50 protein-coding genes (1 of these 50 only partly in view) are annotated in these 57,671 nt (G+C 71.5%); 13 read left to right on the forward strand and 37 right to left on the reverse strand.

Going from position 1 to position 57,671, the window contains the following annotated elements:
- Nucleotides 1-119: 119 nt before the first annotated feature.
- Both ACGFIO_RS09350 and ACGFIO_RS09355 read right to left on the reverse strand, forming a co-directional pair.
- Nucleotides 120-899 (reverse strand): ABC transporter permease, encoded by a 780-nt coding sequence (locus ACGFIO_RS09350; protein ID WP_392824131.1) that lies wholly within the window; start codon nt 897-899, stop codon nt 120-122.
- Nucleotides 896-1,846 (reverse strand): ATP-binding cassette domain-containing protein, encoded by a 951-nt coding sequence (locus ACGFIO_RS09355; protein WP_392824133.1) that lies wholly within the window; start codon nt 1,844-1,846, stop codon nt 896-898. The genes ACGFIO_RS09350 and ACGFIO_RS09355 overlap by 4 nt, the downstream gene beginning before the upstream one ends.
- Nucleotides 1,847-1,922: 76 nt before the next feature.
- On the opposite strand from ACGFIO_RS09355, the gene ACGFIO_RS09360 reads away from it, so the two are divergent.
- Nucleotides 1,923-2,696, forward strand: a complete 774-nt coding sequence (locus ACGFIO_RS09360) for a TetR/AcrR family transcriptional regulator (RefSeq protein ID WP_392824136.1) — start codon at nt 1,923-1,925, stop codon at nt 2,694-2,696.
- Between the two features lie 37 nt (nt 2,697-2,733).
- Here the strand turns inward: ACGFIO_RS09360 and ACGFIO_RS09365 are convergent, their stop codons facing one another.
- A complete protein-coding gene (locus ACGFIO_RS09365) occupies nt 2,734-3,399 on the reverse strand; it encodes a UdgX family uracil-DNA binding protein (RefSeq protein ID WP_392824138.1) in 666 nt (221 codons plus the stop codon).
- Nucleotides 3,400-3,466: 67 nt separating this feature from the next.
- Nucleotides 3,467-4,813 carry an aminotransferase class I/II-fold pyridoxal phosphate-dependent enzyme gene (locus tag ACGFIO_RS09370; RefSeq protein ID WP_392824140.1) on the reverse strand — a complete coding sequence of 449 codons (1,347 nt, stop codon included), beginning with the start codon at nt 4,811-4,813 and terminating at the stop codon, nt 3,467-3,469.
- 46 nt (nt 4,814-4,859) lie between these two features.
- Here ACGFIO_RS09370 and ACGFIO_RS09375 point away from each other — a divergent pair, with 46 nt between their 5' ends.
- Nucleotides 4,860-6,119 carry a bifunctional pyridoxamine 5'-phosphate oxidase family protein/GNAT family N-acetyltransferase gene (locus tag ACGFIO_RS09375; protein ID WP_392824142.1) on the forward strand — a complete coding sequence of 420 codons (1,260 nt, stop codon included), beginning with the start codon at nt 4,860-4,862 and terminating at the stop codon, nt 6,117-6,119.
- A gap of 50 nt (nt 6,120-6,169) precedes the next feature.
- On the opposite strand, the gene ACGFIO_RS09380 is transcribed toward ACGFIO_RS09375, so the two are convergent.
- From ACGFIO_RS09380 to ACGFIO_RS09400, 5 genes are all read right to left on the reverse strand, one after another.
- A complete protein-coding gene (locus ACGFIO_RS09380; protein WP_392824145.1) occupies nt 6,170-7,225 on the reverse strand; it encodes a hemolysin family protein in 1,056 nt (351 codons plus the stop codon).
- On the reverse strand, nt 7,222-8,583 hold the full coding sequence (locus ACGFIO_RS09385) for a hemolysin family protein (RefSeq protein ID WP_392824148.1): 1,362 nt from the start codon (nt 8,581-8,583) through the stop codon (nt 7,222-7,224). The genes ACGFIO_RS09380 and ACGFIO_RS09385 overlap by 4 nt, the downstream gene beginning before the upstream one ends.
- Nucleotides 8,584-8,783: 200 nt before the next feature.
- Complete coding sequence (locus tag ACGFIO_RS09390) at nt 8,784-10,289, reverse strand: M28 family peptidase (RefSeq protein ID WP_392824151.1); 1,506 nt, start codon at nt 10,287-10,289, stop codon at nt 8,784-8,786.
- Nucleotides 10,290-10,385: 96 nt separating this feature from the next.
- Nucleotides 10,386-12,479 carry a protein kinase gene (locus ACGFIO_RS09395; protein ID WP_392824154.1) on the reverse strand — a complete coding sequence of 698 codons (2,094 nt, stop codon included), beginning with the start codon at nt 12,477-12,479 and terminating at the stop codon, nt 10,386-10,388.
- Nucleotides 12,480-12,540: 61 nt separating this feature from the next.
- A complete protein-coding gene (locus tag ACGFIO_RS09400; protein WP_392824157.1) occupies nt 12,541-13,170 on the reverse strand; it encodes a class F sortase in 630 nt (209 codons plus the stop codon).
- A gap of 34 nt (nt 13,171-13,204) precedes the next feature.
- Between ACGFIO_RS09400 and ACGFIO_RS09405 the strand changes: the two genes are divergently transcribed.
- Nucleotides 13,205-13,504: a hypothetical protein gene (locus ACGFIO_RS09405; RefSeq protein ID WP_392824159.1), complete on the forward strand. Its 300-nt coding sequence runs from the start codon at nt 13,205-13,207 to the stop codon at nt 13,502-13,504.
- A gap of 333 nt (nt 13,505-13,837) precedes the next feature.
- Here ACGFIO_RS09405 and ACGFIO_RS09410 read toward each other — a convergent pair whose 3' ends face one another.
- Entirely contained in the window at nt 13,838-14,686 is an 849-nt protein-coding gene (locus tag ACGFIO_RS09410) for a DUF4397 domain-containing protein (RefSeq protein ID WP_392824161.1), read from the reverse strand.
- 213 nt (nt 14,687-14,899) lie between these two features.
- Here ACGFIO_RS09410 and ACGFIO_RS09415 point away from each other — a divergent pair, with 213 nt between their 5' ends.
- Together ACGFIO_RS09415 and ACGFIO_RS09420 are read left to right on the forward strand one after the other, a co-directional pair.
- Nucleotides 14,900-19,456 carry an ATP-dependent helicase gene (locus ACGFIO_RS09415; RefSeq protein WP_392824163.1) on the forward strand — a complete coding sequence of 1,519 codons (4,557 nt, stop codon included), beginning with the start codon at nt 14,900-14,902 and terminating at the stop codon, nt 19,454-19,456.
- Nucleotides 19,457-19,767: 311 nt separating this feature from the next.
- Nucleotides 19,768-20,256, forward strand: a complete 489-nt coding sequence (locus ACGFIO_RS09420; RefSeq protein WP_392824165.1) for a hypothetical protein — start codon at nt 19,768-19,770, stop codon at nt 20,254-20,256.
- Between the two features lie 257 nt (nt 20,257-20,513).
- Here ACGFIO_RS09420 and ACGFIO_RS09425 read toward each other — a convergent pair whose 3' ends face one another.
- A complete protein-coding gene (locus ACGFIO_RS09425; RefSeq protein WP_392824167.1) occupies nt 20,514-21,440 on the reverse strand; it encodes an LLM class F420-dependent oxidoreductase in 927 nt (308 codons plus the stop codon).
- Nucleotides 21,441-21,511: 71 nt separating this feature from the next.
- Between ACGFIO_RS09425 and ACGFIO_RS09430 the strand changes: the two genes are divergently transcribed.
- Complete coding sequence (locus ACGFIO_RS09430) at nt 21,512-22,300, forward strand: S-adenosyl-l-methionine hydroxide adenosyltransferase family protein (RefSeq protein WP_392824169.1); 789 nt, start codon at nt 21,512-21,514, stop codon at nt 22,298-22,300.
- A 155-nt stretch (nt 22,301-22,455) separates the two neighbouring features.
- Here the strand turns inward: ACGFIO_RS09430 and ACGFIO_RS09435 are convergent, their stop codons facing one another.
- The gene (locus ACGFIO_RS09435; RefSeq protein WP_392824170.1) at nt 22,456-23,187 is read right to left on the reverse strand and encodes an N-acetyltransferase; all 732 of its coding nucleotides are present in this window, start codon (nt 23,185-23,187) and stop codon (nt 22,456-22,458) included.
- Between the two features lie 18 nt (nt 23,188-23,205).
- Here ACGFIO_RS09435 and ACGFIO_RS09440 point away from each other — a divergent pair, with 18 nt between their 5' ends.
- A complete protein-coding gene (locus ACGFIO_RS09440) occupies nt 23,206-24,003 on the forward strand; it encodes a DNA-formamidopyrimidine glycosylase family protein (protein WP_392824172.1) in 798 nt (265 codons plus the stop codon).
- Here the strand turns inward: ACGFIO_RS09440 and ACGFIO_RS09445 are convergent.
- The 14 genes from ACGFIO_RS09445 to ACGFIO_RS09510 all read right to left on the reverse strand — a co-directional run bounded on the left by ACGFIO_RS09445 (nt 23,992) and on the right by ACGFIO_RS09510 (nt 38,843).
- Complete coding sequence (locus ACGFIO_RS09445; protein WP_392824175.1) at nt 23,992-24,759, reverse strand: hypothetical protein; 768 nt, start codon at nt 24,757-24,759, stop codon at nt 23,992-23,994. The genes ACGFIO_RS09440 and ACGFIO_RS09445 overlap by 12 nt on opposite strands.
- Nucleotides 24,760-24,765: 6 nt before the next feature.
- Complete coding sequence (locus ACGFIO_RS09450) at nt 24,766-25,629, reverse strand: PspA/IM30 family protein (RefSeq protein WP_392824178.1); 864 nt, start codon at nt 25,627-25,629, stop codon at nt 24,766-24,768.
- Nucleotides 25,630-25,777: 148 nt separating this feature from the next.
- A complete protein-coding gene (locus ACGFIO_RS09455; protein ID WP_392824180.1) occupies nt 25,778-26,176 on the reverse strand; it encodes a helix-turn-helix domain-containing protein in 399 nt (132 codons plus the stop codon).
- A 165-nt stretch (nt 26,177-26,341) separates the two neighbouring features.
- Nucleotides 26,342-26,821 (reverse strand): CinA family protein, encoded by a 480-nt coding sequence (locus ACGFIO_RS09460; protein WP_392824183.1) that lies wholly within the window; start codon nt 26,819-26,821, stop codon nt 26,342-26,344.
- A complete protein-coding gene (gene pgsA, locus ACGFIO_RS09465; RefSeq protein WP_392824185.1) occupies nt 26,818-27,390 on the reverse strand; it encodes a CDP-diacylglycerol--glycerol-3-phosphate 3-phosphatidyltransferase in 573 nt (190 codons plus the stop codon). The genes ACGFIO_RS09460 and pgsA overlap by 4 nt, the downstream gene beginning before the upstream one ends.
- Nucleotides 27,387-28,838 (reverse strand): 30S ribosomal protein S12 methylthiotransferase RimO, encoded by a 1,452-nt coding sequence (gene rimO / locus ACGFIO_RS09470; protein ID WP_392824187.1) that lies wholly within the window; start codon nt 28,836-28,838, stop codon nt 27,387-27,389. The genes pgsA and rimO overlap by 4 nt, the downstream gene beginning before the upstream one ends.
- A gap of 18 nt (nt 28,839-28,856) precedes the next feature.
- Entirely contained in the window at nt 28,857-31,349 is a 2,493-nt protein-coding gene (locus tag ACGFIO_RS09475; protein ID WP_392824189.1) for a DNA translocase FtsK 4TM domain-containing protein, read from the reverse strand.
- 129 nt (nt 31,350-31,478) lie between these two features.
- Nucleotides 31,479-33,011, reverse strand: coding sequence for a S1 family peptidase (locus ACGFIO_RS09480; protein ID WP_392824192.1), 1,533 nt, complete (start codon nt 33,009-33,011; stop codon nt 31,479-31,481).
- A gap of 76 nt (nt 33,012-33,087) precedes the next feature.
- The gene (locus ACGFIO_RS09485) at nt 33,088-34,776 is read right to left on the reverse strand and encodes a ribonuclease J (protein ID WP_392824194.1); all 1,689 of its coding nucleotides are present in this window, start codon (nt 34,774-34,776) and stop codon (nt 33,088-33,090) included.
- 25 nt (nt 34,777-34,801) lie between these two features.
- Entirely contained in the window at nt 34,802-35,695 is an 894-nt protein-coding gene (gene dapA / locus ACGFIO_RS09490; protein ID WP_392824196.1) for a 4-hydroxy-tetrahydrodipicolinate synthase, read from the reverse strand.
- 24 nt (nt 35,696-35,719) lie between these two features.
- Nucleotides 35,720-36,202 (reverse strand): dihydrofolate reductase, encoded by a 483-nt coding sequence (locus tag ACGFIO_RS09495; protein ID WP_392824199.1) that lies wholly within the window; start codon nt 36,200-36,202, stop codon nt 35,720-35,722.
- Between the two features lie 91 nt (nt 36,203-36,293).
- The gene (locus ACGFIO_RS09500) at nt 36,294-37,094 is read right to left on the reverse strand and encodes a thymidylate synthase (protein WP_392824201.1); all 801 of its coding nucleotides are present in this window, start codon (nt 37,092-37,094) and stop codon (nt 36,294-36,296) included.
- Between the two features lie 16 nt (nt 37,095-37,110).
- Nucleotides 37,111-37,707: a DUF2752 domain-containing protein gene (locus tag ACGFIO_RS09505; protein ID WP_392824378.1), complete on the reverse strand. Its 597-nt coding sequence runs from the start codon at nt 37,705-37,707 to the stop codon at nt 37,111-37,113.
- Nucleotides 37,611-38,843 (reverse strand): winged helix-turn-helix domain-containing protein, encoded by a 1,233-nt coding sequence (locus ACGFIO_RS09510; RefSeq protein ID WP_392824202.1) that lies wholly within the window; start codon nt 38,841-38,843, stop codon nt 37,611-37,613. The genes ACGFIO_RS09505 and ACGFIO_RS09510 overlap by 97 nt, the downstream gene beginning before the upstream one ends.
- Before the next feature lie 92 nt (nt 38,844-38,935).
- Here ACGFIO_RS09510 and ACGFIO_RS09515 point away from each other — a divergent pair, with 92 nt between their 5' ends.
- Genes ACGFIO_RS09515 through ACGFIO_RS09525 form a run of 3 tightly spaced genes read left to right on the forward strand, consistent with a single transcriptional unit; the run spans nt 38,936 to nt 40,591 of the window.
- A complete protein-coding gene (locus ACGFIO_RS09515; RefSeq protein WP_392824205.1) occupies nt 38,936-39,502 on the forward strand; it encodes a GNAT family N-acetyltransferase in 567 nt (188 codons plus the stop codon).
- Nucleotides 39,503-39,543: 41 nt separating this feature from the next.
- Entirely contained in the window at nt 39,544-39,834 is a 291-nt protein-coding gene (locus tag ACGFIO_RS09520; RefSeq protein ID WP_392824207.1) for a hypothetical protein, read from the forward strand.
- 1 nt (nt 39,835) lies between these two features.
- On the forward strand, nt 39,836-40,591 hold the full coding sequence (locus tag ACGFIO_RS09525) for an aminoglycoside phosphotransferase family protein (protein WP_392824209.1): 756 nt from the start codon (nt 39,836-39,838) through the stop codon (nt 40,589-40,591).
- Between the two features lie 78 nt (nt 40,592-40,669).
- On the opposite strand, the gene dapB is transcribed toward ACGFIO_RS09525, so the two are convergent.
- The 6 genes from dapB to ACGFIO_RS09555 all read right to left on the reverse strand — a co-directional run bounded on the left by dapB (nt 40,670) and on the right by ACGFIO_RS09555 (nt 47,496).
- Nucleotides 40,670-41,404, reverse strand: coding sequence for a 4-hydroxy-tetrahydrodipicolinate reductase (dapB, locus tag ACGFIO_RS09530; protein ID WP_392824210.1), 735 nt, complete (start codon nt 41,402-41,404; stop codon nt 40,670-40,672).
- Entirely contained in the window at nt 41,401-42,360 is a 960-nt protein-coding gene (locus ACGFIO_RS09535) for a phosphatase PAP2 family protein (RefSeq protein ID WP_392824213.1), read from the reverse strand. The genes dapB and ACGFIO_RS09535 overlap by 4 nt, the downstream gene beginning before the upstream one ends.
- Nucleotides 42,357-43,691 (reverse strand): M16 family metallopeptidase, encoded by a 1,335-nt coding sequence (locus ACGFIO_RS09540; protein ID WP_392824216.1) that lies wholly within the window; start codon nt 43,689-43,691, stop codon nt 42,357-42,359. Before ACGFIO_RS09540 ends, ACGFIO_RS09535 begins: the two co-directional genes overlap by 4 nt.
- An 8-nt stretch (nt 43,692-43,699) precedes the next feature.
- On the reverse strand, nt 43,700-46,012 hold the full coding sequence (locus ACGFIO_RS09545; protein ID WP_392824218.1) for a polyribonucleotide nucleotidyltransferase: 2,313 nt from the start codon (nt 46,010-46,012) through the stop codon (nt 43,700-43,702).
- A gap of 166 nt (nt 46,013-46,178) precedes the next feature.
- Complete coding sequence (gene rpsO / locus ACGFIO_RS09550) at nt 46,179-46,448, reverse strand: 30S ribosomal protein S15 (RefSeq protein ID WP_221378653.1); 270 nt, start codon at nt 46,446-46,448, stop codon at nt 46,179-46,181.
- A 115-nt stretch (nt 46,449-46,563) separates the two neighbouring features.
- On the reverse strand, nt 46,564-47,496 hold the full coding sequence (locus tag ACGFIO_RS09555) for a bifunctional riboflavin kinase/FAD synthetase (protein ID WP_392824221.1): 933 nt from the start codon (nt 47,494-47,496) through the stop codon (nt 46,564-46,566).
- A 55-nt stretch (nt 47,497-47,551) separates the two neighbouring features.
- Between ACGFIO_RS09555 and ACGFIO_RS09560 the strand changes: the two genes are divergently transcribed.
- A complete protein-coding gene (locus ACGFIO_RS09560; protein ID WP_392824224.1) occupies nt 47,552-50,188 on the forward strand; it encodes a response regulator in 2,637 nt (878 codons plus the stop codon).
- Nucleotides 50,189-50,213: 25 nt separating this feature from the next.
- A complete protein-coding gene (locus tag ACGFIO_RS09565) occupies nt 50,214-50,606 on the forward strand; it encodes a response regulator (RefSeq protein ID WP_392824226.1) in 393 nt (130 codons plus the stop codon).
- Between the two features lie 62 nt (nt 50,607-50,668).
- Here the strand turns inward: ACGFIO_RS09565 and ACGFIO_RS09570 are convergent, their stop codons facing one another.
- A complete protein-coding gene (locus tag ACGFIO_RS09570) occupies nt 50,669-52,219 on the reverse strand; it encodes a glycoside hydrolase domain-containing protein (protein WP_392824228.1) in 1,551 nt (516 codons plus the stop codon).
- Between the two features lie 77 nt (nt 52,220-52,296).
- On the opposite strand from ACGFIO_RS09570, the gene truB reads away from it, so the two are divergent.
- The gene (truB, locus tag ACGFIO_RS09575) at nt 52,297-53,178 is read left to right on the forward strand and encodes a tRNA pseudouridine(55) synthase TruB (protein WP_392824230.1); all 882 of its coding nucleotides are present in this window, start codon (nt 52,297-52,299) and stop codon (nt 53,176-53,178) included.
- Between the two features lie 32 nt (nt 53,179-53,210).
- Here the strand turns inward: truB and ACGFIO_RS09580 are convergent, their stop codons facing one another.
- The 4 genes from ACGFIO_RS09580 to ACGFIO_RS09595 all read right to left on the reverse strand — a co-directional run.
- Nucleotides 53,211-53,678, reverse strand: a complete 468-nt coding sequence (locus ACGFIO_RS09580) for an SRPBCC family protein (protein ID WP_392824232.1) — start codon at nt 53,676-53,678, stop codon at nt 53,211-53,213.
- A gap of 30 nt (nt 53,679-53,708) precedes the next feature.
- Nucleotides 53,709-53,978: a flagellar biosynthesis protein FliQ gene (gene fliQ, locus ACGFIO_RS09585; RefSeq protein ID WP_392824380.1), complete on the reverse strand. Its 270-nt coding sequence runs from the start codon at nt 53,976-53,978 to the stop codon at nt 53,709-53,711.
- Between the two features lie 1,019 nt (nt 53,979-54,997).
- Nucleotides 54,998-56,326 (reverse strand): MATE family efflux transporter, encoded by a 1,329-nt coding sequence (locus ACGFIO_RS09590; protein WP_392824235.1) that lies wholly within the window; start codon nt 56,324-56,326, stop codon nt 54,998-55,000.
- A 355-nt stretch (nt 56,327-56,681) separates the two neighbouring features.
- Nucleotides 56,682-57,671, reverse strand: partial view of a bifunctional oligoribonuclease/PAP phosphatase NrnA gene (locus ACGFIO_RS09595; protein ID WP_392824238.1) — the 3' portion only. 54 nt of this gene lie beyond the right edge of the window; 990 of the gene's 1,044 nt are visible here — the last part of the coding sequence; its start codon lies off the right edge, out of view; the stop codon is at nt 56,682-56,684.

Below are 57,671 nucleotides of genomic sequence, written 5' to 3' on the forward strand. Positions count from 1 at the left end.
GGCTCAGCCGCGGGCGGCACCGCCGCCCGCGGCTGAGCCTGGGCGGCCCGAATGCCACGCTGCCCAGCCGTTCAGCCGTTCAGCCGTTCAGCCGTTCAGCCGTTCAGCCGTTCAGCCGTTCAGGTCCGCAGCCTGCGGTAGGCGCGTGCCGACAAAGGCAGGAACACCGCGATCAACAGCAGCGGCCAGCCGACCGCCAGCCACACCGCGCCGTCGGCGAGCGGACCGTCGGTGATGCCGGTCGGGTTGCCGAAGAGGCCGCGGGTCGCCGACGCCGTCGCGGACAGCGGGTTCCACGAGGCGACGGCGCCCAGCCAGCCCGGCATGGTCTCGGCCGACACGATCGCCGTGGACAGGAAGCCGATCGGCCAGACCAGCACCTGGACGGCCATGGTCGCGCCGTCGCCGCGGAAGGACAGGCCCACGAAGATGCCGATCCACAGCATCGCGAAGCGCAACAGGAGCAGGAGCAGGACGGCGAGGACCGCCGCCGCCGGGCCGCCGGTGATGCGCCAGCCGATCAGCAGTCCGCCGGCGATCAGGACGAGCAGTTCGACGATCGAGTTGACCATGTCGGCGCCGACCCGGCCGAGGGATACCGCCGCGCTGCCGATCGGCAGGGACCGGAAACGGTCGGTGATGCCGCGTCGGGCGTCGCCGGCCATCGCGGTGGCGGTGGCCTCGACGCCGAACATCATGCTCAGCGCCAGCATGCCGGGCAGCAGGAACTCGATGTAGTCGCCGCCACCCGGGACGGTGATCGCCCCGCCGAACAGGAACCCGAAGATCAACAGGAGCATGATCGTGAATAGCAGGCCGAAAATGGGCGCCCAGGGCTGGCGTACCCAATGGGCCAGATCTCGCTGAGTGATCACCCAGCCGGCGCGCAACGTGTTCACCGCGCCACCTCCTTCGCGGTCAGCGTGAGGAACACCTCATCGAGCGTGGGCCGGCGCAGCACCAGGTCGTCGGGGGTGATGCCGAGCGTGTCGAGTGCGCGCACGATCTCGGCCAGCGCCGTCACGCCCGCGCCGACCTCGAAGGTCACCGCATGCGACTCGGCATCCACCGCCGCCGGCACGCCGACCGCCTCGGACAGGCGCCGGGCGGGCTCGTCCAACGCGTGGCGGGGCGGCAGCGTGACGGTGACACGATCGCCGCCGACCTGGCGTTTCAGGGCCGTCGGGGTGTCGCTCGCGACCACCCGCCCGCGATCGATCACCGAGACGCGCGAGGCGAGCTGGTCTGCTTCGTCGAGGTATTGCGTGGTCAGCAGCACCGTGGTGCCCCGCGCGGCGATCGCGCGCACGCTCTCCCAGACCTCGTTGCGGGCGCGTGGGTCCAGGCCGGTGGTCGGTTCGTCGAGGAAGAGCACGGCCGGGGTGAGGATCAGCCCGGCGGCGATGTCCAGCCGGCGACGCATGCCACCGGAGTACGTGGACACGGCGCGCCCGGCGGCCTCGGTCAGCTCGAAGGTGGCCAGCAGCTCGTCCGCGCGCGTGCGGGCGGACGCGGTGCTCAGCCCGTACAGCCGGCCGAACATCACCAGGTTCTGCCGGCCGCCGAGGATCTCGTCGACGGCCGGGTGCTGCCCGACGAGCCCGATCCGGCGGCGGACCTGGCCGGCCTGCCGGCGCACGTCGAACCCGGCCACTGTCGCCTCCCCCTCGTCGTAGTCGATCAGGGTGGCCAAAGCTCTTATCGCGGTGCTCTTGCCGGCACCGTTCGGCCCCAGCAATCCGTGGATGGTGCCGGCCGCCACGGTCAGGTCGAACCCGTCGAGTGCCTGCACGTCGCCGTAGCGCTTGCGTAGCCCGGTCGCGGTCAGGGTGTGGTCGGTGCTCACCGATTCTCCTAACTCCGTACGCCTCACGGAATAAGGCGCGGGCTACACCGTACACCTCACGGGGTAATCTCCGCCCATGGAAAATCAGGACGTCGACCGCACGCTCACGCTGCTGTGGCGCCGGACGCTCGGCACCCCCCAGGGCTCGCGTGGACCCAAGCAGCGGGTCAGCGTCGACGAGGTGATCCGGGCCGGCATCGCCGTGGCGGACGAGGAGGGGCTGGCCGCGTTCTCGATGCGGAAAGTGGCCGATCGGCTCGAGCTCAAGCTGATGTCGATCTACACCTATGTCCCGGGGCGGTCCGAGCTGATCGGGCTGATGGTCGACGAGGTGGTCGGCGAGCAGGCGCTGCCGGAACTGGGTGGGAGCCTGCGGGAGCGGCTCACCACGGTGGCCCAGGAGCAGTGGGACGAGATCCACCGGCATCCGTGGCTGTTGCAGGTCGACGAGAGCCGCCCGTGGATCGGCCCGAACTGCTCCGACCGCTACGAATGGCAGCTCGCCGCGATCGAGGGGGCCGGCTTCACCGATCTGGAGATGGATCAGGTGGTCACGCTGATCGTCGGGTTCGCCGCCCAGTCGGCCCGCGCCTCGATCAACGCGCGGCGGGCAGTGGAGAGCTCCGGCATCTCGGACGCACAGTGGTGGGAGGTCAACGCACCGATCCTGGAACGCGTGATGCCGCCCGGCCGTTACCCGATCTCGGGCCGGGTCGGCACGGCCGCCGGGCTGGAGTACAACGCCGTCAGCGACCCGGAGCGCTTGTTTCGTTTCGGCCTCGACCGGATCATCGACGGACTGACGGACCTGCTCAACCGATCCGACCGGCCGGACACGACCAGGGTCTGACCGGTGGATCAGCCATGATCGAGGCGAGGTCGAGACACTAACCCTCCAGTGCGGCGCGGGCGACCTTGAGGTCGTCGACCAGGCCCCGGTACGCGGTCTCCCGGTCGTCGGCGCGCAACACGGCCGACGGGTGGATGGTGGCCACAGCCTGGCACTCGCCGACCGGGAAGTCCTCGGGGTGCTGAGCACTGGCCGGCCAGGGCATGAGCTCGCCGCGCGAGCGGGTGACCCGGAAGGACGGGCCGAGCAGGGCCTTGGCCGCGGTGGCACCGAGCACGACCACGATCTCGGGCTTGAGCAGGGCGAACTCGGCGACCAGCCAAGGCCTGCAGGCGGTGATGTGAGCGGGGCCGGGCGTCTGGTGGATCCGCCGCTGGCCGCGCATCTCGAACCGGAAGTGCTTGACGGCGTTGGTGATGTAGACCCAGGGCACCTCGATGCCGGCTTCTTCGACCGCATCGCGAAGAACGCGACCAGCCGGGCCCACGAACGGGAGACCCTGCTGGTCCTCGACGTCGCCGGGCTGCTCGCCCACGAAGACGACCCGGGCGTCGGGCGCGCCGCGGCCGAAGACAGTCTGGGTGGCGTCCTCGTGCAGCTGGCAGCCCTCGCAACCGGCTGCGGCCTGCTTGAGCTCGCCCAGATCGGCCGGGTGGGCCGGAACCCATTTCTCCGCGCCCGGCGGCGCCTGGTTGGAAGCCATCCCGGTGTTCTACCCCATCCGCGCCGGGCCGATCCCGGCGCACCCGATCGGGGCGCGTCGACGCTGTTCATCGCGACGGGGCCGAAACGGCGCTCGGGCGAACCGCGGTGGCGACCGCGTCGGCCACCGGGGTGATCTGCTCGGGTTCGAGATCGCTGATGGTTATCCGGATGCCGGGTGGCGAGTCGATGCGGAACAGCGAACCGGGCGCCACCGCGTACCCGGCCTCGCGGAGCACGGACACGGCGCGGGTTTCGTCGGGTACGCGTACCCATATGTTGAGGCCCGTGGACCCGACGGCCTCCACCGCGCGATCCTGGAGCGCGCCGAGCAAAGCCCCGCGCCGATTTTCGTAGACGCCGGCGGCGGTCTCGACCCAGGTGGCGACCGATTCGTCCCGCCAGACCCGCAGCAGGAGCCGCTGCAGCATGGTGGAGACCCAGCCGCTGCCGATCCGCATCCGGCCGGCCACCCGCGCGATCGAGGCCTCGTCGCCGGCCACCACCGCGATCCGCAGGTCGGGGCCGTACGGCTTGGAGGCGGAGCGCACGAAGGCCCAGGAACCGGTCACCGGACCGATGCAATGCAGCCCGGTGGTGGCCAGCTCGGCGGCGTGATCGTCCTCGATGACCAGCACGCCCGGGTGGGCACCGAGGATGTCGCTCAGCTCTTGACCGCGGCCGGCCGAGACCGAGGCGCCGGTGGGATTTTGCGCGCGCGACGTGATCACCACCGACCGCGCGCCCAGCGCCAGCGCGCGCTCCAGCGAGACCGGCACCGGCCCGCTCTCGTCCATGGCCATCGGGACGGCTCGCAGGCCGAGCGCCGCGATCAGGTCGAACAGGTGGGCCCAGCCGGGATCCTCCACCGCCACCGCGTCGCCCGGCGCCAGATGGGCGGTGAGCAGCCGCTCGATGGCGTCGAGGGCGCCGCCGGTGACGGTGATGCCGGCGTGGTCCATCGGCACGCCACCACCGGCCAGCCGCTCGCGCGCGGCCTCGGCGAGCTCGGGCAACACCCCGCCACGGGCGTAGCCGATCGGATCGCCGAGACCGGAGGCCACCTCGCTCAGCACGGGACCGAGCGGCGGCAGGTGCCGGGTGCTGGGCTCGCCGCCATACAGCCGGTAGACACCGGGCGCCACCTCGACACCCATCGACGCACGAGGGGTCGCGACCGGCGGCCGGGAACGCACGCGGGTGCCACGCCGGCCGTGCGCCTCGACCACCCCGCGCCGGCGCAGCTCGGCATAGGCCTTGGCCACCGTGGCGGGACTGACGCGCAGCTGCTCGGCGAGCGTGCGGACCGGGGGCAGGGACGCCCCGGCCTCGAGCCGGCCCTCGCGGACGCCGGTCTCGACGCTGGCCGAAATGGACGAGGCGCTCGACCCGGTCACCTGATATTGTTCTGCCACGACAGCGAGTCTGTACTAGAACAAAGCAGTTGGCAAGGAGGGCGAAGTGACCGACAGCTACTCACCCACCGCACGGACCACAGCGACCCGCTACCGAGACCGCATGCACTACGACCGCGACCTCGCGCACGCGATTCTCGACGAGGCGTACGACTGTTCTGTCGCCTTCGTTGTGGACGGCGAGCCCCGCGTCCTGCCCACGCTGCATGCCCGGGTTGGCGAGACGCTGTTCCTGCACGGCTCGAGCGGTGGGCGGATGGGCCTGTCGGGCCGCGGCGACGGGGTGGCGGTCTGCGTTTCCGCCACCCTTCTCGACGGCATCGTGTACGCGCGTTCGCAGTTTCACCACAGCGCCAACTACCGGTCCGTCGTGGCCCACGGCCGGGCCCGCCCGGTCACCGATCCGGCCGAGAAGCTGGTCGCGATGACCGCCCTGGTCGACAAGATCGGCCCGGGCCGCGCCGCCGACAGCCGTCCGCCGACCCGCAAGGAACTGGCCGAGACCAGCGTGCTGGCGCTCCCGCTCGACGAGGTGTCGGCCCGGGTCCGTTCCGGCGGCGTGCGAGACGACGCCGTCGACCACGAGTTGCCGCATTGGGCCGGCGTGCTGCCGATCCGGCGGGTGGCCGGCCCGCCCGAGCCGGACGACGGCGTGACCGCGGCGCCTCCCGCCTACCTCGGCGGCTCGACCTCGCCGTGGCGGACCGCAGCCCCGATGGCCGGGCGGCACGTTCGCCTCGAGCAGCTCGCGCCGCGGCACGTCGACGGCCTGTTCGCCGCGCTCGACGACGCTGAGGTCTGGCAGTTCCTGACCTCACCACGCCCGGCAGACCGCGATCAGATCACCGAGATCGTGACCGACGCGCTACGCGAACAGTGGCTCGGCACCCGGGTGCCGTGGGCGCAGATCCATCCGGTGACCGGCGAGGTGCTGGGCATGACCAGCTATCACGATGTCGACGAGGCGGGCCGGGCCGTCGCCATCGGGCACTCGGTCCTCGGCCGCGACTGGTGGCGCACGGGCGTCAACACGGAGTCCAAGCTGCTCCTGCTGGAACGGGCTTTCGAGGTGCTGGGCGCCGAGCGGGTGTTCTGGCGGACCGACATCCGCAACGAGCGGTCCCAGCGGGCGATCGCCCGGCTCGGCGCCAGCCGCGACGGGGTGATCCGACGGGCCCGGCTGCGCCCCGACGGCACGTGGCGCGATTCGGTCTTCTTCGCGATGACCGTCGACGAATGGCCGGCGGCCGCGGCACGACTACGCGAGCGGCTCGCCGCGGCCGGTCCGATGACGCAACCGGCCTGACCATGCGCACACCACACGGGGGTGGCGGGCGCACGGTCCGATCGCGCCGGTCAGCGCATGCGGCGACCGACCGGGACCGGGTCGGTCTCGTCGTCGAACTCGCCGATGACCTGCTCCAGCAGGTCCTCCAGGGCCACGAAGCCGGCCCGGCGTCCCGCGCTGGTGACCATCGCCAGCTGGGCGCGCCCGGCCCGCATCGCGGTGACCGCGTCCGTCACCGTGACGCTCGCGGCCAGCGTGAACGGCGCGTCCATCAGGTCGGAGGCCGTCGCCTCGCGGCCGCCGGTGGTCGCGCGGATCGCCTCGCGAACGTGCACTACACCGGCCACCAGGCCGTCCGGCCCGACCACGGCGAGGCGGGAGCGGCCGCTGCGCAGCGACGCCGCCTCGATCTCGGCGGCACCGGCCGCCGGCGTCACGGTGACCAGCTGTTCGTCGGCGATGAGCACGTCGCCGACCGTCATCTCCTGCAGCCGCAGCATGCTGGTCAGCAGGGCGGTCTGCTCGGCCTCGATCAGCCCCTCGGCCTCGGATCGTTCCAGCAGGATGTTCATTTCCTGCGGGCCGTGCGCCTGGGCCAGCTGATCCTGCGGCTGCACGCCGACCGCCCGCAGTGCCGCGTTGGCCATGCCGTTCAGCACGTCGAGGCCGGGGCGGACGATCCGGGTGAAGGTGCGGAACGGCAGCGCCAGCAGCGTCGCCGAACGCTCCGGATGGGTGATCGCCCACGACTTCGGCATCATCTCGCCGATCACCAGATGCAGGAAGGTGACGATGATCAGCGCGATCAGCAGCGCGATGACGTGGCTGGGCACGTCGGGCAGGCCCACCGCGTGCAGCAACGGGCTGATCAGGTGTTCGAGGGCCGGCTCGGCGAGCGCGCCCAGCCCCAGCGAGCAGAGCGTGATGCCCAGCTGAGCCCCGGCGAGCATCACCGAGAGCTCCCGGGTGCCGTCGAGCGCGGCGCGGGCCGCACGGCTGCCCTCGGCCGCGGCGTGCTCGAGGCGATACCTCTTGCTGGCCACCAACGCGAACTCCGCCGCGACGAAGAAGGCGTTCGCGACCAGCAGGAGCAGCGAGATCAGGATCGCCCAGGTGGTGTTCACGACGACACCTCCGCGGGCTCGGCGCCGGCGATCGGCGCGGCCTCGGAGATGCGTACGCTGCCCGGCACGTGCCGGTCGACCGACAGCACCCGCAGCAGAAGCGGCGCCGGGTTGGCATCCAAGGACGGAAGCGGCTCGATCTGCACCTCGTCGCCGATCACCGGCACCCGCCCGAGGCGGGACAGGACCAGACCCGAGACGGTGTCGTACGAGGGATCCTCGGGCAGGCCGACACCTGTCGCGTCGGCCACCTCGTCGATCCGCCAGCGCCCGGGCACGACCCAGGCGCCGTCGTCCTGCCGGACCGGCGCGGGCTCGGGCAGGTCGTCCTCGTCGCGGATCGGGCCGACCAGTTCCTCGGCGATGTCCTCGAGGGTCACGATGCCGGCGAAGCCACCGTATTCGTCCACCACACAGGCCAGCTGGCGGTGCCCGCCACGCATGCGGTCCAGCACGGCGGGCAGCCGCAGTGACGACGGCACCATGAGCGGCGGGATCGCCACCTCGGCCACATCCGTCGAACTGCGACGCTCGGACGGCACGGCCAGCACGTCGGTGATACCGACCACACCGACGATCTCGTCCACGCCAGCCTCGGAGCGCACCGGGAACCGGGACCAGCCGGTGTCGAGCAGCTCCACGACGCGGGTGAGCGGGTCGCCGGCCCGGACCGTCCGGACGTCGACGCGCGGCACCATCACCTCGGCGGCGGTACGGCCGCGGAAATCGAGGCCACGGTCGAGCAGCGCGGACAGCTCCGGATCGAGATGGCCCTCGTTCCGCGACTCGGCGATGATCTGCTCCAGATCCTCGGTGGTCGCGCCCTCGGGCAGTTCCTCGATCGGCTCGATACCGACCCGGCGCAGCAGCTTGCTCGCCGCCTTGTCGAAGAGCCGGATGATCGGGCCGAAGACGGTCAGGTACATCAGCGTCGACCGCGACAGTGCCTTAGTCAGGCTCTCGGATCGCGCGATGGCCAGGTTCTTCGGCGCGAGCTCACCGAAGACCATCTGCACGACGGTGGCGATGAGCAGGGCCAGAAAGACAGAGACCGGCACGCTGATCGCATCCGGCACACCAGCCACGCCGAAGAGGTCGGCCAGGCCCTCGCCCAGGTACGGCTCGGCGATGTACCCGACCACGAGCGCGGTGACCGTGATGCCGAGCTGGGCGCCGGACAGCACGAACGAGAGGCGCTCGGTGACCTTGAGGGCACGGGCCGCGGCCTCGTCCCCCTCGTCGGCGAGCTTGCGCAACCGCCCACGGTCGACAGCGACGTAACCGAACTCCTGAGCGACGAAATAGCCGGTCAGAGCCGTGATCACCAGCACCAGGAGCAGACCGATGAGAATCAGCACGACGGCCTCGACGGGCCGGTGGAGAGCCGGGCCGAGCCCGGCTGGGTACTGCCATTCATCCCGGAAAGCTAACAAGGATGGCTGAACGCTGCCTGGGAGCTCGCTGGCTGCGACACACCATCGGTGTCCTTTATCACTCGATCACCGGGAGCGGGAACGTGCCCGGGAGAGGGCGCACGCCCCGCCCCCGGGCACGTCGATCAGCTGCGGGTGACCTTCACATCGTCGACGGCGGCCTCGATCAGGCTGGCCGTGGAGAGGTCGGCGGCCTCGACGCTGAGCTGCACGGTCTGACCGGCATAACTGGACAGGTCGACGGTCGCGGACTGCCAGGCGGCGGCCCGGTCGCTCGCGGCGCCGGCCTGGGTGAAGACCGTCGTCGTGGTGCTGCCCGAGACCACGCGCACCCGGAAGTAGTCCGAGCTACTCGCGTTGTTGAGGTGAGCCAGGTACCAGCTGAACGACAGGGTCAGCGTGCCCGACGGCAGCGTGATGCTGGGCGACCGGATTGTGGTGGCGCCGCCGTCCACGTCGTTGACGCCCGCGCTGGAGCCGGCGGTGGCCCCGGTGACCAGGTCGTTGGTGCCACTCACGGTGGTGCCGAGCTGGGTGGCCACCCCGGAGCTGGTCGCCTCCGGGTCGCCGCGCTCCCACTTGCCCGCCGTCGCCGCGTCACCCGTGCCCGCGGTCCAGCCGGTGGCCGTCTCGAAGGTGTCCTGCCACACGGTCTCGCCGGTGGGCGGCGGGGTGTCGCCGGCCTCGGCGAGGTTCCAGACCGTATACGCGATTGCGTCCGAGTTACGGTCCAGTGCGGTGTCGTTGATGTTCGCCGTGGTGTCGCAGGAGGCGTGGTAGCAGGGGTCGAACGTGGTGGCCGTACCACCCCAGAGCTGCACCTGCGCCGCCGTTTTGCGGCCCTCCGCGCCGGTGAAGATGCCACCGGCCGGGATCCCGTTGGAGATGAAGGGGCCGTAATCGCTGCGCCCGTCGAAGTCGGTGCCACGGGTGGGTACGCCGATCGAGGTGAAGTAGTCGGCCAGCGTCTGCTCGATCTCGGCGGATCCGGCCGGCCCGGGACCCGAACCGGTGCCGTCCGAGTTGTCACCGTCGTAGAGGAAGTAGCCGGGGTTGGGCGAGCCCACCATGTCGAAGTTCAGGTAACCGCCGATCGCCGCGCGCTGGGCCGAGGTCAGCGAGTTCACGTACGCGGTGGAGCCCCGCAGCCCCAGTTCCTCGGCCCCCCACCAGCCGAAGCGCAGATGCCGCGTGGGCTGGAAGTTCGTCCGGGCCACGGCCAGCGCCACCTCGAGGTTGGCGGCCGAGCCGGAGCCGTTGTCGTTGATGCCCGGGCCCGCCGTGACGCTGTCCAGGTGCGCGCCGATCATCAGCGTGTCATTGGTGTCGCCGCCCGGCCAGTCCGCGATCAGGTTGTATCCGGTCGCGCCGTTGTAGGTGAACGACTGCTGCTGCGTGACGAAACCAGCCTGGTCGAGCAGGTTCTTCACGTAGGTGACGGAGGCCAAATAGCCCGGGCGGCCGTGCGCCCGGTTGCCGCCGTTCGCGGTCGCGATGCTCTGCAACTGGGCGAGGTGGGCCTTGACGTTGGCGACCGGGATGTCGGGCGCGGCGACGGCCGCGGCCTGAGCGGGTGCCGCGAAGAGCGTGCCGACCAGGACGGCCGCACCGATGACAGGGAGTGTTCTCACGGGATCCTCCGCGTTAGGGGGACCCTGAGAATGACACGCTACAGATCGATGAACGTCATATCGCTTGCGCCATATTGCCTGGCGAGAAAGGAGGGATCAGCGTTTGGGTGTGGCGCGGACGCCGGTCGGAGTTCGCTGGTAGAACGAGCTTTGGATCAGGCTGTACGTCGCCCGGTTCTGATCCCAGTCGAAGTCACGGGTGATCCAACCGATGGCGTAAGCGCGCTCGCCCTGGGCGAACCACCGGGTAGCGGCGTGCATCCGGACCGCCGACGGGCTGTCGTAGCGGTACTCCCAGTCGGCGGCACGGTCGAGCAGCGGCACCCGTTCGATCTGGCCGACCTGCTTGTACTCGGGCAGCGCGCCGGCCTTCACCAGCCGGGTCGCCTCGGCCCGGCACGCCTCGACCGGATCGCCCGCCGGGTTTCGGCCGTAGTCGATGCTGAGGATGCGGACGTTGCCCGGGTCGCGGAAACAGATCGTGGTGCCGAATTTCTCGTAGGTCCAGCCGTCCGGCACACCGAGGTGGAATCCGGCGGGGTCGGCGAAGTACGAGAAGCCGGACAGCAACTCCCAGCCGTTGACGCTGGTCTTGGCGTCGGGCTGCGGGGTGCGGGGCGCGTTCGGTGCCGGGTCGCGGTCGCAGACGACCGGGCTGAACCCGGTGAGAGCGGGCGCGGCGGGAGCGGGCGAGGCGGTTGGCGTGACGATCGACGGGCCTGGTGGATTGTCGTCGCGCCGGCTCAGGTAGCCGGCCGCGAGACCGGCGCCGGCCAGCAGGGCGACCAGCAACACGCCGGCCACGGCAAGGCGGCCACGCTTCGGACGGACGCCGGGGCGCACCACGGTTACCGGCTCGGCGGGCGGCGAGGGCGGCGTCAACGACGACGACGGCGATGGGGTGTTACCGTCGCCGGCTGCGTCCGGCGGACGCTTGACGCTGGTCATGCGCGGCTCGGCAGCCAGAGGTGGCCGGTTGCCACGGAACGGCGCGGGCTTGGCCACCGGCGCAGGCGTAGCCCCCGGAGTCAGCCTCGCCCCCGAAGCGGGCTTGACCCCCGAAGCGGGCTTGACCCCCGAAGCGGGCTGAGCCCCCGGCGAGGGCTTGGTTGGACGGGCGGGCTCGGCCGCCGGCTCGGCGACGGGCGGCGCCGGTGCCTCGGTGAGCGTGCGGGTCATCCGTGGCGGCGGCGCCTTGCCGCTCTCGGCCGCACTGCCCGGCTCGGCCGCACTGCCCGGCTCGGCCGCACTGCCCGCCTCAGCCGCGGCAGCCGCCTCAGCCGCGGTCGCCGCGGTAGCCGCGTCGGCCGGGGTGCGGGGCGCCGGGACCCGTGGGCGGTTGGCGGCGGTCAGGCGAGCTTTGCCCGGGGTACGGGCGCCCGCCACCACCGCACGGAGGCGCTCCTCGACCTGGTCGGCGGTCAGCCGGGCGGCCGGGTCGAACTGGAGCAATCCCATCAGCACGGGAGCGAGCGGGCCGGCCAGCACCGGCGGATCGGGCGGATCGGTCGCCAAGGCCATCAGCGTGGACATGGCGCTGTCCCGGGCGTACGGCGAACGGCCCTCGACCGCGGCGTAGAGCGTCGCGCCGAGCGACCACAGGTCGGACTCCACCGTCGACGCGCCGTCGCGGGCGCGCTCGGGCGAGACGTACTGCGGCGAGCCGACGATCATGCCTGGACCGGTGACCGAGCCGTCGTCGACGAACGTGGCCAGGCCGAAGTCGGTCAGCACGACCCGATTGTCGCCGATCAGCACGTTGTGCGGCTTGATGTCGCGGTGCAGCACGCCGGCCCGGTGCGCGGCGGTCAGCGCGTCCAGCACGTGCAGGCCGATGCGGGCGGCGAGGACGGGATCGTACGGGCCGTCCTCGGCGATCACCTGGTAGAGGGAGCGGGACGGCACGTACTCCATGACGATCCAGGGCAGGCCGTCGGCGTGCACCACGTCGTAGATGCGGACCACGTGCGGGTGGTTGAGGCGGGCAGCGCTGCGGGCCTCGCGGAGCGTACGGTCGCGATGCCGGTTCTTCTCGTCGTCGGTCATCCAATCCGGTGGCACGAACTCCTTGACCGCCACGTCGCGGTCGAGCATCTCGTCACGGGCCATCCACACCCGGCCCATGCCGCCGGTGCCGACCGGCTCATGCAGTCGATACCGCCCGGCGATGAGCATCCGCCTGACCGCCATCAGCCCCCACCCGTCGCTTGGCCCAAGAATAGTCATTCGCCCGGAAACGGGGGAACGATGATCACCCGGCCACCGCGTAGACCACGAGATTGTCCTTATATGACCGCAGGCTGTGATCGAAAACCCCGCCGCACGTGATGAGCCGCAGCTGGCGGTCCGGCGTGGGCCCGTACACCCGATCGGTCGGGAATTTGTTCTTCGGGTACCAGGCCGTCGCGGTGACCGTGAAGGTGACCGTCTGGCCGCCGCGATCCACGTCGATGCGGTCTCCCTTCTGCATCTCACGGAGCTTGTAGAAGACGGCCGGGCCACGCTTCGAGTCGACGTGGCCGGCGATCACCGCGGGACCGGTGTCACCGGGCAGGGTGCCACCGGCGTAGACACCAGCCTTGGCGAAGTCCCTGGGCGGGGTGAGGGCGCCGCCCGGGCCGAGGCGCAACGTCTCCAGCGGGGTGTCCACGCCGATCGCCTTCACCCGCAGACGGGTCGGCGTGCCCGAGTAGGTCGGGCTGAGCGCGGCAAACGGGCCAGGACCGCTGCCGTCGGCGGGGACGGCGAACGGCGCCTCGTCGCTGGGGGGTGCGGCGGCGGGCGTTCCGGTCCAGCGGCCGAGGTCGTCGGTGGTCGGTCGCTCCCGGAGCGCGAGGTAGCCGGTGCCGGCGACGAAGGCCGCCACGACGCCGGCGATCACGGGCAGGAGGGCGCCCTTCCTGGGACGACGCGGTTTGACCGGCACCTTCGAATTCGGAGCCACACCGGCCCCGGACAGGTCGGCAGAAGGAGAAGGCAAGGCAGCGGCAGGAGGCGAGGCGGACAAAGCAGGCAAGGTGGAAGAAGCGGCCGAGCTGGAAGAAACAGGCGAGCTCGAAGAAATAGGGGAAAGAGACGGCAAGGCAGGAAGGGAAGAGGGATCGGGGGTGGGAGAGGAGGGAGCAGCGGGTACGAGCGGCGACGGCGGAACGGCCGGCCCCACCAGCGGCGATCCGCTCGGCACACCCCGCGACGGCGGAGCGGATGGCGGCTGACCGGGCGGACGAGCCCACTGCCGGGACGGTCCGACGTACATCGGCCCGTCCCGCAACGTCGGGTCGATCGCCCCCGGCACCCGCGCCCTCCCCCGAGCCGGCGGCTCACCGGCGGCCCCCACCCAGACCACCGCCCGCGCACCCGAGAGCGCCGACGACCCCGGATCCGCCCGAGCACCCGCGGACGCCGTCCCCGCATCCGAAGACACCGCCCGAGCACCCGCGGACACCGCCCCCGCATCCGAAGACACCGCCCGAGCACCCGGAGACAACGACGACGGCTCGCCAGTGGCCCCCGCCCGTGCCTCCGGAGGCGGTTCCACAGTCAACGGGTCAGACCGTCAGGGGCCGGCGCCGGATCAGCACGACCAGCCCGGCCGTGAGCAGCGCCGCCACCCCGGCGACGGTCAGCGCCATCGGCATGGGCGACGACGGCTGCGTACCCCCGCCGCCGGTGGCCACCCCACCCTGCGGGACCTGGCCTTGCCCGCCCGCGTCGATGTGCAGTTCCGGCTTCAGGCCGCCGCCCTTCGCGTCGAGCACCAGCAGCGAATAGACACTGCCCGCGCCCAGCGTGCACGGCAGGGTGCTGCTCCGGCCGCCTCCGCTGGGCTGCACCTTCACCTTCCAGCTGCCGGGTTTCACCTGCCGGTAGTCGGTCGTGGTGGCGAATTGGACGCCGTCGGCGATCTTCGGTCCGTTGTTCACGCCGACGTCGAGGACGGGTGCGCGTACCGAAGCCTGAATGATCCTGACCTTGGACTCGCCCGCACCGGGCAGCGCCAGGTCGTCCTGGAGCACGCGAAGGCCGAGGTCCGCGTACCGGCCGACGCCCGCGACCGTGTACGCCTTGCCGCTCTGCACACTGACCTGCGTGGTCAGGACCGGCTTGGTCTTGGGGTCGGCGCCCGCCTTGCGCATGGCGACCGAGTATGTGCCCGTGGGAAGTCGCAGGTAGGGGGACATCACGCCGTAGCCGACGCCGGGGAAGGTCTGTTCCTTGCCGGACTCGGCCTTCAGGTACACATCAACCTGGGGCGTGTCGGGAGAAAGATGAGCCAACCGCACATAGCCGTCATCCGCGGCTGCGGCCGGCGACGCACTGAGGGTGACGGCCGCGAGAACGGCGAGTGCCGCCGCGGCTCCACCGAGGCGCCGTACGTGGGATTTCGCGGTGAACACGGAGCCTCCTCTGCATTCGGCTGCATGACACATCGAACGCGATACCTGTCAATGTGCCGCAGCCCACGGGACCGCACCATGGTCCTTCCGGTCATGCGAAAGCGCTGGTCGACGGTCCTACTCATGCTCGGATGACCGATAGATGAGTCCGGGGACGCGCGGTGCGACGGCGTCGGGCCGTTTTTGTCGTACCCCCGGGGCACCATTGACGACGTGCCAGAAGAGCAGGTGTTGGAGCAGTTCGGGCCGGCCACGCGAGAGTGGTTCCGGGCCGCCTTCGCTGCGCCCACCTCAGCCCAGGCGGGGGCGTGGCGGGCCATCGGCGCGGGGCACAACGCGCTGGTCGTGGCCCCGACCGGCTCGGGCAAGACGCTGGCCGCGTTCCTCTGGTCGCTCGACCGGCTGGCCCGCGAGCCGGCTCCCAAAGATCCGAAACAGCGCTGCCGCATCCTCTACGTCAGCCCGCTCAAGGCGCTGGCGGTGGATGTCGAGCGCAACCTGCGCGCCCCGCTGACCGGCATCCGGCAGGCGTCGGGCCGGCTGGGCGTGCCACCACCCGGCATCACCGTCGGCATGCGCACCGGCGACACCCCGGCCGACGAGCGCCGCAGCTTCCAGCGCACCCCGCCCGATGTGCTTATCACCACACCCGAGTCGTTGTTCCTGATCCTGACCTCGGCCGCCCGCGAGTCGTTGCGCGGCGTGCAGACCGTGATCGTCGACGAGGTGCACGCGGTCGCGGCGACCAAGCGCGGCGCCCACCTCGCGCTCTCCCTGGAACGGCTGGATGAGCTGCTGCCCAAGCCGGCTCAGCGGGTGGGCCTGTCGGCGACGGTGCGGCCGATCGACGACACCGCCCGTTTCCTCGGCGGCGCCCACCAGGTTGAGATCGTGCAGCCGCCGAGCGCCAAGACCATCGAAGTCGAGGTGCAGGTCCCGGTCGAGGACATGACCCGCCTCGACGAGATCGAGGATCAAGATCTCGACAATCCCGATGGGGTACGCCGCCAGCCCTCGATCTGGCCTGCGGTTGAGGACCGAGTGCTCGACCTCATCGAGGCGCACCGGTCGACCATCGTTTTCACTAACTCGCGCCGTGGCGCCGAACGGCTCTGCGCCCGCATCAACGAGCTGGCCGCCGAGCGCGCGGGTGAGCCGGCGCCCGAGCCGGCGCGGCCGCCCGCCGAGATCATGGCGCAGGCCGGTGGCACGCGCGGCGCCGATCCGGTGGTGGCCCGGGCCCATCACGGCTCGGTGTCCCGTGAGGAGCGCAAACAGATCGAGGAGGCGCTGAAATCGGGCCGCCTCCCCGCCGTCGTCGCCACCTCCAGCCTCGAGCTGGGCATCGACATGGGCGCGGTCGACCTGGTCGTACAGATCGAGGCGCCGCCGTCGGTCTCGGCCGGCCTGCAGCGCATCGGCCGGGCCGGGCACCAGGTCGGCGCGGTGTCCCGTGGCGTCGTCTTCCCCAAGCACCGCGGTGACCTGGTCTCCTGCGCGGTCGTCTCGGAGCGGATGTCCGAGGGCGCGATCGAGGAACTGCGTTATCCCCGCAACCCGCTCGACGTGCTGGCCCAGCAGATCGTGGCCATGGTCGCCCTCGACACCTGGCACCTCGACGACCTGGCCACCCTGGTCCGGCGGGCGGCGCCGTTCGCCGAGCTGCCCGACTCGGCCTTGCGCGCGGTGCTCGACATGCTCTCCGGGCGTTATCCGTCGACCGCGTTCGCCGAGCTGAGGCCCCGCCTGGTCTGGGACCGCGGCACCGACCAGCTGACCGGCCGGCCGGGCGCGCAGCGGCTGGCCGTGACCAGCGGCGGCACCATCCCCGACCGGGGCATGTTCGGGGTCTTCCTGGCCGGCTCGGAAAAGGCCGCGCGGGTGGGCGAGCTCGACGAGGAGATGGTGTACGAGTCCCGCGTCGGCGACGTCTTCCTGCTGGGCTCGACGTCCTGGCGGATCGAGGACATCACGCCCGACCGGGTGCTGGTCACGCCCGCTCCGGGGGCACCGGCGCGCATGCCGTTCTGGAAAGGCGATGCGCTCGGCCGGCCGGTCGAGCTGGGCCGGGCCATCGGCGCCCGGCTTCGTAGCCTGGCGAAGAACTCCGACGACAAGGCGATCGCCTCGCTGCGTGACTCGGGCCTGGACGAGTGGGCGGCCGGCAACCTGGTGGCTTATCTCCGCGAGCAGCGCGAGGCGACCCGTCATCTGCCCGACGACCGCACGGTCGTGGTCGAGCGGTTCCGCGACGAGCTGGGCGACTGGCGGATGACCGTGCACTGTGTGCTCGGCGCCCGGGTGAACGCGCCCTGGGCCCTGGCCATCGCCCGCCGGCTAGGCGAACGGTACGGCGTGGACGGCCAGGTCATGCCCTCCGACGACGGCATCGTCATCCGGCTCCCGGACACCGCCGAGGAGCCGCCGGGCGCCGACCTGGTCGCCTTCGACCCCGAGGAGATCAGCCAGCTCGTCGAGGAGTCGGTGGGTACGTCGGCCCTGTTCGCCTCCCGTTTCCGTGAGTGCGCCGCCCGGTCGCTGCTGCTGCCCCGCCGCGACCCACGCCGCCGCCAGCCGCTCTGGCAGCAACGTCAGCGGTCGGCGCAGCTGCTCGACGTGGCCCGTGAGTTCGCCGACTTCCCGGTCACCCTCGAAGCCGCCCGCGAGTGCCTGCAGGACGTCTTCGACCTGCCCGGCCTGGTCGGCCTGATGCGCGAGATCGCCGGCCGCAAGGTCCGCATGGTCGAGACCGAGACGCCGCGGCCGTCGCCGTTCGCCCGGTCGCTGCTCTTCGGGTACGTGGGAGCCTTCCTCTACGAGGGCGACGCACCGCTGGCCGAGCGCCGCGCCGCCGCCCTGGCCCTCGACTCCACCCTGCTGGGCGAGCTGCTGGGCCGGGTCGACCTGCGCGAGTTGCTCGACCCGGCGGTGGTGGCCGAGTCGGAAAACCAGCTGCAATGGCTGACCCCGCAGCGCACGCCGCGCGACGCCGAGGACGCCGCCGAGCTGCTGCGACTGCTGGGTGACCTGTCCGACGCCGCGCTGACCGCCCGCCACGTCGAGCTCGACTGGGTCCGCGACCTGGAAAGCGCCCGGCGTGCGCTGCGGGTGCGGATCGCCGGCGAGGAGCGGTGGATCGGCGTCGAGGACGCGGGCCGCTACCGTGACGCGCTGGGTGTGGCGTTGCCGGTGGGCGTGGCCGAGGCCTACCTCGAACCGGTCGCCGACCCGCTCGGTGACCTGGTCGCCCGATACTCCCGCACGCACGGGCCGTTCGCCGCGGCCACCTGCGCCGCGCATTTCGGGCTGGGCGTGTTCGTGGTCGAGCAGGCCCTGAAACGGCTGAGTGCCACCGGCCGGGTGGTCAGCGGCGAGTTCTCGCCCGAGGGGGCTGGCGCCGAGTGGTGCGACGCCGAGGTGCTGCGACTGCTGCGCCGCCGGTCGCTGGCCGCGCTGCGCCGCGAGATCGAGCCGGTGCCGCCCAAGGTGCTGGCCGCGTTCCTGCCCCGATGGCATCAGGTCGGCGGCAACGCGCGCGGGGTGGACGCGGTCGCCGCCGCGGTCGAGCAGTTGCAGGGGCTCGCCGTGCCGGCCTCGGCCTGGGAACGGCTGGTGCTGCCGGCCCGGGTGGCCGACTACACGCCCGCGCTGCTCGACGAGCTGACCGGTTCGGGCGAGCTGGTGTGGGCCGGTGCCGGCTCGGTGGGTGCCAACGACGGGTGGATCACTGTGGCGTACGCCGACACGGCGCCCCTCCTGCTGCCCCCGCCCGATGACGAGCTGGCCCTGACTCCCCTGCACCAGTCGGTGCTCGAGACGCTCGGCGACGGGCAGGCGCTGTTCTTCCGCTCGCTCTCCGACCGGGTGGGCTCGACCGACGACCCGGCTCTGACCTCGGCGGTGTGGGACCTGGTCTGGGCCGGCCACCTGACCAACGACACGTTCGCGCCGCTGCGGGGCCTGCTCGGCAGCAGCGGCGCCCATCGGGCCAAGGCGGCTCCGGCCCGCACCCGCTACCGCCGCCCCGGCCGCCTGGGCCGTCCCGCCATGCCGTCCCGCACCGGACCGCCGGCGATGGCCGGCCGCTGGTCCCGCCTGCCCGACCGCGACCTCGACCCGACCCGCCGCGCGACCGCCCTGGCCGACCTGCTGCTCGAACGCCACGGCGTGATCACCCGCGGCGCGGTCATGGCCGAGGGCGTGACCGGCGGCTTCGCGGCCGTCTATCCGGTGCTCGGTGCCTTGGAGGAACGCGGCGCGGCCCGGCGCGGCTATTTTGTCGAGGGGCTGGGGGCGGCCCAGTTCGCGGTGCCCGGGGCCGTCGACCGGCTGCGCGCCCTGGCCGAGCCGGCCGAGTTGACCCGGCGCACCGGGGTGTCGGCGGTGGTGCTGGCCTCCACCGATCCGGCCAACCCGTACGGCGCCGCGCTGCCCTGGCCGGAACGCGTGGTCGACAGCGGCGACGGCGAAAAGGTCGCGGCGGCCGGCCACCGCGCCGGTCGCAAGGCCGGCGCCCTCGTGGTGCTGGTCGGTGGCGAGCTTGTTCTCTATGTCGAGCGCGGCGGCCGCACGCTGTTGTCGTTCGTGGACGACCAGGAGTCGCTGATCGCGGCGGGCGAGGGGCTGGCCCGGGCCGTCAGGTCGGGCGCCCTCGGCGCGATGTCGGTCGAACGCGCCGACGGCGAATCGGTCAACGCCTCCCCGCTGCGCGACGCCTTGACGGCGGCGGGCTTCCGCGCAACCCCCCGAGGCCTCCGCCTCCGCGGCTGACCGTCCCATCAAAGCAGGCACCGCGGCCGTCCGCGGCTGACCGACACACCAACCCAGGCACCGCAGCCGACCGCGGCCGACCGACACACCAACCCAGGCACCGCAGCCGACCGCGGCCGACCGACACACCAACCCAGGCACCGCGGCTGACCGACACACCACCGCGGGGAGCGGGGGCGTCCGCGGCTGACCGACACACCAAGCCGGGGATCGCGGGTGTCCGCGCCAGAACACCCCGGGGCCGCGCGCCTCAAACGCCAGAACAAACTGGGACCTCGCCCGCGATGCGGGCGCGTGCCACGATCTTCGGCATGCTGCGGACGTTGGACATCACCGCGACCATCGCGCTGGCCGAGGCGCCGTTCCATAATCTCTACTTCGGGCACTCGTTCGAGTTGAGCCTCGACTGCTTCATCTGCGAACGCCAAGGCCGCACCACGTTTCTCACCGTGGGCGGCGAGCGGGCCGTCTGCACCGGCGACCGGTCGCACGGAGGCAAGCACTTCGCCCCGGCGCGGGTGGCCGGCTTCGACCCGATGAGCGGCCGCGACCGGAAGGCACTGCACGTCGTCGTGCAGCAGTGGTGGGCGCCGTTCCGTGACGCCAAACGCGACCAGGCCTCCGCGCCGGTCGGCACCGGCTGGGTACGGTTCGAGCTGCCCTACACGTGCCCGGACGGCCGCAACGGCCGCGCCTCGATCCAGTCGAACCTGGTGCTCCCACACGCACTGACCTGCGAACACTGCGACACCGTCCTGGCCACCGGCGAGGACGTACCCAAAATCGTGGAGCGCCTCTAGGAGCGGAGTGGAGCGCCTCTGGGAACGGGCTCGTGGCCGCGACGCGGCAGATCCGCCGGCCGGGCCCAGGCGAGCTGCGGCATAGCTGATCCGCCGGCCAAGCCCCAGGCAAGCCACGACGCGACTGATCCGCCAGCCGGGCCCAGGCAAGCCACGACGCGGCAGATCCGCCAGCCGGGCCCAGGCAAGCCACGACGCGGCAGATCCGCCAGCCGGGCCCAGGCAAGCCACGACGCGGCAGATCCGCCGGCCGGGCCCTAGCTGAGCTGCGGCGCCACCGCTGAGGCGACCAGCTCCAGGTGGTGCAGGTCGGACAGGTCGAGCGTCTGCAGGAACATCCGCTCCGCTCCGGCCGCACCCCAGCGGCCGAGCTTGTCGACGACCTCGTCGACCGTGCCGGCCATCGCGTCGTCGGCGCCGCGCAGTTCCTCGACGCTACGGCCGATCGCGTCGGCTCGGCGGGCCAGCTCGGCCTCGTCCCGGCCGACGCAGAGCACCACCGCGGCCGAGAACGACGGCACCGATGATCGGCCGGCCGCCTCGCACGCATCGCGTACCAGTCGGAAGAGCGACGCACCGTCGGCGACCGACGAGAACGGCACGTTGAACTCGTCCGCGAAGCGGGCGGCCAGCGCCGGGGTCCGCTTCTTGCCTTTGCCGCCGACGATGATCGGGGGGCGTGGGCTCTGCACCGGCTTGGGCAGCGCCGGAGAGTCGGACAGCCGATAGTGGCGGCCCTCGAACGAGTACGGGCCGGGCGCCGTCCACAGGCCGGTGACGATCTCCAGCTGCTCCTCGAGCCGGTCGAAGCGCTCCCGGGTCGGCGGGAACGGGATGCCGTAGGCGGCGTGCTCGGGCTCGAACCAGCCACCGCCGAGGCCCAGCTCGACCCGGCCGCCGCTCATCTCGTCGACCTGGGCGACGCTGATCGCCAGCGGGCCGGGCAGCCGGAACGTCGCCGAGCTGACCAGCGTGCCGAGCCGGATGCGGGACGTCTGCACCGCCAGCGCCCCCAAGGTTACCCAGGAGTCGGTGGGCCCGGGCCGGCCGTCGGGAACCATCGCCACGTAGTGGTCGCTGCGGAAGAAGCCGTCGAATCCCAGGTCCTCGGTCAGTTGGGCGACCCGGCGCTGCTGGTCGTAGGTGGCGCCGTTCTGGGGTTCGATGAACGTGACGAGACGCATGATCAAAATCGTGCCACAAAAGAGGGGACGCAACCGCCACTCTGTGTGCGCAGACGATAACGTTGACGACCATGGGTCGCTATGGATGGATCAGTCTCACGACGGACTACGGCACCTTCGACGGATTCGTGGCGGCCTGTCACGGCTCTATCGCCCGAGTCGCGCCGGACGTACGTGTCATCGACATCACCCACCACGTTCCGCCGGCGGATGTCACCCGCGGCTCGCACGTGCTCGCGCAGACCGCGCCCTACCTGCCCGAGTCGGTGCACTGCGCGGTCGTCGACCCGGGGGTCGGCACCGACCGCCGCGGTCTGGCCATCGCGACACCGGGCGGTGTGCTCGTCGGCCCGGACAACGGCCTGCTGATCCCGGCGGCGGAGGCGCTCGGCGGCATCGACACGGTGGTCGAGCTGTCCAACAAGGACTGGTTCCTGGGTGACCTGTCGCGGACCTTCCACGGGCGGGACCTGTTCGCGCCGGCCGCCGCCCGGATCGCGCTGGGCGCCGAGCTGACCGAGGCCGGGCCCCGGGCCGACCCGGGCACGCTGGTCCGGCTGCCCGCGCCGGTGGTGACCCTGGGCGACGGGTACGTGGAGGCCGAGGTGCTGACCGTCGACCGTTTCGGCAACGTGCAGCTGGCCGCGACCGGCGGGCTGCTCGGCGGCCTGGGCCACGACCTGCTCCTCAACGGTGGCGTGCGGGCCCGGCGCGGCGCCACGTTCGCCGATGTCGAGCAGGGCGATCTGCTGGTGTACGAGGACTCGGCCGGCCAGATGGCCATCGCCGTCAACAACGGCCGCGCCGTCGTCGTGCTCTCCGTAACACCGGGCGACCTGGTCCGCGTGGCCAACCGATAGCGCCGGCACCCGCGGGACCGCGCGGCGCAGAGAAGCCCGCGCGACACGCAGAAGCCCGCGCGACACGCAGAGGCCCGCGCGACACGCAGAGGCCCGCGCGACACGCAGAGGCCCGCGCGACACGCAGAGGCCCGCGCGGACTGTAGGAAGAACGTCTAGAGGCGGTGGTGGACCCAGACGTTGGGTTCCACGTACACGGCCACGTCGTCGGCCAGCGACACCTGCACCGGGGCCAGAGCTGACGGCACGTCGACCGGGCCGTCGGTGTCGAACGGCAGGCCGGTCCACCCGCGCCACTGGGCGAGCCGGCCGGTCATCACCATGCTGGTGTGGGCCACGTTGACGATCCGGCCGCCGGCGCGGACGTGCACCCGCAGCCACGGGTCGACCGGCAGGCCGTCGGGGCGCGTGCGGTGGGCGTACTCGCGGATCGGCCCGGACCGGCCGGTCGGCCGCACCGGCGCGATCAGGTCGCGGAAGCCGAGCTCGGCCACGTTGGCGCGCATCGCGCCGAGCATGACCGCCGACAGGCCGGCACCGCGCAGGTCGGGCCGGATCATGATCTCGAGCGCGGAGGCGATGGTCGGCTCGGTCCCGGTGAGCCGATCGTGCACGCTACGCCGGACGGCCCAGTCCCACCCGCCGTCGGGCAGCGGATCGGCGCCGAGGTCGTAGGACAGTGGCACCGAGTGGGCCTTGGCCACGGCCCGGCCGGTGGACCGATCGACCGCGACGAGGCAGTGCGCCGCGAAGTGCGTACGCAGATAGCCGTAGTAGAACCCGCTCGTCGGGTCCTGCGTCATGAACTCCGGCCAGAAGCCGTCCAGTTCGTCCCAGACGTCCCAGCGCGCGGGGTCCTCCGCCGGAGACGTTATGTCGAGGTCCATCAGGGCAGGATAGGGAGCATGCCGGAGGGGGACACCGTTTATAACACCGCGCGGGTGATCGAGCGCGCGATCGTCGGCGAGGTGCTGACGAAGTCGGACTTCCGTGTGCCGCAGCTGGCGACCACCGATCTGTCCGGCTGGACGGTGGCGGAGTCGGCCAGCCGCGGCAAGCACCTGCTGCTGCGGCTGAGCCGGGGCGACAAGAGGTTCACCCTCCACTCGCACCTGCGGATGGAGGGTGCCTGGCGCGCGTACCGCCCGGGCGAGCGCTGGACCGGCCGGCCGGCCCACCTGATCCGGGTCGCCCTGCACACCCGGAAGGCGGTCGCGGTCGGCTACCACCTGCACGAGGTGGCGTTGTTCTCGACGGCCGAGGAGAGCCGGCTCGACTATCTGGGCCCGGATCTGCTCGGCCCGGACTGGGATGCCGGCGAGGCGGCTCGCCGGATCGCCGCCGAACCGGACGTGACGATCGCCGAAGCGCTGCTCGACCAGCGCAACCTGGCCGGCGTGGGCAACCTCTACAAGGCGGAGACGCTGTTTCTGCGCGGTGTCTGGCCGTGGCGGCCGGTCCGCGACGTCGACGATCTGCCGGGCATGGTCACGCTGGCGCAGAAGCTGGTCGCCAGCAACAAGGGCCGGTGGACCCAGACCACGACCGGTTCGCTGCGGCGCGGTGAGACGAGTTACGTGTACGGGCGGAAGGCCCAGCCCTGCCGCCGCTGCGGCACCGCGATCCGCCAGGCCGAGCTGGGCGAACGCGTGACCTACTGGTGTCCGTACTGTCAGCCGGAGTCGACGGGGTCAGGCGGCTGACGAGTTGCCGTAGCGGCGCAGCTCGGACAGGCCGTCGGCCAGGCCACGGAGCCGGTCGGTGGCCTCGATCAGCCGGAAGAAGCTCGGGTGCCGCTCGTCGGCGACCGGCTGCCCGTCCTCGGCGACCCAGCTCGCGGCCGCCGCGACCAGCCGCTCGTAGGCGGTCACGCCCTCGGCGAACTGCGTCGACAGGCTCTCGTGCGAGGCCTGCAGGGCCTGCTGCTGGTCGGCCGGGCTGATCGGGATGGCCCGCTCGACGCCGGCGGCCCGGTGGCCCAGGTCGCGTAGCCATTCCTCGGCCGACGCGGCCTCGAGCACCGCTTCGGAGCCGGGCCCGGTCAGCCGGGCCGAGAGCGACTGCAGGGTGGCGCTGGCCCGGTCGAGCCGGTCCCACGACTTGGCCACGGCCGAGCCGCGCAGGGCGTAGCGCTCGCGTTGCCGGCGGACCTCGTTGAGCATGCTCTTGCCGGCCGGGAAGCGCTCGACCGCGGCGACCAGCTTGGCTCCGGGCAGCTGCGGCGGCGGGGCCGGCGGCGGTTCGATCGCCGCCAGCTCCCGGTGGTCACGGTGCCGCCAGACGGCCAGCGCGACCGAGCCGCCGGCGGCGGCGGCCCAGATCGCGTCGGGGATGCCGATGCCGGCGTACGGGGTGAGGACGGCGGTCGCCGCGGCCAGGCCGCCACCGATGACGCTCCAGCGCCGCGCCGAGCCACGCAGCTTGCGCAGCCGGCGGAAGTAGCGCGTCCGCTCGTCCATCGCCGATCAGCCCGCCGCGCTGGTGTCGCCGCGCTTCTGGTTCATGCTGGCCCGGATCTCGTCGAGCCGGGCCACGCTGGCCGGGTCGGCCGCCGGGGCGGTGTTGCCCTGCTCGACCGCGGGCGTGTTCGGCTTGGCGCCCAGCTGGTCGCCGGCCATCGACGCCCGGATCTGCTCGAGCCGGGACGATCCGGCCATGTCCAGGCTCGATTTCTGCACCTCGAGCATGCGGCCCTCGACCGAGTTGGAGGCCAGCTCGGCGCGGCCCATCGCGTCGGCGTACCGGCGCTCGATCTTGTCGCGCACCTCGTCCAGCGACGGGGTGTTGCCCGGCGCGGCCAGCGACGACATCGACTCCAGGGAGCGGGCCACGGTTTCCTGCATCTTGGCCTGTTCGAGCTGGCTCAGCAGGCGGGACCGCTCGGCGATGCGCTGCTGCAGCACCATCGCGTTGTTCTCGACCGCCTTGCGGGCCTGGCCGGCTGCGGAGAGCGCCTGGTCGTGGAGGGTCTTGAGGTCCTCCATCGACTGCTCGCCGGAGACCAGCTGGGTGGCCAGCGTCGTCGCGGTCGCCTCGTATTTCTGCGCCTCGGACTCGTCACCGCCCGCACGCGCCCGGTCGGCCAGCACGAGCGCCTGCCGGGCCATGCCCTGCAGTTTCTCGACCTCGCCCATCTGGCGCGACAGCTTCATCTCGAGCTGGCGCTGGTTGCCGATGACCGCGGCGGCCTGCTGGACGAGCGCTTGGTGCTGGCGCTGAGCGTCCTCGATGGCCTGCTGGATCTGGACCTTCGGGTCGGCGTACTCGTCGATCTTCGCGCCGAAGAGCGCCAAAAAGTAACGCCAGCCCTTAGCGAACGGGTTCGCCATATCGCCGTTCTCCCTCAAATGTCGCTCGGCCCGATGGATGCGATCCATCGTTGCAGCCCCATGCCACCGTCGTCACGTGACCTCAGGGAGTTATCAGGGTCTCCCCTAACAGAGGCTACGCCCGGCACCTGAGAGGAGCGAGAGCAGATCAGGCCGCGTAGATCATGTCGCGGCCGCGCTTGCGCGTGGTCCGCAGAGTGGCCTTGAGCGGCGAGTCCTGGCGTACGGAGACCTTGACGTCCCCGTCGGCGGCCGAGCTCTGCTGCTGCTCGGGCAGCGAGGGTGACAGCGGGGTCAGAACACCTTCCATGCCCTCGGCGAGGGACAGCGTGTTGCTGACGTCGCTCAGTACCTCGGACAGGCGTGCGCCCAGGGCGTCACAGATGGCGGCGAGCAGCTCGCTCGACGCTTCCTTTTGCCCGCGCTCGATCTCGGAGAGGTAACCCAGGCTGACGTTGGCGGCGGTGGACACCTCGCGCAGTGTGCGGTGCTGTCCCTGCCGGCGCGCCCGAAGTGCGTCACCGATAACCCGGCGTAGCAGGACCATGGCACCTCCTCCTGCGGCGGGGCCACCGGCAACCGCCGGAGGCTTCCCGCAACCGTACCCGCTGCGAGCCACGCCGACATCCCGCCCCGCCGAATTCCGGATCGGGCCCGCCTGGCACCCCCGCCCCAACGATCTCCGACGAAACGGCATTCCCGCAGGCCGGGGTCAGGTACCGGGGTTCGCGCGGCCCAGCTGGGTGACGAGCAGGTTTAACACCGCTGTCACGGTTCCGGCGCGGATCGTAGCCCGGTCGCCGGTGAGCTGGAGATGTTCGACGTCGGCGGAGGCGGGCCCGGCGACGGCGACATAGACCGTTCCGACCGGTTTGCCGTCCTGCGGATCGGGTCCGGCGACTCCCGTGGTGGCCATCCCCCAGTCGGCCCCGCATCGAGAGCGAGCGCCACGGGCCAGGGCCAGGGCGACGTCGGGATCGACCGGGCCGCGCTCTCGCAACAACGACGACGAAACCCCGGCCAACGAGTGCTTGAGATCGGTCGCGTAAACGACCAGGCCCCCACGAAACACCGCACTGACCCCGGGAATCTCGACGAAAGCGCCGGCCAGCGCACCGCCGGTGAGCGACTCGGCGGTGGCGACGGTTTGCGACAGGGAAAGAAGACGTTGCACCGCGAGCAAAGCGGTCATGAACGGGCCCGGCGGAGGCGGACCGCCTGAACGACGTAGTCGACCCCGGTGACCAGCGTCACCACCAGCGCCGCCCCCATCAGCCACGGCCCGACCACATCGAAAGGCGACGGCATCGGCAGGAGATACCAGGCGATGGCCGCGATCTGCAGCGCCGTCTTGGCCTTACCGCCACGGCTGGCCGGGATGATCCCGTACCGGATGACCCAGAAGCGCAGCGCCGTCACCCCCCACTCGCGCACCAGGATCGCCGCCGTGACCCACCACGCGAGGTCGCCGTAGATCGACAGCAGCACCAGCGCGGTGCCGGTCAGCGCCTTGTCGGCGATCGGGTCGGCCACCTTGCCGAACGACGTGACCATCGAGTAGCGCCGGGCGATCCAGCCGTCGGCGAAGTCGGTCGCCGAGGCCACGCAGAAGGTCAGGCAGGCCACGACGCGCCAGCCGGGGTCGACCATCGCGGACACGACCACGGTGGCCACGAACACCGGAACCAGGATGATCCGGACGACGGTGAGAACATTCGCCGGGTTCAGCAGCGGGACGGCCACCGGCCCGGGTTCGGTCACTTCGCGGCCGCGGAGATCATCTCAAACGGCACGGCGACCAGGTCGACGCCCTCGGTGCCGGTGACCCGGGCCCGGACCAGGTCACCCGGCCGCAGCACGGCCAGGTCGACCCCGGAGTCGCCGGCCACCAGCGTCGTCGAGCCGTCGACCTCGGGCGCCTGGTGCTCGGCCCGCCCCTCGACCTCGCCGTCGGCGACCGTGTCGATCAGCACGTCGACGGTCGAACCCAACCGCTCCTCGGCCCGCTGGTTGCACAGCTCGTCGGCCAGGGCGGTGATCCGGTCGTACCGCCGCTTGACGGTGTCTCCGCGCACCTTGCCGGTCATGCCCGCGGCCTCGGTGCCGTCCTCGTCGCTGTAGTCGAAGATGCCGATCGCGTCCAGCCGCGCCTCGCTCAAGAACCGGCAAAGCTCGTCGAAGTCGGCCTTGGTCTCGCCCGGGAAGCCGACGATGAAGTTGCTCCGCGCGCCGATCGAAGGATCGAACGAGCGCGCCGAAGCAAGCAGGTCGAGGAACTTCGCGGTCGACCCGAACCGCCGCATCCGGCGCAGCACCGGCTCGCTGGAATGCTGGAAGGAAAGATCGAAGTAGGGGGCGACGCCGGGCGTGGTGGCGATCGCCTCGACCAGGCCGGGGCGGGTCTCGGCGGGCTGCAGATAGCTCGCGCGCACCCGCACGATGCCGTCGACCGCGGCCAGCTGGGGCAGCAGTTTTTCCAGCGCGCGGGGATCGCCCAGATCTTTGCCGTACGACGTGCTGTTCTCACTCACCAGCACCAGCTCGCGCACCCCGGTCTTGGCCAGCCACTCCGCCTCGGCCAGCAGTTCCTGCGGGTCACGGGAGACGAAGGCGCCACGGAAGGCCGGGATCGCGCAGAACGCACAGCGCCTGTCGCAGCCGCTGGCCAGCTTGAGCGACGCCACCGGGCCGCTGTCGAGCCGGCGGCGCAGCACCTGCCGCAGATGGGCCGGGGTGTGCTCGTCGACCGTGGCGTGCCCGGGCACCACCACCTTGGCCGACTGGCGCTGCACCGGGGTCAGCGGCAGCAGCTCGCGCCGGTCGCGTGGGACGTGCGCCTCGATCCGCTCGCCGGCCAGGACCTGGTCGAGCCGGGCGGCGATGTCGGTGTAGTCGTCGAAGCCGAGAACCGCCTGGGCCTCGGGGAGCGACGAGGCGAGCTCCTTGCCGTACCGCTCGGCCATGCACCCGGCCGCGACCACCTTGGCGCCGGTCTCGGAAGCGGCCAGCAGCGTCTCGATCGAGTCCTGTTTCGCCTTTTCGACAAAGCCACAGGTGTTGACCAGCACCACGTCGGCCTCGTCGGCATCGGTGCTGACCTGCCAGCCGCCCGCGTCGAGGCGTGCCGCCAGCTCCTCGGAGTCGACCTCGTTGCGGGCGCAGCCGAGGGTCAGGAGGGCGACACGGCGGGGTTCTTCGTGGGCGGGCACCAGGTAAGGCTACCGGGGTCAGTCGTCGACCCGAAGGGTCGCCAGGGTCTCCTCCAGCTCGTCCGGCTTGACCAGCACCTCCCGGGCCTTGGATCCCTCGGACGGGCCGACGATGCCCCGGGTCTCCATCAGGTCCATCAGCCGGCCGGCCTTGGCGAAGCCGACCCGCAGCTTGCGCTGAAGCATCGAGGTGGAGCCGAACTGTGAGGTCACGACCAGCTCGATGGCCTGGATGAGCACCTCCAGGTCCTCGCCGATCTCCTCGTCGATGTCCTTCTTCTTGCTCGGCGGCGCGTCGGTGACCCCCTGGGCGAACTCGGCCTCGCGCTGGTCCTTGCAGAACTTGACGACCGCGTGGATCTCTTTCTCGTCGACCCAGGCGCCCTGGATACGGACCGGCTTGCTCGCACCCATCGGCAGGAAAAGCCCGTCGCCGCGGCCCAGCAGCTTCTCGGCGCCGGGCTGGTCGAGGATGACCCGGGAGTCGGCCAGCGACGAGGTCGCGAAGGCCAGCCGGGACGGCACGTTGGCCTTGATCAGGCCGGTCACCACGTCGACCGAGGGCCGCTGGGTGGCCAGGACCAGGTGGATGCCGGCCGCCCGGGCCAGCTGCGTGATCCGTACCACGCTGTCCTCGACGTCGCGTGGCGCGACCATCATCAGGTCGGCCAGCTCGTCGACGATCACCAGCAGATAGGGGTACGGCTTCATCACGCGCTCGGATCCCGGCGGCGCGGTGATCTCGCCGCTGCGGACCTTGCGGTTGAAGTCGTCGATGTGCCGGACCCCATTGGCGGCCAGGTCGTCGTACCGCATGTCCATCTCGCGGACCACCCACTCGAGCGCGTCCGCGGCCTTCTTGGGGTTGGTCACGATCGGCGTGACCAGGTGCGGGATGCCCTCGTAGGCGGTCATCTCGACCCGCTTGGGGTCGACCAGCAGCAGCCGCACCTCGTCCGGGGTGGCCCGGGTCAGGATCGACACCAGCAGCGAGTTGAGACACGAGCTCTTACCGGCACCGGTCGCGCCGGCGATCAGGATGTGCGGCATCTTGGCCAGGTTGGCCACCACGAAGCCGCCCTCGATGTCCTTGCCCAGGGCGACCAGCATCGGGTGGTGGTCGGCGGTGGACGCCCGGGACCGCAGGACGTCGCCGAGCGAGACGTTCTCCGGGTCGGTGTTGGGGATCTCCACGCCGACCGCGCTCTTGCCCGGGATCGGCGACAGGATGCGCACGTCGGGGCTCTTCACGGCGTACGCGATGTTGCGGCTGAGCTGGGTGATCCGCTCGACCTTGACGCCCGGTCCGACCTCGACCTCGTAGCGGGTGACGGTCGGGCCGCGGGTGAAGCCGACCACCTGCGCGTCGACGTTGAACTGGTCGAACACGCCGGTCAGCGCGTTCATCACCTCGTCGTTGGCCTTGCTGCGGGTCTTCGGCGTGCTGCCCTTGCCGAGCAGGGTCGGCGGCGGCAGGCGGTAGTCGCCCGGCACCGACGAGATCTCCAGCTGCTCGGCCCGGGTCGGCAGCGGATCGGAGTGCTCCGGCGGCGCGGGCGGCGGGATGGGCTTGCGCGCTTTCGGCAGGACGACCGTGTCGTGCACGATCGGGTCTTCCTCCTCGGGCGCCAGCCCGACGTCGGCCAGCGAGCCCTGCCGGCGCCGGGCCGGACGCCGCGTCTTGACCGGCTCCTCCTCGTCCGGTTCCTCGTCCTCGAGCGGCTCCTCGTCCGGGGAAGGCGGTTGGGGGGTACGCCCCATCAGCAGGTCGGCGAGCAGCATCACGCGCTCGGGAATCTTGTTGATCGGCGTCGCCGTGATCACCAGCAGACCGAAGATCAGGAGCAGGATCAGCAGGGGTACGGCCACCCAGGCGGTCACCGCGCGTTCGAGTAGCGCCCCGATCGCGTAACCGATCAGCCCGCCCGCCTTGTCCATGGCCACGTCGTCCACGGGCCGCTGGGACACGTGCAGCAGGCTGGCCGTGGCGATGATGATCGCGCTCCAGCCGACCAGTGACCGGCCGCGGTGCTCCGGGTCAGCCGGCTTGCGCATCAGCCGGATCGCGCCGACCAGCAGCAGCAGCGGGAGCAGCACGGACAGGCCGCCGAAGAAGAGCCGGACCGCGTCGGCCAGCCGGGCGCCGACCGGACCGGCACCACCGCCCCAGACCGCGACACCGACCAGGATGGCCAGCCCGAGCAGGAGAAAACCGGCGCCGTCGCGGCGGTGCTCCGGGTCGATGTCCTTGGCCGTCGCCGCCTGCCGGCCGACGCTGCGGGCGACCCAGCCCACGCTGTGCGCGGCCCCCATGAACAGGGCGCCGAAGCCGCGGACGAGGATGCCCGAGTTGGCCGACTTGCGGGCGGGAGCGCGTTTGGCCGTGGCCCGCTTGGCCGGGGCGCGGCGAGTGGGCTGGCGTGCCGCCTGCTTGCGGGCAGGGGTGGACGCGGCGCCGCGCGTCGTGGACGCGTTTCGGCCCCGGCTCGCCGGAGGAGTACGGCCCGCCATGGTCCTCACGGTAATCGCGTGATGCCCGTCCATCGGTTTGCCGCACCGATGGATGGGCGTCGAACATGGTGCTGCCCCGCAGCCCGGACGGAGGAAGACCGGGGTGCGGGGCAGCTGATTCGGGAACCCTTACGGAACGCTGATGCCCATGGTGTACGCGCCGCTGCCCGAGGTGGCGGCGACGATGTAGCGGTAGGTGCCGGCCTGGCCGTTGAAGGTCAGGGTCTTGGTGCCGTTCTCACCCTTCGCCGTGGCGACCGTCCGGAAGCCCTGCCGGGTGCGCTGCTGCAGCACCAGGTCGAAGTCGGCGCCGTCCGGGCTCTGCAGGCAGGCGCTCTGCTCACCGGCGTTGGCCTGGAAAGCGCCGCCCTGCGGCTGGACCTGCGTGGCACCGGCCCGGTTGATCTCGCTCTGGCCGTTGATCGGCAGGTCGGCGCAGTTGCCGGCGGCGTCGGCCGGGGGCTCCTCGCCACCGGCCGGCGGAGCCTGGCCGCCGGCGCTGGTCAGCAGGGTCAGGTCGTTGGTGGCCAGGATCTCGTTGACCGGCTGGAAGAACGTGGTGCCGCCGACCGTGCAGTCGCCGGAACCGCCCGAGGTCACACCCTGGGCCTGGTCACCGGAAAGCCACGAACCGCCGGAGTCGCCACCCTCGGCGCACACGTCGGTCTGGGTCAGGCCGGTGACCGCGCCCTCGGGGTAGGTGACGGTCTGGTTCTTGGCCTGGATCACGCCGCAGCGCAGGCCGGTGGTGGAACCGGACCGGCAGATCGCGGCGCCGACCGGGGCCTCGGTGCTGCCCGCCACCGGCAGCAGGTTGCCGTCGAAGTCGTTGACCACGGGCAGCAGCTCGTCGGCGAAGTTGGCGGCGACCGCGACCACGCCCATGTCGGCGTCACCGGGGAAGACCGAGAACGTGACCTCGCCCTGCGCGCCGCCGTTGATGTCGGTGGTGGTGTCGCCCGGCACGCCGCAGTGCCCGGCGGTGACGAAGCCGCCCTCGACCGCGAAGCCGATCGAGCAGCGGGCGTTGCCGTTGATGATGTACGGGTCGGCGCCCCGCACGTCGGCCAGCGGCTTGGCCTGTGGCGCGGTCTTCACCGAGACGTCGTCCAGGTCGAGCCCGGCGTCCTCGGCGAACGCCCACGCCGACTTGGTCTCACCCGGCTGGGCGACGACCACGACCTTGTTGGTCGGGTTGTCCACGTACCAACCGGTCAGCTTGGTCGCCGCGGCCCGGGCCTCGTCCAGCTTCTGCTTGGCGGCGTCCAGCGCCTGCGCGCTGCGCTCGGCCAGCACCGGCTCGGCGCCGGCCTTCTCGACCAGCTTGGCCTGGGCCTTGTCGGTCACCGCGACCTTGAGGGTCATGCCGTCCTGGGTCAGCCAGGCACCGGCGTACTCCTTGCCGGTCTGCGCCGCGAGCGTCGACGAGACCCGACTCGCCCACGTGGCCCGCTTGAGCCGGGCGCGCGCCTGGTCCGCGTTCAGACCGAGGTCCCGCTGCATCGCCGCGAGCAGTTGCGGGGCAACGTCCCCGGCGGCGGCCGTCCGGCTCGCACCACCGGACGACGGGGTGGTTCCCGCCATCGAGGGCAGCGTGAACGCCACCGCTGCCCCCGTCGCCGCTACCGCGACCGCCGCGATGGCGATCCGCTTGCGCTGCATACTCCGCACTCCCCTCGACACGGGCGCCGTGGGGGCGGCGCCGTGACCGGAAATACGGAGACAAGCTTCGAAGGGTTCAAACCTCTACGACAGTGGGCACAATCATTGGCCGTCGTCGATAGGCGTCGTTGACCCAGCGGCCCACCGTCCGGCGCACGACCTGCTGCAACTGGTGCGGGTCGGTGATGCCGTCCTCGGCCGAGCGATGCAGCGCCTGGGTCAGCAGCGGGATCACCGGGCCGAACGCCTCGGGGTCCTCGGAGAAGCCCTTGGCCGAGATGCTGGGCTCGCCGACGACCTTGCCGGTGACCGAGTCGATCACCACGGTGGCCGAGATGAAGCCGCCGTCGCCGAGGATCCGGCGTTCGGTCAGCAGCGACTCGCTGACGTCGCCGACGGCCAGCCCGTCCACGTACACGTAGCGGCTCTCGATCTTGCCGACCAGGCGGGCGTGCCCCTCGACCAGGTCGACCACGTCGCCGTCCTCGCACAGGACCACGCGGTCGGGCGCGACCCCCGACTCGATGCCGAGCTGGGCGTGCGCGCGCAGGTGGCGCCACTCGCCGTGCACCGGCATCAGGTTGCTGGGCCGGGTCACGTTGAGCAGGTAGAGCAGCTCGCCGGCGGGGGCGTGACCGGAGACGTGGACCTTGGCCGTCTCCTTGTGGACCACCGTCGCGCCGGCCCGGGCCAGCCGGTTGATCACCCGGTAGACCGAGGTCTCGTTGCCCGGCACCAGCGAGCTGGCCAGCACCACGGTGTCGCCGGACTCGATGCTGATGTGCCGGTGGTCGCCGTTGGCCATCCGGCCCAGCGCGCTCATCGGCTCGCCCTGCGACCCGGTCGACATGAAGACGACCTCGTCCGGTGGCAGGTTCATCGCGTCGTCCATGCCGACCAGCAGGCCGTCGGGGATGCGGAGCAGGCCCAGGTCGCGGGCGATGCCCATGTTGCGGACCATGGACCGGCCGATCAGGGCGACCTTGCGCTCGTACTCGTAGGCCGCGTCCATCACCTGCTGCACCCGATGCACGTGGGAGGCGAAGCTGGCCACGATGATCCGGCCCCGGGCCTTGCCGAAGATCGTGCTGAGCACCGGGCCGATGTCGCGCTCGGGCGTCACGAAGCCGGGGATCTCGGCGTTGGTCGAGTCGGACAGCAGCAGGTCGACGCCCTCGGCGCCGAGCCGCGCGAAGCCGGCCAGGTCGGTGATCCGGCCGTCCAGCGGGACCTGGTCCATCTTGAAGTCGCCGGTGTGCAGGACCAGGCCGGCGGGGGTACGCACGGCGACGGCGAGCGCGTCCGGGATCGAGTGGTTGACCGCGAAGAACTCGCACTCGAACGGCCCGAGTTGCTCGCGGCGGCCCTCCCGGACGGTCAGGGTGTACGGGTCGAGGCGGCGCTCGGCCAGCTTGGCCTCGACCAGGGCCAGCGTGAACTCGGACCCGACCAGCGGGATGTCCGGTTTGTGGGCCAGCAGGTAGGGCACCGCGCCGATGTGGTCCTCGTGGCCGTGCGTGAGCACGATGGCCTGCACGTCGTCGAGGCGGTCGAGGATCGGCGCGAAGTCGGGCAGGATCAGGTCGACGCCGGGCTGTTCCACATCGGGGAACAGCACACCGCAGTCGACGATCAGGATCTTGCCGTCGAACTCGAACACCGTCATGTTGCGGCCGATCGCGCCCAGGCCGCCCAGCGGGATGACGCGCAGAGCGCCCTCGGGCAGTGGCGGGGGCGGTTCCAGCTCCAGGTGAGCTTGACTCATGAAGTTTCTGATTCTTTCCGATTGATCAGAGGGCGATGCCGGCGTCGGCAGCATCCCTGCGAAGTTGGTCCAGTTGCTCGGCGGTGGCGTCCACCAGCGGCAGGCGCACCGGACCGGCCGGCCGGCCGAGGGCGTTCAGCCCGGCCTTGACCAAGACCGTGCCGGGGGCCCGGAAGATGCCGGTGAACAGCGGCAGCGCCTGTCGGTGCAGCGCCAGCGCCCCGGCCACGTCGCCGCGCTCGTACGCGGAGATCATGTCCTTGGCGACGGCACCGACGAAATGGGTCGAGGTGCCGACCACACCGACCGCCCCGATCGACAGCAGGGGCAGCGTGGCGGCGTCCTCGCCGGAGTAGAACGCGAGGCCGGTGCGGCGCATCACCTCGGACGTGCCGGCCAGGTCGCCCTTCGCGTCCTTGACCGCGACGATGCCCGGGTGCGCGGCCACCTCGATCAGGGTTTCGGTGGTGATCGGGATGCCCGAGCGGTGCGGGATGTCGTAGAGCATGACCGGCAGCCCGGTGCTGTCCGCGATCGTGGTGAAGTGCCGGGCCACGCCCGGCTGGGAGGGCTTGTTGTAGTAGGGCGTCACCACCAGCAGGCCGTGTGCCCCGGCCTTTTCGGCCGCGCGGGCCAGCTCGACCGAGTGCGCGGTGTTGTTGGTGCCCACCCCGGCGACGATCTTGGCCCGGTCGCCGATCGCCTCGGCCACAGCGCGGATCAGCGCTTCCTTTTCCGCGTCGGTGGTGGTCGGCGACTCACCGCCGGTGCCGCTGATCACGAGCGCGTCGTTGCGCTGCTCATCGACCAGGTAGGCGGCGAGGGCCTGGGCACCGTCGAGGTCCAGCGCGCCGTCGCGGGTGAACGGCGTCACCATGGCGGTCAGCAGCCGTCCGAAGGGCCGCGGGTCCTGGCTCATACCCCACAACCTATCGGACGTGGCTCAGGCATTTCGCGGCGCTTCCGCGCGGACGTGCTCCACCACCCGCCACCGGACACCGGTGTCCGTGATCTGCCACTCACCGGGCGACCCCGGCCAGTCGTCCACCGGCGGCGCGTAGGTGTCCCCGCGCACTTCAAGATCAACTTCGGTGCGAACCAGGTGCGTCGCGTACGGGAGGAAAGCCGCGTAGACCGCCCCGCCCCCCATCACCCAGAAATCGTCATACTTCTTCAGCACCTCATCGACGCTCGCCGCCGACTCCACGCCGTCGATCGGGCCGCGAGAGAGCACCACGTTGTGCCGGCCCGGCAACGGCCGGACCCGCGCGGGCAGCGACTCCCAGGTGCCCCGGCCCATCACCACCGTCGAACCCATCGTGCGCTGCTTGAACATCGCCTGCTCGCCGGGCAGCCGCCACGGGATGCCACCCCCGGCGCCGATCACCCGCCCCCGGGCCTCGGCCCAGATCAGATGCACGCTCATCCCACGCCTCCCGGTGCCCCGCCGCGCGCCCCGGGACCGGCCACGTCGACACCGGCCGCGCTCCGGGCGGAGAGCGAGGACCTGTCGCCGCTCAAACCGCGATCGGCGCTTTCAGCGCGGCGTGGTGTTCGTACCCCACCAGCTCGAAGTCCTCGTAGGAGTAGTCGAACAGGGTCGGGCGGACCGCCAGCTGGAGCCGCGGGAACGGGAACGCCTCGCGGGTCAGCTGCTCACGCACCTGGTCGACGTGGTTGGCGTAGACATGGCAGTCGCCACCGACCCAGATGAACTCGCCCGGGAGCAGCCCGACCTGGTCGGCGATCATCCGGGTGAGCAGCGAGTAGCTGGCGATGTTGAACGGGACGCCGAGGAACATGTCGGCGCTGCGCTGGTACATCTGGCAGCTCAGCCGGCCGTCGGCCACGTAGAACTGGAACATGGCGTGACACGGCTCCAGTGCCATCGACGGCAGGTCGGCCACGTTCCATGCCGAGACCACCATGCGCCGCGAATCCGGGTTGGTCCGCAGGGTGTCGAGCAGCTTGCCGATCTGGTCGATGTGGCCGCCGTCCGGGGTCGGCCAGTTACGCCACTGGTAGCCGTAGACCGGGCCGAGGTCACCGTTCGCGTCGGCCCACTCGTCCCAGATCTTGACCCCGTGCTCCTTGAGGTACGCCGTGTTGCTGTCGCCGCGCAGGAACCAGAGCAGCTCGACCGCCACCGACTTGAAGTGCACCCGCTTGGTGGTGATCAGCGGGAAGCTCGCCGACAGGTCGTAGCGCAGCCGCTCGCCGAACCGGCTGACCGTGCCGGTGCCGGTCCGGTCGCCCTTGGGGACGCCGGTCTCCAGGACCTTGCGCAGCAACTGTTCGTATTGTGTGTCGACGGTCATCGGCCAACCCTCGTGATCAGACGTAGAACCAGGTGAACGGCGCCCACGGCAGGTTTCGGAGCACGCTCCAGACACCCCACACCGCGAGGAACACTCCGAGCACCTTAGGCCCGAGGGTGAGCTGCGGCAGCTTCCAGCCGAAGACGCGCCGCCCGGCCCAGGCCACGTACATGTAGAGCAGGAACGGGACGGCGAAGACGAACAGCGCGTGGTGCCGCGCCGCGGCCGGCAGGTCGCCATGCATCAGATACCACGCCGCGCGGGTGCCGCCGCAGCCCGGGCAGATGAAGCCGGTGGTGTATTTCAGCAGGCAGCTGGGTGCGTCCCCGGCGCCGGCCTGGGTCGGGTGAGCGAGCTCGGTGTACGCCAGCGCGGAACCCATGCAGGCCAGCATCGCGGCCGGCGCCACCCACACCGGAGAGCCATACCACAGCCGGTTGAGAGTGCGGGAGACCCGGTCGGAGCCGCCGTAGTGCGGGGGCGGAGGCGCCGGCACCGTCTCGGTCGTCATGGGCGTCACGGTACACCGGCCGGGCTGCTCGTCAGCGCCGCCGCCAAGGGCCCGGCGAGGTCGCCACGCTCGGGCGCCGCCACCTCGCCGAGCCCCAGCCAGCCGGCCAGCCGGCGCAGCTCGGCGGCCAGCGCGACAGCGGTCTCGTCCTGGTCGGCGTGCGGCTCGATCCAGGCCGCCGGGATCTGCAGCACCCCCGCCTTGCGGTCGGCCTTGAGGTCGACCCGGGCGGCGAACCGGTCGCCCAGCAGGAACGGCAGCACGTAGTAGCCGTAGGTCCGCTGCGGGGCCGGCACGTAGATCTCGATCCGGTAGGTCATGTCGAACAGCCGTTCCGTCCGGGACCGCTCCCAGATCAGCGGGTCGAACGGGCTGACCAGGGTCGACGCGCGGACCCAGCGAGGCCGGCGGGCCTCGTGGTGGAGGTAGGCCGGCTGTTTCCACCCCTGCACGGTCACCGGCTCGAGCACTTTGTCTTCGACCAGCTCGGCCACCGCCTGCTTGAACCCGGCCACCGGCAGCCGGAAGTAGTCGCGCAGCTCACCCTCGGCCGCCACGCCCAAGGCCCGGGCCGACAACTGGACCAGCGCCCGGATCGCGTCCTCGTAGGCCGGGGTCGGCGCCTCCAGCACCGCGCGGGGCAGCACCCGCTCGGTCAGGTCGTAGCGCCGGGCGAACGACGTCGTCCGGTCGGCCGCGGTCACCTGGCCGGTGAAGAACAGCCACTCCAGCGCCTGCTTGACGACCGACCAGTTCCACCCCCAGTTGTCCGTGCGCCGGGGTGCGTCGTGCTCGATCTCGGCCGCGGTGATCGGCCCGCGCCCGCGCACCTCGTCGAGCACCCAGGCCACCAGCTCGGGCTGCTCACGGGCGATGCGGGTCATCGAGCCCCAGGCGAAGTCGGCGGCCCGCTCCATCCGCCAGCGGAACAGCGGCTGCAGGTCGGTGGTGATCAGCGACGCCTCGTGGCCCCAGAATTCGAACAGCTCGCGCGGCCGGCGGTAGGCCGCCCGCTCGATCAGCTCGATCGGGTAGGGCCCGAGGCGGGAATAGAGCGGCATGAAGTGCGCGCGCTGCAGCACGTTGACCGAATCCATCTGGATCAGGTGCAGCCGGCGCAGCACCCGGCGCAGGTGACGCAGGTCGGTGGCGCCACCCGGCTTGGGGTCGAGGAAACCCTGTGCGGCCAACGTGATCCGGCGGGCCTGCGCGACGCTCAAGGTCTCCGGAATGGTCACGGTCGGAAATCTAGTCCAGGGGTACGACAGAATCGACGCGTGCCGGCCGACGGCCCGAGATCGGCTACGAGGCGCGGCTGTAGGCTCGCGGGATGGCACTCGGCTACGTCCGCCCCGCACGTCCGTCGGACGCCGCGGACATCGCCCGCATCCAGCTCAGCACCTGGCGTACGGCGTACCGCCGGATGTTCCCCGCGCACGTCCTGGCCAACCTGGACGAGGATTACCTCACCCGCGGCTGGACCGCGGCGATCGAGGCGCCACCGTCACCCCGGCACCGCGTGCTGATCGCCGTCGAGCAGGGCGAAGAGCTGACCACCACCGTCGGGTTCGCCGCCGCCGGCCCCGCCGACGAGCAGGCCCTGGCCCCCGAGGAACCGCCGCTCGGCGACGACGTGGCCGCGGTCACCGACCTGCTGATCGAGCCGCGCTGGGGCCGGCGCGGTCACGGCAGCCGCCTGCTGGCCGCGACCGTCGACCTGTGGAAGGAAGACGGTTTCAAGTCGGCCGTCGCCTGGGTCTACGACGCCGACCCGGCCATGCGCAAGTTCCTGACCAGCACCGGCTGGGAACCGGACGGGGCCGGCCGGGCCCTGGACGTCGACGACATGCTGGTGCCCCAGCTCCGCCTGCACGTCTCGCTCGCCCTCGACGACTGACGCCCGGGGCCCGCTCGCGCCGGCTGACTACCATCGGCCCGATGGGCAGCATGTTCACCGATGAGCAGGACACCATCCACATCCACGGGCAGCTCACCATCCAGGTCGCCCACGAGCTGCACCGGATGGTGAACGACGCGTTCCGGCTGCACGAGGCCCCGGTCACCACCCTGACGCTGGCCTTCGACGAGGCGTCCGACCTGGCCGACGACGCGATCGACGCGATGCGGGGCGCGCTGGGTGACGCGCTCGCCGTCTGCGCCGAACGCAACGCGGCCCTGCGGATCATCCCGTCCCCGGGGCTGCGCCGCCTCGCCAACGACCATGGGTGAGGTGCTGCAGGACTCGCCGCACCGCCGGGTGGAACGGGTCGGGAACACCGTGCGGCGGCCGATGCACGCCTGGTCGGAGAGCATCCACGCGCTGCTGCGGCATCTCGAGAGCGTGGGCTTCCCGTATTCGCCCCGGGTGCTGGGCGTCGACGCGGAAGGCCGGGAGGTGCTCACCTATCTGGAGGGTGAGTCGGGGCCGGAAGGCTGGTCGGCGGTGGTGACCGAGGCGGGACTGGTCGCCATGGCCCGGCTGCTGCGGGACTATCACGACGCGGTGGCCGGCTTCCGGCCACCGGCGGACACCCGTTGGGCCGACGCGACGGGTACGCCGCACGGCGACGACGTGGTCAGCCACGGCGACTTCGGCCCGTGGAACCTGGTCTGGCGTGGCACCACCCCGGTCGGCATCCTCGACTGGGACTACGCCTGGCCGCAGCCCCGGCGGCACGACGTCGCCTACGCCCTGGAGTACGTCGCGCCGTTCCGGCCGGACGACGAATGCCTCCGCTGGCTGCGCTATCCCGCGCCACCCGACCGGCGGGCCCGGATCGAGACGTTCGCCGCCGCCTACGGGCTGACCGGAACCGACGGCCTCTACGACGCCGTCCTCGAGCAGCAGCGCGCGGTGGCCGAGCGGGCCCTGCACCTGCGCGACGCCGGCCACCAGCCGCAGGCGTCCTGGCCTGCGGAGTTTTACGACGAGGGGGCGGGACGCATCCGGTGGACCGCGGAGAACCGCGGTCTTTTCCAAGGGTGACCACTCACGCACGTGGAGCGAAGCGACCTCGGCGGGAGCGACGGTCAGCACCACCCACCGAGCTACGACATCAGATTTTCACAGAAGTGGATCGAGGCCGACCGTCAGGCCGGGGCGGCCGGGAACCGCGCGCACGGCCAGCAGCACCCCGGGCATGAACGACGCCCGGTCGAGCGAATCGTGCCGGACGGTCAGCGTCTCGCCGGCCGTGCCGAACAGAACCTCCTGGTGAGCGACCAGCCCGGCCGCCCGCACCGCGTGCACCCGCACCCCGTCGACCTCCGCGCCCCGGGCGCCCGCGAGCTCCTCCTTGGTCGCGTCGGGCATCGGCGCGCACCCGGCCTCGGCCCGGGCCGCCGCGATCAGCCGGGCGGTGTGCGTGGCCGTGCCGGACGGGGCATCGAGCTTGCGCGGGTGGTGCTGCTCGATGATCTCGACCGAGTCGAAGTATCGGGCCGCGCGGGCCGCGAACTGCATCATCAGGACCGCGCCGATGCCGAAGTTGGGGGCGATCAGCACGCCCACCCCCGGCCGGTCGGCGAGCAGGCCACGGACCTCGTCGAGGCGGTCGGCACCGAAGCCGGACGTGCCGACGACCATGTGGATGCCCTGCCCGATCGCCCAGCGGAGGTTGTCCATGACCGCGTCGGGGGTGGTGAAGTCGACCAGCACCTGGGCACCGGCCGCGGCGGACCGCGGGTCTCCGTCGTCGATCGCGGCAACCAGCTCGAGGTCGTCGGCGGCGTCGACCGCCTTGCACACCTCCAGGCCCATGCGGCCGCGAGAACCCAGAACCCCAACGTGGATCGTCACGGGGTAGAACCTAGCTCATGGCGGGCCGTCCACCGGCGCTCGGCCGCGCCCACGGCCAGGAAGACCAGGCCGACGTAGGCCCAGCCGACCAGCACGTCGATCACCCAGTGCTCGGCGCTGTAGACCAGGGTGAAGGTCATCGCCAGCGGGTACGCGAGCAGCAGCGGCCACCAGCGCCGCCGCACGTAGGGCAGGAAGAACGCCACCGCCATCATCGCGAACGCGGTGTGCAGCGACGGCATCGCGGCGACCGGGTTGGACGCCTCGACCTGCAGCGCGTTGAGTGTGTTGCCGGCGCCGTGCAGCCCGATCGCGTCCCAGCCGTTGGTCGAGATGCGCGTGGCCGCGATCAGCGAACCGTGCTCCGGCTCGGCGGCCCACCAGGGCGGCGCGGCCGGATAGAGGAAGTACGTGACCAGCCCGATCACGCACAGCGTGAACCAGCGCCGCATGAACCGCGCCCACTGCGCCCGCGACCGCATCCACAGCAGCACCGCGATGGTCGGCACGGTCAGGAAGTGCGAGAAGTACACCAGCGAGACGACGACTTCCCACCACTGCACGACACCCGGCCGGTAGAGGTGGTGCTGCAGCCACTGCGTCGGCACCTCGCCGCCGGTCAGCCAGCCCCACAGGAACCGGTCGGTGTCGATCAGCTCGTGGACGTGCGGGGCGAACAGGTCGTCGGCGTACCCGCGGGAGACGTTGTAGACGATCAGCAGCAGCGAGATCGGCAGCCAGTCGCGCAGGAACAGCAGGTGGCGCTTGATCGGCCAGTGGTTGTTCCAGGCCACGGTGGCCAGCCACAGCCAGCCGAAGGCGATCAGCGGGTCGCTGGTCGGCACCCCGATGAAGTAGGTGCCGACCGCGAAGACGACCGTCCACACCGACATGCCGATGATGCGGCGCTGTCGCAGGTCGCTCTTTTCCGAGGGGGGAGTCAGGGTCGTGGTCATCGGTGGTCGAAGGCACCCGCCTCGAACGGTCCGACCACGGCCAGCGACATCGGGGCGCCGAGCAACTCGGAGGCGACCTGGTTGACGTCGTCCAGGGTGACCGCGTCGACCCGGGCCAGCAGCTCGTCGACCGGCATCAGGTCGTCGTAGAGCAGCTCGGACTTGGCGATCCGGCTCATCCGGGAGCCGGTGTCCTCCAGGCCCAGCACGTACGCGCCCTTGACCATGCCCTTGCCCCGGGCGACCTCCTCGGCCGTGACGCCCTTGGCGGCGACCGAGGCCAGCTCGGCCCGGGTCAGGTCGAGCACCTCGTCGACCTTGCCGGGCGCGCAGCCGGCGTAGACGCCGAACACCCCGGCGTCGGCGTACTGCGTGTCGTACGAGTAGACCGAGTAGGCCAGCCCGCGCTTCTCCCGGATCTCCTGGAAGAGCCGGCTCGACATGCCGCCGCCGAGCACGTTGTTGAGCACGCCCAGCGCGAACCGCCGCTGGTCGAGCCGGCTGATGCCGGGCCCGCCGAGCACCAGATGCGCCTGCTCGGTGTCCCGTGGGCGGACGATCGTCCGCACCGGGAGCGTCCTGACCTTGCGGCCGGAGGCGCGGCGGCTCTCCGGTGGGGCGGCCGGGGTGTCCAGCGCGGTCCCGGCCAGTGCCTTGCGGACCAGCCGGACCACTGTCGCGTGGTCGAGGTGGCCGGCCGCCGCGATGACGATGCGCGGCGGGAGGTAGCGCTTGCGGTAGAAGCTGTTGATCTGGGTACGCGTCATCGGCGAGATGGTCGCCTCGGTGCCCGAGATCAGCCGGCCGAGCGGGCTCTCCGCCCCGAACACGGACTCGGTGAAGATGTCGTGCACCTCGTCACCGGGCTCGTCCTCGTGCATGGCGATCTCTTCGAGGATCACGCCCCGCTCGACCTCGACGTCGGCCGGGGCGAGGACCGAGGCGGCCACCGCGTCGCACAGCACGTCGACGGCGAGCGGCAGGTCGGCGTCCAGCACCCGCGCGTAGAAGCAGGTGTATTCCTTGGTCGTGAAGGCGTTGGTCTCGCCGCCGACCGCCTCGATGTCGGCCGAGATGTCCAGCGCGGTCCGCTTCTCGGTGCCCTTGAACAGCAGGTGCTCGAGGAAGTGGGAGGCGCCGGACATGGTGGCGGTCTCGTCCCGGGAGCCGACGTTGACCCACACGCCGACCGAGGCGCTGCGGGTGGTCGGGATGCTCTCGGTGACGATGCGCAGGCCGCTCGGCAGGACCGTGCGCCGCACGCCGTCCTGCAGGGTCTTGGTAAGAGCGCGGGCCGGCCTGGCGGCCGGCCCGCGGTCACTTTCTGTCATTCCGTGGGTCAGCTGTCGCGGCCACGGTCGCTGCCGCCGCCGGAACGCTGGCGCCGCCGGCGGGGCTGGTCGCCGCCCTCACGGGGAGCACGGTCCTCACGAGGCGGACGGGACTCGGCGGAGGCCTCGGGGGCGGGTGCGCCCTCGGGCCGGACCTTGTCCAGGTAGATCTTGCCGCGCTGGTCGATGTCGGCGATCTGGACCTCGACCTTGTCGCCGACGTTGAGGAAGTCCTCGACCTTCTCGACCCGCTTGCCGTCGCCCACCTTGGAGATGTGCAGCAGGCCGTCACGGCCGGGCAGCAGCGAGATGAACGCGCCGAACGCGGCCGTCTTGACCACCGTGCCGAGGAACTTGTCACCCATCTTGGGCAGCGTCGGGTTGGCGATCGCGTTGATCCGCTCGACCGCGGCGTCGGCCGACGGGCCGTTGGTCGCGCCGACGTAGATCGTGCCGTCGTCCTCGATCGAGATGTCGGCGCCGGTCTCGTCCTGGATCGCGTTGATGGTCTGGCCCTTGGGCCCGATCACCATGCCGATCTTGTCGACCGGGATCTTGACCGAGGTCACCCGCGGGGCGTACTCGGACATCTCGGCCGGCGAGTTGATCGCCTGCTCCATCACCTCGAGGATGGTGGTGCGGGCGTCGTGGGCCTGCTGCAGCGCTCCGGCCAGCACGTCCGACGGGATGCCGTCGAGCTTGGTGTCGAGCTGCAGCGCGGTGACGAACTCACTGGTGCCGGCGACCTTGAAGTCCATGTCGCCGAACGCGTCCTCGGCACCCAGGATGTCGGTCAGGGCGACGTACTGCGTCTTGCCGTCGACCTCGTCCGAGATCAGGCCCATGGCGATGCCGGCGACCGGGGCCTTCAGCGGCACACCGGCGGACAGCAGCGACAGGGTGGAGGCGCAGACCGAGCCCATCGAGGTCGAGCCGTTCGAGCCCAGCGCCTCGGAGACCTGGCGGATCGCGTACGGGAACTCCTCGCGCGACGGCAGCACCGGCACCAGGGCCCGCTCGGCCAGCGCGCCGTGCCCGATCTCGCGGCGCTTGGGCGAGCCGACCCGGCCGGTCTCACCGGTCGAGTACGGCGGGAAGTTGTAGTTGTGCATGTAGCGCTTGGACTTCTCCGGCGCCAGGGTGTCGAGTGCCTGCTCCAGCCGCAGCATGTTCAGCGTGCTGACGCCCATGATCTGGGTCTCGCCCCGCTCGAACAGGGCCGAGCCGTGCACCCGCGGTAGGACGCCGACCTGGGCGCTCAGCGGCCGGATGTCCCGCGGGCCGCGACCGTCGATGCGGACCTGGTCGCGCAGCACCCGCTGCCGGACCTCGGACTTGGTCAGCGACCGGAAGGCGGCGGAGATCTCCTTCTCGCGGCCCTCGAAGCGCTCGGCCAGGTTTTCCTGGGCCTTGGCCTTGATCAGGTCGAGGGACTCCTCGCGCTCCGCCTTGCCGGCGATCTTGAGCGCCTCGGCGGTCTCGTCACGGACCAGGTCGGTCACGGCGGCGAAGACGTCCTCCTGGTAGTCCAGGAAGACCGGGAACTCGGCGACCGGCTTGGCGGCGATCTCGGCCAGCTCGCTCTGCGCCCGGCACAGCTCGCGGATGGCGGGCTTGGCGGCCTCCAGACCGCTGGCCACGACCTCCTCGGTCGGCGCGGTGGCGCCGGCCTGGATCAGCTTGATCGCGTGCGGGGTGGCCTCGGCCTCGACCATCATGATGGCGACGTCACCGTCGGCGGTCACGCGACCGGCGACGACCATGTCGAAGGTGGCCCGCTCGAGCTCTTCCAGGGTCGGGAAGGCGACCCACTGGCCCTCGACGTGCGCGACGCGGGTCGAGCCGACCGGGCCGGAGAACGGCAGGCCGGAGAGCTTGGTCGACATCGACGCGGCGTTCATGGCGACGACGTCGTACGGGTGCTGCGGGTCGAGCGCCAGGATCGTCTCGACGACCTGGACCTCGTTGCGCAGGCCCTTGGTGAACGACGGGCGCAGCGGCCGGTCGATCAGCCGGCAGGTGAGGATGGCGTCCTCGCTGGGGCGGCCCTCGCGGCGGAAGAACGAGCCGGGGATCCGGCCCACGGCGTACATCCGCTCCTCGACGTCGACCGTCAGCGGGAAGAAGTCGAAGTGCTCCTTCGGCTGCTTGGACGCGGTCGTGGCGGAGAGAACGGTGGTGTCGCCCAGCTGGACGACAACTGATCCGGCGGCCTGCTTGGCCAGCCGGCCGGTGGAGAAGGTGATCTCGCGGGTGCCGAACGACCCGTTGTCGATCACGGCGGTGCGGGACTCGGTCCCAAGAGCGGTTTGCTCTGGCATCTTGAGTTGGAACTCCTTCGTCGAAGGACCCGACGGGAATTGTGTACGCCGGTCTTCGATCGAAGTGCCCGAGGCGAGCTCGGGAACCACTACCGAGGACCGGCCGCGGCGGGTCCGTGGGGTTGTGAAAAGGGGAGCGGTATGGCACCCGCTCCCCCGGTGAAAGCTATCGGCGCAGGCCGAGACGCTCGATCAGCGTCCGGTAGCGCGCGATGTCCTTCTTCTGCACGTAGTTGAGCAGTCGGCGGCGGCGGCCGACCAGCAGCAGCAGCCCACGGCGGCTGTGGTGGTCGTGCTTGTGCACCTTCAGGTGCTCGGTGAGGTCGGCGATCCGCTTGGTCAGCATCGCGACCTGCACCTCGGGCGACCCGGTGTCACCGTCCTGCGCCTTGTACTCGTCGATGATCTTGGTCTTGGTCTCTTGATCGAGCGCCATAATCTCCGAAATTCTGTGTTGCCGGTGGCCGGAAGAATTCTCGCGCCCGCGGCGTCGGGCAGGCAGGCGAGACCGGTCGCTGGTGAAGCCCAGCACCCCCAACATTACCAGCCGCTTAACTCAACAGCTCACGGGTCCGTTCCACGTCGTCACGGATCTGCGCCACCAGCGGCTCGATCCCTTCGTAGGCGCGCTGCTCACGGAGGTGCTCGACGAAATCGAGGGACACCCGCTCGCCGTAGAGATCGCCGTCGAAATCGAGCACGTACGCCTCGACCCGGCGCTCCCGCCCGGAAAAGGTCGGGTTGGTGCCCACCGACACCGCGGCCGCCCGCCGGCCCGCGTGCACCCCGCCGCGCACCAGCCAACAGGCGTAAACGCCGTCGGCGGGAATCGCCGCGTACCGGTGGCACATCAGGTTGGCGGTGGGAAAGCCCAGCTCACGGCCGCGTTGATCACCTCGGACGACGACGCCGCCGAGGCGGTGCGGCCGGCCCAGCGCGGCGGCCGCGGCCCGGACGTCCCCGGCGTCGACACAGCTGCGGATGTACGTGGAGGAGAACACCACCCCGTCGTCGGCGACCAGCGGCGCCTCCTCGACCCCGAAGCCGAACGACCGGCCCAGAGCCGAGAGCAGCGTCACGTCGCCGGCCGCCCGGTGCCCGAACCGGAAGTTGTCGCCGACCACGACGGCGGTGGCGTGCAGCGCCTCGACCAGCACGTCGTGCACGAACGCCTCGGCGCTGAGCTGTGAGAACGCGGGGGTGAAGGGCACTATGCAGAGCGCGTCGACGCCGAGTTCCTCGATCAGCTCGGCCTTGCGGACGGCCTCGGTCAGCACCGCCGGGTGCGAGCCCGGGCGTACCACCTCGGAGGGGTGCGGGTCGAAGGTCACCACGACGGACTGCACGCCCAGGTCGCGGGCCCGCTTCACCGCGTGGCCGATGATCGCCTGGTGTCCGCGGTGCACGCCGTCGAACACGCCGATCGTCACGACCGAGCGACCCCAGCCGCCCGGCACCGCCTCATAACCCCGCCAGCGCTGCATCGGCACAGCGTATCGGCCGTCTTCGGGCCGCCGAAAAGATACGATCAGTCCCGATATGGGTACCGACTGGAGCCGCATCGTCCTGTTCGGCGCGGAGTTGACCTTCGCGGCGCTCTTCGTCCGGTCCCTGATCAGTTACCTGCTCCGCCGCGACCCCCTGCTGGGGAACATCACGCTCCTCTTCCTGCCGCCGACCGTGCTCACCGCGTCGACAGTGACGCAGATGGCACCCGGCATCGTGCCCGCCTGGGTCACCCCGGTGGCGGTGGCGATCCTGCTGACCCAGCCGTGCCTGACCGTCCGGCTGGCCGCGCGGCTGCGGTCGGTGCCCCGCAGGCTCGAACTGCTGGTCTGGCTGATCTGGGTGTTCGTGGCCGGCGCCCGGCTCTTCACCGGCATCACCCCCAGCAACCCGGTGCTCGCGCTGGTCGTCACCGTCTTCCTGGCCGGCGAGTGCGTCGCCGCGGGCCTGCTCATCGGCAAGGCGCGCCGCCGCACCGGCGCCAACAAGGCCCGGCTGATGATCGCGGCCACCGCCACCCTGGCCTTCGGCGGCATGGTCGCGCTGAGCGGCCTCGGCACCTTCACCCACACACCCGCGCTGACCGCGGGCGGCCGCACCCTGGCGGTGATCAGCGCCCTCGGCTACCTGGTCGCGTTCGCGCCGCCCCGCTGGCTGCGCCGGGTGTTCTCCGCGGTCACCGTGCAACGCGTCACCGAACGGCTGCTGCGGGCCCCGGTCGAGTCGCCGGAGCAGGTCTGGCAGATCTACGCCGAGATCATGCGGGTGCAGACCGGCGCGGACGCGGTCGGCGTACTCATGCCCCGGCCCGACGGTCAACTCGCCACCATCGGCTACTCCGGCCCGCCCCTGCCCCGCCCCGACGACCTGGCCAACGCCGACCTGACCGCGCTGATCCGGGCCGACCGGCCGGCCCGGCTCCGGGAAAGCAGCCCGGCGCTGGTCGCGCACTACGGTGACGACCTGACCGACGACTTCGTCACCGTGCTGAGCATGCCGGTGCCGCCGGACGTGGACGGCGCCGTGCTGCTCTTCAACCGGCACCGCACCCTGTTCAGCGACGAAGACCTGCGGCTGCTGGCCGCGCTGGGCGGGCAGGCCGGGATCCTGGCCGAGCGGCAGGCGGTGATGAACGCCCAGCGCCGGCTCTCCGACGAACTCAGCGCGTCGGTCGAGGCGCTGACCCGGGCCAGCCAAGCCAAGAGCACGTTCCTGGCCAACATGAGCCACGAGCTGCGTACCCCCCTGAACGCCATCATCGGGTTCAGCGACCTGATGCGGCTGGAGGAGCCGGACGGCGACCGGCGGCGGGTCCCGGCCGAGTGGGTCGAGCACATCCACACCAGCGGGCGGCACCTGCTCGGCCTGATCAACGACATCCTGGATCTGGCCAAGGTCGAGGCCGGGCGGCTGGATCTGCGGCTCGCCCCGCTGCGGATCGACACCGCGGTGACCGAACTGCTCACCGGCCTCGCCCCGCTGATCACCACCAAGCAGCTGAACGTCGACTCCGAGCTGCGGGAGGCGACCGCGCTGGCCGACCGGGTGCGCTTCCGGCAGATCGTGGAGAACCTGCTCTCCAACGCGATCAAGTTCACCCCCGAGGGCGGCACCCTCACGATCACCACCCGCCCGCTGGGCGAGGACTCGGTCGAGGTGATCGTCGACGACACCGGCATCGGGATCGCGCCGGCCGACCAGATCCGCGTCTTCGAGGAGTTCCAGCAGGCCGGCGACGACGAGGGGCGGCGGGCCGGCACCGGCCTCGGGCTGGCGCTGACCAAGTGGCTGGTCGAGGCCCACGAGGGTGAGATCTCGCTGGTGTCGGCGCCGGGTCAGGGCAGTTCCTTCCGGGTACGCCTACCGGCCGCCCCCGTCCTTCGCGTCGTCCCGGATGTCGACGGCGGCGACCACACCACGCCGCGGGTACTGCTGATCGAGGACGACCCGCAGTCCGCCGAACTGCTCAGCACCCAGCTGGGCGCGGCCGGCTACCGCGTCGACGTGGCCGGCAGCGGCGAACACGGGCTGGCCGCCGCCGGCACCCACCCGCCGGACGCCATCGTGCTCGACGTGACCCTGCCCGGCATCGACGGCTGGGAGGTGATCCGCCGGCTCAAGGCCGACACCCGGCTGGCCGGGATCCCGGTCTTCTTCGCCAGCATCGTCGACGACCGGCAGGCCGGGCTGGCCCTCGGCGCCCGCGACTACTTCGTCAAGCCGGTCGACCAGGCCGCCCTGCTCGGCGCCCTGGCACAGACGCTGGCCGACCGGTCCAGCCCGCGGGTGCTCGTGGTCGACCACGACGACCAGGTCCGGGTCGCGATCGAGGAGGGCCTGCGGGCCGGTGGCGCCGACGTGGTGGCCTGCGCCGAGGCCCGGGACGGGCTGGAACGCAGCCGGGCCGAGCACTTCGACCTGATCGTCTGCGACATGCAGACCACCGACGTGGACGGGTTCAGCCTGATGGCCGCGATCGCCGAGGAGTCGGCGCACACGCCGGTCCTGGGCATCACCGCCGCCAGCGGCGCCGACCCGGCCGACGCGGTGCCCCTGGTGGCCACCGCGATGGCCGGGGGCGTGCTGGCCGAGGCGATGGCCGGCGGGGCCGGCTGGGAGACGTTGGCGCCGCTGCTCGGCCGGCGTTCGCAACCGAGAAACGACACCTGATTCCCCGGCGTGGAAGGACACCTGAGTGAGCAGAATCCTGCTGGTCGAGGACGAGGAGCTGAACCGGACGCTGGTCAAGGCGGTGCTGGCCCGGGCCGACATCGAGGCCGTCCGGCAGGCCGAGATCCTGGACGCGGGCACCCTGGCCACCGCCCGGCAGCAGCTCGCCAGCGAGCCGGTCGACCTCGTGCTGCTGGACATGAACCTGCCCGACGGCAACGGCCTGACCCTGGCCCGGGAACTGGCGGCCGGTGACGTGGCGCCGGCCGGTGGGCACCCGGCGGTGGTCGCGGTCACCGCGAGCGTGCTGCCCCAGGACCGGGCGGCAGCGATCGAGGCCGGCTGCGACGGCTTCCTGGACAAGCCGTACGCCGCCGCCGACCTCGTCGCCGTGGTCGCGCAGCACCTGCCCGGTTAGGTCGCCGTGGTCGCGCAGCACCTGCCCGGTTAGGTCGCGGTGGTCGCGCAGCACCTGCCTGGCTAGAAGGCCGGTGTCCGGTTGCCGAAGCCGGTGGCCATCCGGAAGCGGCGCGGGAAGCCGGTGCCGTCGCCCTCGTAACGGTTGACCACACCGTTGGCATTGGTCGCGATCAGGTCGGTGAAGCCGTCCCGGTTGACGTCACCGACGCCGACCAGGTCGTGCTGACCCTCCCAGCCGCTGCCGACCTGCCGCCGCGCCGCGAAACCACCGGCCCGGCCGGCGTAGAAGTACAGGATGCCGGTCGCGGTCTCCCGGGCGACCAGGTCGTTGGTGCCGTCCCGGTCGAAGTCGCCCAGCCCGGCGAGCTCGCTCATCGTGTCCCAGTCGCCGTCGCCGACCTTCACCCGCGCGCCGAAGGACACGCCCGGCTGCCCCGGATAGAGGTAGAGGCTGTTGTCGGCGTTGCGTACCGCCATCAGGTCGGGATAGCCGTCGGAGTTGAAGTCGCCCACCGGCGTGAGCTCCCGCATCCCGCCCCAGCTGGAGCCGACCTGCTTACGGGCGCCCAGCCCGGTCGTCGTACCCGCGTAGAAGTAGAGGTTGCTCGCGGCCGAGTCCCGGGCAATCACGTCCTCGTTGCCGTCGCCGTCCCAGTCCGGGAACCGGACGATCGCGTTCATCCCGGCCCAGCCACCGCCGAAGGTGATCGACTGGGTGGTGTCGAGCACCCCGCCGTTGCCCGGGTGGATCTCCAGCGTGCCGCCGTTCCGGGTGAGCAGATCGGACCAGCCGTTGCGGGTGTAGTCGCCGCTCGGCGTGGGCGGGGCCGGGGCCACGTCCAGGCGGTCGTTGTCGATGTTGATGGAGACGCCGCCGTACGACTCGACGTGGTCGCCGCGCCACTGCTTGATCCGGCGGTGCGGCGACCAGTAGGCCGACGGGATGTCCGGGTCGGTGGTCGTGGACAACTGGTCCCAGCGGGCGAAGTCCACGTAGTCGGGGCGGACGTAGCCGGCCCGGTCGTAGGCGGCGACCTGGTCCCGGACGCCGGAGGCCATGCTGCTGTAGAACCCGGACAGATAGCCGAGGTCGTGCAGGCGGGCCGACCAGCCGCCGATGAACTGCACGACGCCCTCGGAGCAGGCCGGATCGTTGGCGTTGTACGCCTCCATGTCGTAGATCAGCGTGCTGTCGCCGGCCAGCCCGATCGCCTGAGCCTGCACGACCGCGTCGGCGGCGGCTTCACGGCCCTGCGCGTACGCCCGCGTGTTGTCGATCTTGTTGGGTTTGGTCGAGAGCGTGCACGAGGCCTGCATCCCCAGATAGATCGGAATCAGATGCCAGCCCGCGGCGGTCTGCTCGGAAACCCAGGCGGCGGTCAGCTGCGGCTGGGCGCAGGCACGATTGCTGCCGCCGAAGTAGATGCCGAGCGCGCGGTACGGCGAGGAGGCCCAGGCCCGCATGGTCGCGCTGGTCGGGGCGGTGCAGGCGTCGAAGCCTTCGCCGGAGAACGTCCCCGGATGCACCGAATCGGCCACGGCCGGGGTGGCTGTCACCGCGACCGCGACGGCGGCGAGAGCGGCGGCAGCGGCGCCGCGATAGATGTCCATCGCAGGATGAAAGCAAAGTCGGTCGATCCCCGGATGGGCCGGACGGCCGAATTCCCGTGCCACATAGGGTGGACGAGATGGAAACGGATGGCCTGATTGTAGTTGACAAGCCCGCCGGCATGACGTCACATGACGTCGTCGCGCGGATCCGCCGCCTGGCCAAAACCCGGCGGGTCGGGCACGGCGGCACCCTCGACCCGATGGCCACAGGCGTGCTGATCATCGGCGTCAACCGGGCGACTCGCCTGCTCACGTACGTGATCGGCGCCGGCAAGAGCTATGCCGCGACGATCCGCCTGGGCCAGAGCACGATCACCGACGACGCCGAGGGTGACGTGACCGCGCAGGCCAACGCGTCCACCGTCACCGACGAGGCGATCACCGCCGGGCTGCGGGCCCAGACCGGCGAGATCCAGCAGGCGCCGAGCGCGGTCAGCGCGATCAAGATCAAGGGCGAGAGGGCCTACAAGCGGGTACGCGAGGGCGAGGCGGTCGAGCTCCCGCCGCGCACGGTCACCATCTCCCGGCTGGATATTCTGGACATCCGCCGGGCCGATGCGGTCGTCGACGTGGACATCGACGTGGCCTGCTCCTCGGGCACCTACATCCGCGCCATCGCCCGCGACCTCGGCGCCACCCTGGGTGTCGGCGGCCACCTGACGGCACTGCGACGCACCGCCGTCGGGTCGATGACCCTGGCCGAGGCGTCCACCCTGGACACCCTGGAGACCCGCGCCCCCGACGTGATCACCCTACCGATGGCCGACGCCGCCCGCCGCGCCTTCCCCGAGCGGATCGCCACCGAGGACGAAACCCGGATCATGCGCCACGGCGGCCGCCTCACGGCCGTGGGCATCACCGGCCCGTACGCGGTGTTCTCCCCCGACGGCCTGCTGCTGGCCATCGTCAGCGAGAAGTCCGGCCAGGCTCGAGCCGAAATCGTCCTGGCGCCGGCCTAGCCTCTCTCGCCGGCCCAGACTCTCTCTCCGGCCTAGACTCTCTCGCTCATCAGCGCCAGCGACCGGTCCATGACCCGCATGGCCGCCTTGCCACCGACCATCATCATGAACCTCAGGGGCTCCTCGGAGAGATCCCAGCTCTCCCGGACCAGGGTGCTCCCGTCCCCCAGATCTTCGAACTCGTACCGCCAGATCCGGCCGCCGAACATCCGCCGCCACCCGCGGACGTCGCGGTGCGGACGGGCCTGCCAGGCGAACCGCTGGAACGGCTCGGCCTCGATGACGGTGCTGGTCATCGCGTACCGCCCGCGCAAATTCATGTCGAAGCTGAACCAGTCGCCCTCATGCAGCGGTCGCTCGCTGGTGCTGGCCTCGGTCCTGGTCACGAGCCCGCCGGAACCGTCGAACTCCCGATGCCGGTCCGGGTCGGACACCAGCGCGTACAGCACCTCCGCGGATGCCCCGATATGCCGCTCCACCGACCGAACCCACCGCGTCATGGCCGAAACGGTAGCGGTCGTCGCAAATCGTCAGGCCAGCAGAGCCGGAATCCTCTCGAACAGCTGCTGCGTGTACGAAATCATCTCGTGCAGCATCCAGTTGCCGGAGAACAGAATCGCCACACCCACACCGATAGCCTTGGGTACGAACGACAGCGTCGCCTCCTGAATCTGCGTCACCGACTGGAACAGCGAGATCGCGAACCCGATGAGCAGCGCGGTCAACAGAATCGGCGCACACATCTTCGCCGCGATGGTCATGGCCTGAAGCCCCAACTCAACGATCTGCGTGTCGGTCATGCCCTTCACTTCGCCAAACTTGAGTTTTCCCGGAGTGCGAACCGGGCTCAACCCGGTTGCCACTCGGTTGCCGCCCGCTTCCCCCGTTACCGGCACACCCACCAGCAATCTCCCCCACCCCGCCCCACCGCCTGCTCCTCACCCACCGCCTGCTCCCCCGCCCACCGCCTGCTCCCCGCCCAACCGCCTCCTTCCCGCCCAACCGCCTCCTTCCCGCCCAACCGCCTGCTCCCCGCCCACCGCCTCCTTCCCGCCCAACCGCCTGCTCCCCGCCCACCGCCTCCTTCCCGCCCAACCGCGCTTCCTTCCCGCCCACCGCTTTCTCCCCGCCCACCGTGCCGAACCCTCTCCCCGCCTCGCGCATCCCCATCGCTTCGCGATCTTCCCGCCGCACCGCCACCTCCCCCACCCCGGCACTGGGTGGGCGTCACCGTAGCCCGCGAATTCGACATTCCAGCGAACTGTCCACAGCGGCCATTCCATCACCCACGGCGTCCACAGGCCTGTGCAAAGTGGCAGGCCGAACAGCGGTACAGGCCGGTTCGCCAGGCGGCCGGGCTGCCCACGAACTCCCCCCGCCGCCACCCACGCGCCATCGTGGCCCGCAGCGGTAGCCCAAGGCGGCATCCCAACCGCCCACACCGCCCAGCCCTCCACCACCCGTCACAGTGCGAGCCCACGCCGCCGCCCAACCCCCGACCACGGCCCAGCCCCACCACCACCCCGCCACAGTGGCCGCCCACACCGCCACGCAACCCCCGACCACCACCCAGCCCCACCACCACCCCGCCACAGTGGTAGTCCAGAGCGCCACCCCAGCCACGGAAACCGCCCGGACCTACCACCGGCAACGCCACGCCCGCCGCGAGCCGGCGTCACCTACAGGGCGCACCCATTCCGGCCGCCGGCAAACTCCACCAACCCGCACAAAGCACACGCCGACCACCGACCCAAGGCCGCACAAAACACCCCGAACGCCAACCCAAAGCCGCAGCGAGTCGCCCGCCAGACCCGAAGCCTCAGCGAGTCGCACCGAGCACGGCCCACCGAGCCGACCGCCACCGATACAACATCCCGCCGAACCGCACCAACGTGAACAACCCCAGCCCGGCCCAGACTCCTCCGAGCCCCCACGACCACGCGTACGCCAGCCACACCACCGGCAAGAACCCGAGCAACGCCGCCGCGACAGTCACGTTGCGCAGGAACCCCACGTCCCCCGCGCCGATCAGCACACCGTCCAATGCGTAGACCACCCCGGCGAAGGGCAGCAGCCCCACGAACCACGGCCACACCACCGCGGCCTGGTCGCGTACGGCCGCGTCGCCGGTGAACAGGGACGGGATCACTCCGGCGCCGGCGCCGGCCAGCACGGCGAACCCGATTCCGGCCACCCCGCCGGCGACGGTCACCCGCCGGGCGACGTCGCGTGCGCTCACCGGGTCGGAGGCGCCCAGTGCCGCGCCGACCAGGGATTGGGCGGCGATCGCGACCGCGTCCAGGGCCAGCGCCGCGAAGAACCACAGCTGCAGCGCGATCTGGTGGGCGCCGACCGATGCCACGCCGAAGCGGGCCGCCACAGCGGTGGCGGACAGCCAGCAGACCTGGAAGGCGCCGCCGCGGATGAGCAGGTCGCGGCCGAGTACGAGCTGGTTGACGATCACCGCGGGCAGCGGCCGCAGCGGCGCGTGTTCGCGGATGATCGCCAGCAGGAAGAGGGCGCCGGCGACGGTCTGGGCGGTGACGTTGGCGATGGCCGAGCCGGTCAGGCCGAGTCCGCCGGGGTAGACGAGCAGGGGGCAGAGGATGGCGCTGAGCACGTTGGCGCCGAGGATGAACCAGAGCGGCCGGTGGGTGTCCTGCACGCCGCGCATCCAGCCGTTGCCGGCCGCGGCGAGCAGCAGGCCGGGCGCGCCGAGGACGGCGATGCGGAGCCAGCCGGCGGCGGCCTCGGCGGCGGACGGGTCGCTGGCCAGGGCTCGGGCGAGCGGGCCGGCGACGACTTCGGCGATCAGGACGAGGAGCAGGCCGGTGGCGAGCGCGAGCCACGAGGCCTGTACGCCTTCGGCGACGGCGGCGCCGCGGTCGCCGGCACCGAACCGGCGGGCGGCGCGGCCGGTGGTTCCGTACGCCATCAGCGTGCCGAACCAGACGGCGAGCGACATCACCGTGCCGCCGACCGCGACGGCGGCGAGCGGGACGGCGCCGAGGTGCCCGACGACGGCCGTGTCGACCAGGACGTAGAGCGGCTCAGCGGCGAGGACGACGAGGGCCGGCAGGGCCAGCTGGGCGATCCGCCGCGCCGACGCGGAGGCGGGGGCGGGCGTCTGCTCGGCAGGCGGGCTCATGAGTTCTCATGATGCCCGCCGAGCAGTAAGGAGGCAAACCGGCTAATGGTGCTTACTGGCGGGTGTCCATCGACGTCTGGAGGGCGCGGCGCAGGGCCTCGCGGGCCTCGTCGGGGGACGGCTGGGGCTTCGGCTTGGCGGCCATGATCGTGGGTCCTTCCACGGGCAGAGCAGGCACATCGCATCGGATGCACCCTGAACAAACAGGACCAGTCCGGGATCGCCGGACGCCGGTGGCTGATGGTTCCGGCAACGGGCGGTGGTCACGACCGCGACGGAACCAAATGACCGTTAACCCAAACTAGCGTTCAGTCAGGTCGGCCGCTGGGTGGTTCCCGTTCTGCGGGACGGAGAGTCACTCAGCCGACAGCAGGTGCCCCTCGACCAGGGACCGGACCTCGGCCACGATCTCGGCCGGCGTGCCGTGCCCGGTGTAGCCCGCGGCCAGCCGGTGCCCGCCGCCGCCCAGGGCGACCGCCACCGCGCTCACGTCGACCGCGCCCTTGCTGCGCAGGGAAACCGCCCAGGTCTGCTCGCCGGTCTGCTTGACCAGCACGGCGACATCGGCCTCGGCCACCGTGCGGACCGGGTCGATCAGGGCATCCATCACGTACGCTCGCTGCCCGTGCCGCGCCAGATCGTCCCGCGTCACGTAGGTCGACACCAGCCCGTGCCCGGCCGCCGCGGCCGGGTCGAGCTCGGCCCGGGCCAGCACCTCGGCGAACAGCTTGACCGCCTCGAACGGGCGGGTGTCGAAGGTGCGGCGGGAGATCTCCCCCGGCCGCAGCCCGGTCGCGATCAGCCGGGCGGCCAGCTCGTGCACGGCCGGCGTGGTCATGTCGAACTTGAACGACCCGGTGTCGGTAGCCAGGGCGACGTAGAGGCACTCGGCGATCTCGGCGTCGAGCGGCACGTCGAGCCGGTCGAGCAGGGCCACGGCCACCACCGAGGTGGCCGCCGCATGCGGGTCGACCAGGTTGACCTGACCGAACCCGGCGTTGGACGCGTGGTGGTCGAGCACCACCGTGGCCCGCGCCGCCGGCAGCCGGTCGGCCAGCGCGCCGAGCCGCGACGACGCCGCCGCGTCGAAGGTGATGACCAGGTCGGGATCGGTCCAGACCTCTGCCTCGGGCACGAGCAGGTCGACACCGGGCAGCTCGGCGAACGGCTCGGGCACCTCGAAGACGCCGGGGAACGTCGCCTGCAACCGGGTCACGCCGAGCCGGCGCAGCCCGAGCGCGAAGCCGAGCATGCTGCCCAGCGCGTCGCCGTCGGGGTTGACGTGACAGATGAGCAGCACCCGGCCGGCCGGCGACAGCTCGCGGATCACCGCGACCGCCGCCGA

This window comes from Actinoplanes sp. NPDC049265 (assembly GCF_043197135.1).
GTDB lineage: Bacteria > Actinomycetota > Actinomycetes > Mycobacteriales > Micromonosporaceae > Actinoplanes.

Coding starts and splice junctions, on each gene's coding strand:
- ACGFIO_RS09535 (WP_392824213.1), bottom strand. CDS start 42,360: ATGACCACGACCCTGACTCCCCCCTCGGAAAAGAGCGACCTGCGACAG.
- ACGFIO_RS09425 (WP_392824167.1), bottom strand. CDS start 21,440: ATGCGTCTCGTCACGTTCATCGAACCCCAGAACGGCGCCACCTACGAC.
- ACGFIO_RS09560 (WP_392824224.1), top strand. CDS start 47,552: ATGGGTACCGACTGGAGCCGCATCGTCCTGTTCGGCGCGGAGTTGACC.
- ACGFIO_RS09360 (WP_392824136.1), top strand. CDS start 1,923: ATGGAAAATCAGGACGTCGACCGCACGCTCACGCTGCTGTGGCGCCGG.
- ACGFIO_RS09365 (WP_392824138.1), bottom strand. CDS start 3,399: ATGGCTTCCAACCAGGCGCCGCCGGGCGCGGAGAAATGGGTTCCGGCC.
- ACGFIO_RS09435 (WP_392824170.1), bottom strand. CDS start 23,187: ATGGACCTCGACATAACGTCTCCGGCGGAGGACCCCGCGCGCTGGGAC.
- ACGFIO_RS09450 (WP_392824178.1), bottom strand. CDS start 25,629: ATGGCGAACCCGTTCGCTAAGGGCTGGCGTTACTTTTTGGCGCTCTTC.
- ACGFIO_RS09580 (WP_392824232.1), bottom strand. CDS start 53,678: ATGACGCGGTGGGTTCGGTCGGTGGAGCGGCATATCGGGGCATCCGCG.
- ACGFIO_RS09460 (WP_392824183.1), bottom strand. CDS start 26,821: ATGACCGCTTTGCTCGCGGTGCAACGTCTTCTTTCCCTGTCGCAAACC.
- fliQ (WP_392824380.1), bottom strand. CDS start 53,978: ATGACCGACACGCAGATCGTTGAGTTGGGGCTTCAGGCCATGACCATC.
- ACGFIO_RS09555 (WP_392824221.1), bottom strand. CDS start 47,496: ATGCAGCGCTGGCGGGGTTATGAGGCGGTGCCGGGCGGCTGGGGTCGC.
- ACGFIO_RS09515 (WP_392824205.1), top strand. CDS start 38,936: ATGGCACTCGGCTACGTCCGCCCCGCACGTCCGTCGGACGCCGCGGAC.
- ACGFIO_RS09420 (WP_392824165.1), top strand. CDS start 19,768: ATGCTGCGGACGTTGGACATCACCGCGACCATCGCGCTGGCCGAGGCG.
- ACGFIO_RS09485 (WP_392824194.1), bottom strand. CDS start 34,776: ATGAGTCAAGCTCACCTGGAGCTGGAACCGCCCCCGCCACTGCCCGAG.
- ACGFIO_RS09395 (WP_392824154.1), bottom strand. CDS start 12,479: ATGGCGGTCAGGCGGATGCTCATCGCCGGGCGGTATCGACTGCATGAG.
- ACGFIO_RS09540 (WP_392824216.1), bottom strand. CDS start 43,691: ATGACAGAAAGTGACCGCGGGCCGGCCGCCAGGCCGGCCCGCGCTCTT.
- ACGFIO_RS09500 (WP_392824201.1), bottom strand. CDS start 37,094: ATGACCGTCGACACACAATACGAACAGTTGCTGCGCAAGGTCCTGGAG.
- ACGFIO_RS09590 (WP_392824235.1), bottom strand. CDS start 56,326: ATGAGCCCGCCTGCCGAGCAGACGCCCGCCCCCGCCTCCGCGTCGGCG.
- ACGFIO_RS09545 (WP_392824218.1), bottom strand. CDS start 46,012: ATGCCAGAGCAAACCGCTCTTGGGACCGAGTCCCGCACCGCCGTGATC.
- ACGFIO_RS09495 (WP_392824199.1), bottom strand. CDS start 36,202: ATGAGCGTGCATCTGATCTGGGCCGAGGCCCGGGGGCGGGTGATCGGC.
- ACGFIO_RS09440 (WP_392824172.1), top strand. CDS start 23,206: ATGCCGGAGGGGGACACCGTTTATAACACCGCGCGGGTGATCGAGCGC.
- ACGFIO_RS09455 (WP_392824180.1), bottom strand. CDS start 26,176: ATGGTCCTGCTACGCCGGGTTATCGGTGACGCACTTCGGGCGCGCCGG.
- ACGFIO_RS09475 (WP_392824189.1), bottom strand. CDS start 31,349: ATGGCGGGCCGTACTCCTCCGGCGAGCCGGGGCCGAAACGCGTCCACG.
- ACGFIO_RS09570 (WP_392824228.1), bottom strand. CDS start 52,219: ATGGACATCTATCGCGGCGCCGCTGCCGCCGCTCTCGCCGCCGTCGCG.
- ACGFIO_RS09445 (WP_392824175.1), bottom strand. CDS start 24,759: ATGGACGAGCGGACGCGCTACTTCCGCCGGCTGCGCAAGCTGCGTGGC.
- ACGFIO_RS09480 (WP_392824192.1), bottom strand. CDS start 33,011: ATGCAGCGCAAGCGGATCGCCATCGCGGCGGTCGCGGTAGCGGCGACG.
- truB (WP_392824230.1), top strand. CDS start 52,297: ATGGAAACGGATGGCCTGATTGTAGTTGACAAGCCCGCCGGCATGACG.
- ACGFIO_RS09430 (WP_392824169.1), top strand. CDS start 21,512: ATGGGTCGCTATGGATGGATCAGTCTCACGACGGACTACGGCACCTTC.
- ACGFIO_RS09520 (WP_392824207.1), top strand. CDS start 39,544: ATGGGCAGCATGTTCACCGATGAGCAGGACACCATCCACATCCACGGG.
- dapA (WP_392824196.1), bottom strand. CDS start 35,695: ATGAGCCAGGACCCGCGGCCCTTCGGACGGCTGCTGACCGCCATGGTG.
- rpsO (WP_221378653.1), bottom strand. CDS start 46,448: ATGGCGCTCGATCAAGAGACCAAGACCAAGATCATCGACGAGTACAAG.